This is a genomic window from Lacrimispora xylanisolvens (assembly GCF_002934545.1).
GTDB lineage: Bacteria > Bacillota > Clostridia > Lachnospirales > Lachnospiraceae > Lacrimispora > Lacrimispora xylanisolvens.
Genome location: NZ_PTJA01000003.1, coordinates 403,701 through 461,371 on the forward strand (window position 1 = coordinate 403,701; position 57,671 = coordinate 461,371).

The 57,671-nt window shown below is 43.2% G+C and carries 49 protein-coding genes, 1 pseudogene and 1 riboswitch (2 of these 51 cut by a window edge); of the genes and pseudogenes, 38 read left to right on the plus strand and 12 right to left on the minus strand.

The window, feature by feature from the left end; genetic code table 11:
• The 11 genes from BXY41_RS07460 to hisIE form a co-directional block, all read left to right on the plus strand.
• A protein-coding gene (locus tag BXY41_RS07460) for a YgiQ family radical SAM protein (protein WP_104436191.1) crosses the window boundary here: on the plus strand, positions 1–360 show its 3' portion. It extends 1,575 nt beyond the left edge of the window; 360 of the gene's 1,935 nt are visible here — the last part of the coding sequence; its start codon lies beyond the left edge, outside the window; it ends in the stop codon at positions 358–360.
• 31 nt (positions 361–391) lie between these two features.
• Positions 392–1,174: an SDR family NAD(P)-dependent oxidoreductase gene (locus BXY41_RS07465; protein WP_104436192.1), complete on the plus strand. Its 783-nt coding sequence runs from the start codon at positions 392–394 to the stop codon at positions 1,172–1,174.
• 18 nt (positions 1,175–1,192) lie between these two features.
• Positions 1,193–1,762, plus strand: a complete 570-nt coding sequence (locus BXY41_RS07470) for an O-linked GlcNAc transferase-like protein (protein WP_104436193.1) — start codon at positions 1,193–1,195, stop codon at positions 1,760–1,762.
• A gap of 24 nt (positions 1,763–1,786) precedes the next feature.
• The gene (locus tag BXY41_RS07475) at positions 1,787–2,755 is read left to right on the plus strand and encodes an RluA family pseudouridine synthase (RefSeq protein ID WP_104436194.1); all 969 of its coding nucleotides are present in this window, start codon (positions 1,787–1,789) and stop codon (positions 2,753–2,755) included.
• Between the two features lie 2 nt (positions 2,756–2,757).
• A complete protein-coding gene (locus tag BXY41_RS07480) occupies positions 2,758–3,291 on the plus strand; it encodes a Holliday junction resolvase RecU (RefSeq protein ID WP_104436195.1) in 534 nt (177 codons plus the stop codon).
• 119 nt (positions 3,292–3,410) lie between these two features.
• Positions 3,411–4,673, plus strand: coding sequence for an ATP phosphoribosyltransferase regulatory subunit (gene hisZ, locus BXY41_RS07485; protein ID WP_104436196.1), 1,263 nt, complete (start codon positions 3,411–3,413; stop codon positions 4,671–4,673).
• A gap of 11 nt (positions 4,674–4,684) precedes the next feature.
• Positions 4,685–5,335, plus strand: a complete 651-nt coding sequence (gene hisG, locus BXY41_RS07490) for an ATP phosphoribosyltransferase (protein WP_104436197.1) — start codon at positions 4,685–4,687, stop codon at positions 5,333–5,335.
• Positions 5,332–6,639, plus strand: a complete 1,308-nt coding sequence (hisD, locus tag BXY41_RS07495) for a histidinol dehydrogenase (protein ID WP_104436198.1) — start codon at positions 5,332–5,334, stop codon at positions 6,637–6,639. Before hisG ends, hisD begins: the two co-directional genes overlap by 4 nt.
• Before the next feature lie 12 nt (positions 6,640–6,651).
• Positions 6,652–7,239: an imidazoleglycerol-phosphate dehydratase HisB gene (gene hisB, locus BXY41_RS07500; RefSeq protein WP_104436199.1), complete on the plus strand. Its 588-nt coding sequence runs from the start codon at positions 6,652–6,654 to the stop codon at positions 7,237–7,239.
• Between the two features lie 11 nt (positions 7,240–7,250).
• Positions 7,251–7,970 (plus strand): 1-(5-phosphoribosyl)-5-[(5-phosphoribosylamino)methylideneamino]imidazole-4-carboxamide isomerase, encoded by a 720-nt coding sequence (hisA, locus tag BXY41_RS07505; protein WP_104436200.1) that lies wholly within the window; start codon positions 7,251–7,253, stop codon positions 7,968–7,970.
• Between the two features lie 21 nt (positions 7,971–7,991).
• The gene (gene hisIE, locus BXY41_RS07510; protein WP_104436201.1) at positions 7,992–9,281 is read left to right on the plus strand and encodes a bifunctional phosphoribosyl-AMP cyclohydrolase/phosphoribosyl-ATP diphosphatase HisIE; all 1,290 of its coding nucleotides are present in this window, start codon (positions 7,992–7,994) and stop codon (positions 9,279–9,281) included.
• Between the two features lie 64 nt (positions 9,282–9,345).
• Here hisIE and BXY41_RS07515 read toward each other — a convergent pair whose 3' ends face one another.
• Complete coding sequence (locus BXY41_RS07515; RefSeq protein ID WP_104436202.1) at positions 9,346–10,251, minus strand: helix-turn-helix domain-containing protein; 906 nt, start codon at positions 10,249–10,251, stop codon at positions 9,346–9,348.
• Positions 10,252–10,787: 536 nt separating this feature from the next.
• Between BXY41_RS07515 and BXY41_RS07520 the strand changes: the two genes are divergently transcribed.
• From BXY41_RS07520 to pepT, 22 genes and pseudogenes are all read left to right on the plus strand, one after another.
• Positions 10,788–11,201 (plus strand): hypothetical protein, encoded by a 414-nt coding sequence (locus BXY41_RS07520; RefSeq protein ID WP_104436203.1) that lies wholly within the window; start codon positions 10,788–10,790, stop codon positions 11,199–11,201.
• Positions 11,202–11,319: 118 nt separating this feature from the next.
• Positions 11,320–12,711 carry a phage baseplate assembly protein V gene (locus tag BXY41_RS07525; protein WP_104436204.1) on the plus strand — a complete coding sequence of 464 codons (1,392 nt, stop codon included), beginning with the start codon at positions 11,320–11,322 and terminating at the stop codon, positions 12,709–12,711.
• 14 nt (positions 12,712–12,725) lie between these two features.
• Positions 12,726–14,006 (plus strand): hypothetical protein, encoded by a 1,281-nt coding sequence (locus BXY41_RS07530; protein WP_104436205.1) that lies wholly within the window; start codon positions 12,726–12,728, stop codon positions 14,004–14,006.
• 16 nt (positions 14,007–14,022) lie between these two features.
• Positions 14,023–14,598: a hypothetical protein gene (locus tag BXY41_RS07535; RefSeq protein WP_104436206.1), complete on the plus strand. Its 576-nt coding sequence runs from the start codon at positions 14,023–14,025 to the stop codon at positions 14,596–14,598.
• Positions 14,599–14,632: 34 nt separating this feature from the next.
• Positions 14,633–15,172, plus strand: coding sequence for a hypothetical protein (locus tag BXY41_RS07540; RefSeq protein WP_104436207.1), 540 nt, complete (start codon positions 14,633–14,635; stop codon positions 15,170–15,172).
• 23 nt (positions 15,173–15,195) lie between these two features.
• Positions 15,196–15,774 carry a hypothetical protein gene (locus tag BXY41_RS07545; RefSeq protein ID WP_104436208.1) on the plus strand — a complete coding sequence of 193 codons (579 nt, stop codon included), beginning with the start codon at positions 15,196–15,198 and terminating at the stop codon, positions 15,772–15,774.
• A gap of 12 nt (positions 15,775–15,786) precedes the next feature.
• Positions 15,787–17,178 carry a hypothetical protein gene (locus tag BXY41_RS07550; protein ID WP_104436209.1) on the plus strand — a complete coding sequence of 464 codons (1,392 nt, stop codon included), beginning with the start codon at positions 15,787–15,789 and terminating at the stop codon, positions 17,176–17,178.
• 19 nt (positions 17,179–17,197) lie between these two features.
• Positions 17,198–18,100 (plus strand): hypothetical protein, encoded by a 903-nt coding sequence (locus BXY41_RS07555; protein ID WP_104436210.1) that lies wholly within the window; start codon positions 17,198–17,200, stop codon positions 18,098–18,100.
• 179 nt (positions 18,101–18,279) lie between these two features.
• Positions 18,280–18,744 (plus strand): CHAP domain-containing protein, encoded by a 465-nt coding sequence (locus tag BXY41_RS07560; RefSeq protein ID WP_170072255.1) that lies wholly within the window; start codon positions 18,280–18,282, stop codon positions 18,742–18,744.
• Between the two features lie 199 nt (positions 18,745–18,943).
• Positions 18,944–19,174 (plus strand): annotated as a pseudogene (gene hisE / locus BXY41_RS27465) (phosphoribosyl-ATP diphosphatase); the annotation flags it as partial.
• 578 nt (positions 19,175–19,752) lie between these two features.
• Positions 19,753–21,291 (plus strand): S8 family peptidase, encoded by a 1,539-nt coding sequence (locus tag BXY41_RS07575; protein WP_104436213.1) that lies wholly within the window; start codon positions 19,753–19,755, stop codon positions 21,289–21,291.
• Between the two features lie 830 nt (positions 21,292–22,121).
• Positions 22,122–23,939 carry a glycoside hydrolase family 125 protein gene (locus tag BXY41_RS07580; protein ID WP_104436214.1) on the plus strand — a complete coding sequence of 606 codons (1,818 nt, stop codon included), beginning with the start codon at positions 22,122–22,124 and terminating at the stop codon, positions 23,937–23,939.
• Entirely contained in the window at positions 23,926–26,091 is a 2,166-nt protein-coding gene (locus tag BXY41_RS07585) for a glycoside hydrolase family 65 protein (RefSeq protein WP_104436215.1), read from the plus strand. Before BXY41_RS07580 ends, BXY41_RS07585 begins: the two co-directional genes overlap by 14 nt.
• A gap of 16 nt (positions 26,092–26,107) precedes the next feature.
• The gene (locus BXY41_RS07590; RefSeq protein WP_104436216.1) at positions 26,108–27,112 is read left to right on the plus strand and encodes a LacI family DNA-binding transcriptional regulator; all 1,005 of its coding nucleotides are present in this window, start codon (positions 26,108–26,110) and stop codon (positions 27,110–27,112) included.
• 52 nt (positions 27,113–27,164) lie between these two features.
• Complete coding sequence (locus tag BXY41_RS07595; protein ID WP_242980081.1) at positions 27,165–28,439, plus strand: ABC transporter substrate-binding protein; 1,275 nt, start codon at positions 27,165–27,167, stop codon at positions 28,437–28,439.
• Between the two features lie 31 nt (positions 28,440–28,470).
• The gene (locus tag BXY41_RS07600; RefSeq protein ID WP_104436217.1) at positions 28,471–29,388 is read left to right on the plus strand and encodes a carbohydrate ABC transporter permease; all 918 of its coding nucleotides are present in this window, start codon (positions 28,471–28,473) and stop codon (positions 29,386–29,388) included.
• Complete coding sequence (locus tag BXY41_RS07605) at positions 29,378–30,202, plus strand: carbohydrate ABC transporter permease (protein ID WP_104436218.1); 825 nt, start codon at positions 29,378–29,380, stop codon at positions 30,200–30,202. Before BXY41_RS07600 ends, BXY41_RS07605 begins: the two co-directional genes overlap by 11 nt.
• Positions 30,199–31,809: a glycoside hydrolase family 31 protein gene (locus BXY41_RS07610; RefSeq protein ID WP_104436219.1), complete on the plus strand. Its 1,611-nt coding sequence runs from the start codon at positions 30,199–30,201 to the stop codon at positions 31,807–31,809. Before BXY41_RS07605 ends, BXY41_RS07610 begins: the two co-directional genes overlap by 4 nt.
• A 61-nt stretch (positions 31,810–31,870) precedes the next feature.
• Entirely contained in the window at positions 31,871–35,110 is a 3,240-nt protein-coding gene (locus BXY41_RS07615) for a TIM-barrel domain-containing protein (RefSeq protein WP_242980092.1), read from the plus strand.
• 11 nt (positions 35,111–35,121) lie between these two features.
• Positions 35,122–38,952 carry a TIM-barrel domain-containing protein gene (locus BXY41_RS07620; RefSeq protein ID WP_104436220.1) on the plus strand — a complete coding sequence of 1,277 codons (3,831 nt, stop codon included), beginning with the start codon at positions 35,122–35,124 and terminating at the stop codon, positions 38,950–38,952.
• 103 nt (positions 38,953–39,055) lie between these two features.
• Complete coding sequence (gene pgmB / locus BXY41_RS07625) at positions 39,056–39,706, plus strand: beta-phosphoglucomutase (RefSeq protein WP_104436221.1); 651 nt, start codon at positions 39,056–39,058, stop codon at positions 39,704–39,706.
• 273 nt (positions 39,707–39,979) lie between these two features.
• Entirely contained in the window at positions 39,980–41,206 is a 1,227-nt protein-coding gene (gene pepT / locus BXY41_RS07630) for a peptidase T (protein ID WP_104436222.1), read from the plus strand.
• Between the two features lie 91 nt (positions 41,207–41,297).
• On the opposite strand, the gene sufU is transcribed toward pepT, so the two are convergent.
• The 5 genes from sufU to sufC are packed head-to-tail and all read right to left on the minus strand — an operon-like array spanning position 41,298 to position 46,203.
• Positions 41,298–41,738, minus strand: coding sequence for a Fe-S cluster assembly sulfur transfer protein SufU (gene sufU / locus BXY41_RS07635; protein WP_104436223.1), 441 nt, complete (start codon positions 41,736–41,738; stop codon positions 41,298–41,300).
• Positions 41,728–42,954, minus strand: coding sequence for a cysteine desulfurase (locus BXY41_RS07640; RefSeq protein WP_104436224.1), 1,227 nt, complete (start codon positions 42,952–42,954; stop codon positions 41,728–41,730). Before BXY41_RS07640 ends, sufU begins: the two co-directional genes overlap by 11 nt.
• A complete protein-coding gene (locus BXY41_RS07645) occupies positions 42,932–44,017 on the minus strand; it encodes a SufB/SufD family protein (RefSeq protein ID WP_104436225.1) in 1,086 nt (361 codons plus the stop codon). Before BXY41_RS07645 ends, BXY41_RS07640 begins: the two co-directional genes overlap by 23 nt.
• Before the next feature lie 16 nt (positions 44,018–44,033).
• Entirely contained in the window at positions 44,034–45,452 is a 1,419-nt protein-coding gene (gene sufB, locus BXY41_RS07650; protein WP_104436226.1) for a Fe-S cluster assembly protein SufB, read from the minus strand.
• A complete protein-coding gene (gene sufC, locus BXY41_RS07655) occupies positions 45,439–46,203 on the minus strand; it encodes a Fe-S cluster assembly ATPase SufC (RefSeq protein ID WP_104436227.1) in 765 nt (254 codons plus the stop codon). Before sufC ends, sufB begins: the two co-directional genes overlap by 14 nt.
• A gap of 228 nt (positions 46,204–46,431) precedes the next feature.
• A riboswitch (FMN riboswitch) is annotated at positions 46,432–46,546 on the plus strand.
• A gap of 165 nt (positions 46,547–46,711) precedes the next feature.
• Here sufC and ribD point away from each other — a divergent pair.
• Genes ribD through ribH form a run of 4 tightly spaced genes read left to right on the plus strand, consistent with a single transcriptional unit; the run spans position 46,712 to position 50,143 of the window.
• Positions 46,712–47,818 (plus strand): bifunctional diaminohydroxyphosphoribosylaminopyrimidine deaminase/5-amino-6-(5-phosphoribosylamino)uracil reductase RibD, encoded by a 1,107-nt coding sequence (ribD, locus tag BXY41_RS07660; RefSeq protein WP_104436228.1) that lies wholly within the window; start codon positions 46,712–46,714, stop codon positions 47,816–47,818.
• The gene (gene ribE, locus BXY41_RS07665) at positions 47,799–48,446 is read left to right on the plus strand and encodes a riboflavin synthase (protein WP_104436229.1); all 648 of its coding nucleotides are present in this window, start codon (positions 47,799–47,801) and stop codon (positions 48,444–48,446) included. Before ribD ends, ribE begins: the two co-directional genes overlap by 20 nt.
• 10 nt (positions 48,447–48,456) lie before the next feature.
• Positions 48,457–49,656 (plus strand): bifunctional 3,4-dihydroxy-2-butanone-4-phosphate synthase/GTP cyclohydrolase II, encoded by a 1,200-nt coding sequence (locus BXY41_RS07670; RefSeq protein WP_104436230.1) that lies wholly within the window; start codon positions 48,457–48,459, stop codon positions 49,654–49,656.
• A 19-nt stretch (positions 49,657–49,675) separates the two neighbouring features.
• Positions 49,676–50,143: a 6,7-dimethyl-8-ribityllumazine synthase gene (ribH, locus tag BXY41_RS07675; protein WP_104436231.1), complete on the plus strand. Its 468-nt coding sequence runs from the start codon at positions 49,676–49,678 to the stop codon at positions 50,141–50,143.
• 64 nt (positions 50,144–50,207) lie between these two features.
• Here the strand turns inward: ribH and BXY41_RS07680 are convergent, their stop codons facing one another.
• From BXY41_RS07680 to BXY41_RS07690, 3 genes are read right to left on the minus strand one after another with little or no spacing between them, the layout of a single operon-like run.
• Positions 50,208–51,215, minus strand: a complete 1,008-nt coding sequence (locus tag BXY41_RS07680; protein ID WP_104436232.1) for an ATP-binding cassette domain-containing protein — start codon at positions 51,213–51,215, stop codon at positions 50,208–50,210.
• Positions 51,212–51,913: a GTP-binding protein gene (locus tag BXY41_RS07685; protein ID WP_104436233.1), complete on the minus strand. Its 702-nt coding sequence runs from the start codon at positions 51,911–51,913 to the stop codon at positions 51,212–51,214. The genes BXY41_RS07680 and BXY41_RS07685 overlap by 4 nt, the downstream gene beginning before the upstream one ends.
• Positions 51,910–53,163: an ABC transporter substrate-binding protein gene (locus BXY41_RS07690; RefSeq protein ID WP_104436234.1), complete on the minus strand. Its 1,254-nt coding sequence runs from the start codon at positions 53,161–53,163 to the stop codon at positions 51,910–51,912. The genes BXY41_RS07685 and BXY41_RS07690 overlap by 4 nt, the downstream gene beginning before the upstream one ends.
• A 200-nt stretch (positions 53,164–53,363) precedes the next feature.
• On the opposite strand from BXY41_RS07690, the gene BXY41_RS07695 reads away from it, so the two are divergent.
• Positions 53,364–54,230 (plus strand): EFR1 family ferrodoxin, encoded by an 867-nt coding sequence (locus BXY41_RS07695; protein WP_104436235.1) that lies wholly within the window; start codon positions 53,364–53,366, stop codon positions 54,228–54,230.
• 61 nt (positions 54,231–54,291) lie between these two features.
• Here BXY41_RS07695 and eutC read toward each other — a convergent pair whose 3' ends face one another.
• The 3 genes in view from eutC to eat are tightly spaced (at most 12 nt apart) and all read right to left on the minus strand, a layout consistent with a single transcriptional unit that may run on beyond the window.
• On the minus strand, positions 54,292–55,062 hold the full coding sequence (eutC, locus tag BXY41_RS07700; RefSeq protein WP_104436236.1) for an ethanolamine ammonia-lyase subunit EutC: 771 nt from the start codon (positions 55,060–55,062) through the stop codon (positions 54,292–54,294).
• Positions 55,063–56,430, minus strand: coding sequence for an ethanolamine ammonia-lyase subunit EutB (locus BXY41_RS07705; RefSeq protein WP_104436237.1), 1,368 nt, complete (start codon positions 56,428–56,430; stop codon positions 55,063–55,065). It lies immediately after the preceding gene.
• Positions 56,431–56,442: 12 nt separating this feature from the next.
• A protein-coding gene (gene eat / locus BXY41_RS07710; RefSeq protein WP_104436238.1) for an ethanolamine permease crosses the window boundary here: on the minus strand, positions 56,443–57,671 show its 3' portion. It continues 100 nt past the right edge of the window; only the last 1,229 of its 1,329 coding nucleotides appear in the window; its start codon lies off the right edge, out of view — the gene reads right to left on this strand; the stop codon is at positions 56,443–56,445.

A 57,671-nucleotide genomic window follows, 5' to 3' on the forward strand; every position in this document is an offset into this window, starting at 1 on the left:
ACGCCATCTACCATTTCCACCTGTATGTATTACACAGGCTATGACCCCAGAACCATGGAACCGGTTTATGTTCCCACCAATCCCCATGAAAAAGCGATGCAGAGAGCATTAATCCAATACCGGAATCCAAAAAACTATGAACTGGTGGAAGAGGCATTAACGAAAGCTGGCAGAACTGATTTAATTGGATTTGATAAGAAATGCCTGATTCGCCCTAAATCTGGTTTTAAACCTGGTTTTCCCCAGGGAAAAACGGGAAAAGATAATGGAAATGGGAAAAGGACGGAAAGCCCGGGAGGTCAGAAGGACCGAAAGAAAAAAACCATCCGCAATGTTCATAAGAAATCAACTAAAAAATAATAACGATGTCTGATTGAAAGAAGGGATCATGATGAAGGTAGCTATCGTAACAGGAGCGTCTTCCGGTATGGGAAGAGAGTTTATCATGCAGATTGCCGACCGCTTTGGCGGTATCGGAGAGATCTGGGCAATTGCCAGAAGACAGGAGCGGATTGAAGAATTATCTCCTATTGTTCCGGTGAAGGTAAGATCAGTTGCCATTGATTTAACAGATGACAGCAGACTGGAGTGTCTGCAGGATGTTTTATTTGAAGAAAAACCAGAGGTAAAGTGGCTGATCAATGCTGCCGGTTATGGAAAGATCGGGGCTGCAGGTTCCATTAATTTAAATGATGAACTGGGAATGGTGGATTTAAACTGCAGAGCGCTTTGTGCAGTGACCCATATGGTACTTCCCTATATGTCAGAAAACAGCAGAATCATACAGTTTGCATCTGCGGCTGCGTTTCTGCCCCAGCCTGGCTTTGCCATTTACGCAGCAACGAAAGCCTTTGTTTTAAGCTACAGCAGAGCCTTAAATGAGGAATTAAAGCCAAGGAAAATTCTTGTTACAGCCGTGTGCCCTGGTCCTGTGAGAACAGAATTTTTTGATGTTGCAGAGGCGACTGGCAGAATTCCGTTCTATAAAAAGATCGTAATGGCTGATCCTAAAAAGGTAGTGCGACTGGCATTACGTGACAGTATGATGGGGAGGCCGGTTTCTGTATACGGAATGACCATGAAGTTTTTCCGGCTTTTATGTAAGACAGTTCCCCATTCCATTATACTCCGTTTCATGAAAGGATTTATGCGGGTAGTGGACAACCGAAGATAAAGAAAGAGGGTTACGAAAGTGAAACGATGCTTAAAAGGGCAGTCAGGTTACCGGGATTACCACAAAAAGAAAGAACTGTTAAAGGTATTGATCGGGGCAGCTCTCATCATCATTCAGTTAATATTAAGAGAATTTGCTGAAAGTACTGCTTTAAAGAATACGTTAACTGTGATGGCAATCCTTTCCGTCCTGCCAGTGGCTAATATAGCAGCACCTCTGCTTGCCTCTTTCAAGTACCGGTCTTTATCCCCAATGCTTGAAAAAAAGGCTTCTGCCTATGAAGAAAAAGGAGTCCTTTTGTATGATCTTATTATTTCATCGAAGGAACAGCTCCTGCCAATGGATGTGATACTGGTTATGCCGGGGGACGTCTATGCTTACTGCACTGCTAATAAGGCAGATTCTGATAAAGCGGAACAATATATAAAACAGATGCTGAGCCAGCATAAGCTGGATTATAATGTAAAAGTGATTTTTGATGAAAATTCATTTTTTAAGCGTTTAAGCAGTCTGAAACCAAAAGATAAAAATGAAGAAAACGACAGATCTGACCAGGCAGTTACCCTGTTAAAGAGTCTGTCCATGTAAAATTCAGTAAAAGAGGGAACCATTATGCAGTCTGTGATTGTATCAACGAATGAAGCAGGACAGCGGCTTGATAAGCTGCTGTCCAAATATTTAAATCTTGCAGGGAAAAGCTTTCTTTATAAGATGATGCGGAAAAAGAACATCACTTTAAATGGGAAAAAATGCGACGGTTCTGAAAAGCTCTCCCAGGGAGATGAAATCAAACTGTTTCTTTCCGATGAGACCATTGAAAAATTTTCCCAGGTTAAGGTTCCCAAGGTAAGTAAGGTTAAATTAAGTATCATATATGAAGATGAAAATATTATTCTGATTAATAAGCCTGCAGGAATGCTGTCACAAAAAGCAAAGGATTCCGATGAATCCCTTGTGGAATATCTGATTGATTATCTGCTTTCAAAAGGCGAGTTAACCACAGAACAGTTAAAAAGTTTCCGTCCTTCTGTCTGTAACCGGCTGGACCGGAATACCAGCGGTCTTGTAGTAGGAGGAAAATCCCTGGCTGGTCTCCAGATCATGTCAGAGGTGTTTAAGGACAGGTCCATTCACAAGTATTACCAGTGTGTGGTGAAAGGGCATGTGGCTGGGAGACAGATGATTACCGGGTTTCTTTCAAAGGATGAAAAGACTAATCAGGTCACTGTCCGAACCAGCGAATTTAAAGACAGTGTGCCAATTTCAACGGAATATGTGCCAATAGATTATTACGGCGACTTTACGCTGTTAAGGGTGACGCTGATCACTGGGCGCACCCATCAGATCCGTGCTCATCTGGCTTCCATTGGGCATCCAATTGTAGGAGATTATAAATACGGAGATAAACGGGTAAATGAAGAAGCGAAGAGGCTTTACAAAGTACAGTCACAGCTTCTTCATTCTTATCAGCTGGTATTGCCCAAGCTTCCGGAGCCCCTATCTTATCTGTCAGGAAAGGAATTTACCGCCCCCCTTCCTCCTGTTTATTCTGCCATATGCAGGGAATGGAGGCAGGAATAAAGATGGGTACCTGGAAAACAAGAGGGTTAAGAGGTTCCACGTTAGAGGAACTGATTAACCGGAGCAATGACAGTTATCGGGAAAAAGGGCTGGCTCTGATTCAGAAAATCCCCACGCCCATTACACCTATTTCCATTGATAAAGAAAGCAGACATATTACTCTTGCCTATTTTGATCAGAAAAGTACGGTGGATTATATTGGTGCAGTTCAGGGAATTCCTGTCTGTTTTGATGCAAAGGAATGTGCTTCTGAAACATTTCCGCTGCAGAATATTCACCCCCATCAGGTTACTTTTATGGAGGAATTTGAAAAACAGGGCGGAATCGCATTTATTATCGTATCCTATACTCATAAAAATGAAGTTTATTACCTTCCCTTTGACCAGATTCAGTGTTATTTTCAAAGAATGGAAGCAGGAGGAAGAAAAAGCTTTACCTACGAGGAACTGGATAAGACCTGGAAAATATCCAGCTGCAGGGATATTCTGATTCACTATCTGGAACTGATTCAAAAAGATTTGGACAGAAGAGATTGACAAGAATATATTTCTCGCCTATAATAAACTACACGTTATTAAATTATCACTTTACTATATGAAAGTCAACTGAATTTGATTTACATGAAATATAATTTCTTGAACGGTTGGAGGTTGTTATGGCTAATAAACTGTTACATACGCCGGATGGTGTCCGGGATATTTATGGAATAGAGTGTACGAGAAAAGCAGTTATACAGGAGAAGATGTTGAAAGAGTTTCACCTTTGTGGTTATCAGGATATAGAAACTCCTACCTTTGAATTTTTTGATATCTTTAATGAATCCAGGGGAAGCGTGAAAGCAAAGGAAATGTTCAAGTTTTTTGACCGGGATAACCACACTCTGGTACTTCGGCCCGATGAAACGCCAGCCATTGCCAGATGTGCAGCCAAGTATTTTCTGGATGAGGATATGCCAATCAGGCTTTGTTATGTGGAGCGTACCTTTATCAACAATTCCAGCTATCAGGGAAGACTGAAAGAAGCCAGCCAGACAGGTGTTGAGTTAATTGGTGATGATTCAGCGGATGCAGATGGAGAAATCCTGGCAATGGTGATTCAGGCACTGAAATCAACCGGACTGACTGAGTTTCAGGTGGAACTGGGAGAGGTAGATTTCTTTAAAGGGCTGTTGGAAGAAGCAGGAATGGATGAGGAGATGGAAGAAACTCTCCGGGAACTGATTGAAAATAAGAATTATTTTGGTGTGGAAGAACTAGTTATGACCCAGCCTATTTCCCAGGAGTTAAAACAGGTGTTTTTAAAGCTTCCTGAGCTCTTTGGTTCTTTGGAGCAGATACAGGCTGCCAGGGAGCTGACTTCCAATGAGCGGGCGCTAAGAGCGATCAGTCGTCTGGAAGAAGTGAACCGGATTCTGGAACATTATGGGCTGTCTGACTACGTTTCTTATGATCTTGGAATGCTCAGCCAGTATCAGTATTATACTGGAATTATATTTAAGGCCTATACGTATGGAACCGGGGATTATATTGTAAACGGAGGCCGGTATGACAGCCTTTTAAAACAATTTGGCAAGGATTCCCCAGCTGTGGGGTTTGGTATTTCTGTGGATGAACTTTTGCTGGCTTTAAGCAGACAGAAGATTGAAACAGAGGTTTCCATGACAAATACAATGATTCTTTATGAGCAGGAGTCAAGAGAAAATGCCATATCTCTTGCCGGACATTTTCGTAATTTAAAGGTTCCGGTTCAGCTGCAGTGTAAGAAGCCGGAGCGGTCTATAGAAGCTTATAAAGAATATGCCATGCGGCGGGACTTAAAGAATTTATTGTATCTGGATCAGGAAGGAATATCGGTAACTGTAATCAATCTTGACTTAAAGCGTATGGATGTGGTTCCGCTTTCAGAATACTTAAAATAATGGGGGTACGTATGAGATATCTGACATTTGCCCTGGCAAAAGGGCGTCTGGCTAAGCAGTCACTTGAAATGTTCGAACGGATCGGAATCACCTGCGAAGAGATGAAAGATAAGGACTCCCGTAAGCTGATCTTTACCAATGAAGAGCTTAAGATTCGTTTTTTCCTGGCAAAAGCCAGTGATGTTCCCACATATGTAGAATATGGTGCAGCGGACATCGGCATCGTCGGAAAGGATACGATTTTAGAAGAGGGACGAAAGCTTTATGAGGTGATGAATCTGGGAATCGGAAACTGCCGTATGTGCGTTTGCGGCCCCCAGTCAGCCAGTGAACTCCTAAAGCACCATGAGCGAATCCGTGTAGCAACCAAATATCCGGCCATCGCCAAGGATTATTTTTACAATAAAAAGCATCAGACTGTGGAAATCATTAAGCTGAATGGTTCCATTGAGCTGGCTCCTATTGTTGGTCTTTCTGAAGTCATTGTTGACATTGTGGAAACAGGAACGACCTTAAAGGAGAACGGACTTACGGTACTGGAAGAAATCTGCCCCCTCTCTGCCCGTATGGTGGTGAACCAGGTGAGCATGAAGCGGGAAAATGGCAGGATCACAAAGCTGATTCGTGATTTGAGACTTTTGCTGCAGGAGGAAAACCAATGAAGATTGTAAAATTAGATGAGACATCCAAACAGAATATTCTTTCCGGATTGTTAAAGAGAGATCCAAACCAATACGATTCGTATGCCAAAACCGTTCAGGAGATTGTAGATCGGGTAAAGGAAGAGGGAGACAAAGCAGTTTTTGCCTATACCAGAGAATTTGACAAAGCAGAAGTGAACGAGACAAACATCCGCGTAACAAAAGAGGAAATTGAAGAAGCGGTAAAGTCAGTGGATCCGAAGCTTTTGGAAGTTATGGAAAAATCCATGAATAATATCCGTCTGTTCCACGAAAAACAGAGACAGTACAGCTGGTTTGACAGCAAGCCGGACGGAACCATTCTCGGCCAGAAGATAACAGCCCTTGAGAGCGCGGGTGTGTATGTTCCGGGTGGAAAGGCTGCTTATCCATCGTCAGTCTTAATGAATATTATACCAGCCATGGTGGCGGGCGTGGGACGGATCGTTATGGTAACGCCTCCCGGAAAGGATGGAAAGGTAAATCCGGTTACACTGACGGCTGCTCATCTTGCAGGAGCGACTGAGGTGTATAAGGTGGGCGGAGCCCAGGCAATTGCTGCACTGGCTTTTGGTACTGAGTCCATTCCAAGAGTTAATAAAATCGTAGGTCCTGGTAATATATTCGTGGCACTGGCGAAAAAAGCAGTTTACGGTCATGCCAGCATAGACAGCATCGCAGGACCCAGTGAGATTTTAGTTCTTGCAGATGAAAGTGCGAATCCAAGGTTCGTGGCAGCGGATCTGTTGTCCCAGGCGGAGCATGATGAGCTTGCTTCTGCGATTCTTGTAACAACCAGCATGGAACTGGCCGAAAAGGTTTCAAAAGAAGCGAGACTGCAGGCTTCAAAGCTTTCCAGATCTGAGATTATTAATAAATCACTGGACAATTACGGCTGTATTCTTGTGGCGGATAATATGAAGGATGCGGTTTCAGCAGTCAATGAGATTGCCCCGGAGCATCTTGAGATTGTTACGAAGAATCCATTTGAAGATATGACAAGGATTCATAATGCAGGCGCCATTTTTATCGGTGAATACAGTTCTGAGCCTTTGGGAGATTATTATGCAGGACCAAATCATGTTCTTCCGACTAATGGTACCGCAAGATTTTTCTCAGCTCTCAGCGTAGACGACTTTATTAAGAAATCAAGTATTATTTACTATTCCAAAGAGGCACTGGCAGATGTTTATAAGGAGATTGACTTCTTTGCTCAGGCAGAGCAGCTGACAGCCCATGCCAATTCGGTAAAAATACGGTTTGAAGAGGATGAAATCCAGGAATAAAGGGGAAAATATATGGGACGAAGTGCAGTGATATCTCGAATAACCAAAGAAACCGATATTCAGATGAAGTTTAATATTGACGGGAGCGGAATCGCCAATATTCATACAGGTATCGGTTTTTTAGACCACATGTTAAACAGCTTTGCACGCCATGGATTTTTTGATCTGGAATTGACGGTTAAGGGAGATCTGGAAGTAGATACCCACCATACCATTGAAGATACAGGAATAGTCCTGGGTGCAGCAATTAAGGAAGCTCTGGGTGATAAAAAGTCTATAAAACGTTACGGAAATATCATACTGCCCATGGATGAGACTTTAATCTTATGTGCAGTGGATTTATCCGGTCGGCCTTATCTTGGGTTTGAAGTTCCTTTAACTGCGGAGCGGGTAGGAGATTTTGAAACAGAGATGGTGAAGGAATTTTTCTATGCTGTATCCTATTCTGCAGAAATGAATCTTCACATCAGAAAGCTTTCAGGGGATAACAATCATCATATTATTGAAGGGGTATTTAAGGCATTTGCCAAGGCGCTTGATGATGCCACTTTACCGGATCCACGGATTACCGGCGTTTTATCTACAAAAGGTACATTATAAGGAGAACCCATATGCAGCTTTATCCAGCAATCGATTTAAAGAATGGACAATGTGTTCGTTTAAAGCAAGGTGAATTTAAAGAGATTACCGTATATTCTGATAAACCGGAAGAGATAGCAGCACTGTGGCAGGAACAGGGTGCTACCTATCTTCATCTGGTTGATTTAGATGGCGCACTGGCCGGACATTCGGTTAATGAGGAGGTAATACGCAGAATTGTGAATACAGTTTCGATCCCTGTGGAGATCGGCGGTGGGATTCGCAGTGAAGAGGCCATTGCTTCCATGCTTTCCTTAGGAGTAGCCCGGGTGATTATCGGAACAAAAGCGGTAAAGCAGCCGGAGTTTATACGAGATATGATTGAAACGTTTGGAGCTGACCGAATCGTGTTAGGTGTGGATGCCAAGGACGGAATGGTTGCGGTTGAGGGCTGGGAAACAGTAAGCGAAATCACAGCCTCCTGTCTTTGCTCCCAGATGAAGGAATACGGCATCCGCCACATTGTGTATACGGATATTTCAAGGGACGGAATGCTTTCCGGTCCAAACGTGGCTTATACAAAAAAGCTGACGGATGAAACAGGCCTTGATGTAATCGCATCCGGCGGTATGTCTTCCATGGAAGATTTAAGACAATTATATGAGGCAGGGGTTCAGGGTGCAATTATTGGAAAAGCCCTGTATGAAAAGCGGATTGATCTTTCGGAGGCAGTTAAGACCTTTGAACTGTAAAGACCCATCAAGGGAGGAAATATGATGGAATGTAAAAAATTAATTGCAGGTTTCGGAATACGGGAAGGGAAAGCATGGAGACTTGATGATTTATCCGTCTGTTATGAGGAACGTCCTCTTTCTCTGGCTTGCTTTTTTGGAGATAATGGCGCAGATGAACTTTTTCTCTATGACATTTCAGAGACGGAAGCAGATCATGAGCGCACCATCGGTCTGATGAAAGAGATTGGAAGAGTTTCGGATATTCCTGTCCTTGCAGGCGGAAAGGTAAAACGTCTGGAGGATGTAAAAAAATATTTGTATGCTGGTGCCAAAGCGGCTTTTCTTGATGTGAGTCTGGAAGAAAATGTAGATATGATGAAGGAAGCATCTGACCGTTTTGGAGACGATAAGATTTATGCATATTTACCCGACATATCCTATCTGTCTCATACAGAAGAATACGCACAGCTGGGAGCCTCTGCTATGATTTTAGGAGCTGGTGTTCTTTCAGAAAATGGACTTGATGAAGTATCTGCACGGGAAGAGGTATTTATTATTACCGGACTTAGTGACGATTCTTTCTTCCTGGCAGATGCTTTAAAAAGAGAGAACATTGCAGGAATCATTGGCATTTCTGATGGAAAAACTGGCTGTATGGAGATAAAACAGGAATTAAAGATACAGGGGATCCCAGTGGAAACATTTGAAAGTTCCATAGAATTCTCTGAATTTAAATTAAACGGAGACGGACTGATTCCTGTTATTACCCAGGATTACCGGACCGGTGAAGTTCTCATGCTGGCATATATGAATGAGGAAGCTTTTAAAGAAACATTAAAAACCGGACTGATGACTTATTACAGCAGAAGCCGTCAAAGTCTCTGGCTGAAAGGTGAAACTTCCGGTCATTATCAGTATGTAAAATCACTGTCTCTGGATTGCGACAACGATACCCTTCTTGCCAAGGTAAATCAGATTGGGGCTGCCTGTCATACGGGTTCCAGAAGCTGTTTTTATCAGGAACTGGTAAAGAAAGAATACCAGGACTCCAATCCGCTAAAAGTGTTTGAAGAAGTTTTTGAAGTCATTCTTGACCGAAAGGAAAATCCTAAGGAAGGCTCTTATACCAATTACCTTTTTGATAAAGGCATTGATAAGATCTTAAAAAAGCTGGGTGAAGAAGCGACTGAGATTATTATCGCTGCGAAAAATCCTGATTCCGAAGAAGTGAAGTATGAGATTTCCGATTTTCTTTATCATATGATGGTTCTGATGGCGCAAAAGGGAGTGACCTGGGAGGATATTACCAGAGAACTTGCCAATCGTTAGTAAGGAATCACTAAGGGTAAATGGTACCTTGGCAGGTTAACCCTGTTAAGGTACCATTTACCTTTTATATAACTGGAAGTATATAATCAATAATAACCTTTTCGCCCCGGTTTAAAGGCTCACAATAACGTTCGTTTGTGTATACTTCACACCAGTAGAAATGTTCCTGATCAATTTGTTTACCAGTTTTCTCAATGGCTTCCGTGATTAGTAAATATGCGGAATCAAGTATTTCTGCAACATTGCTTCCTTCAATCTGAATGTGGGCAGTTAAACCTGCGGGAACATGTTTTGCGGTCAGACCTTCTGGAATTTCGGTGTTTATATTTATAAAATCTCCAATAATGAATTCAAAATTATTCATGTCTTCAAAATTATACATCATACCGATACCCGCATTGGGATCTATATCATCACAACATGTTGAATCAGAAAGAGAACCCAGTTTTTCGATTGCATCCCCTTCAAAAAATTCTTTCCATACATTCCCTGCTTCAAAAAATGATGTTTCTCGACCCAGACCTACCATCAGGCGTTCATTTGTTTCCTTATAAATTATCTTTTTCATATCTGCCATAATCCGTTTCCCTCCTATAAATCTCATTTCCAGGTAATTAATCGGAAGATAATTACTCAGTTTATCAGTATCAGACTTGGCTTCTGATGGTGTAATTCCATGGTGCTCTTTAAATGCCCGTGAAAAGGCAGAATGGGAGTGAAAGCCATACTTAATCGCTACATCCAAAACGGTAATATTACTGTTTTTTAAATCATATCCAGCTAATGTTAATCTGCGTTTTCTTACATAATCGGCAATGCTGATACCTGATACGAATATAAAAATGCGCTGGAATAAAGCTGCCGGGCTCATGGCTATTTTGGAAATCTCGTTATAATCGATTTCAGAACCGTCGGATATGCTTTTTTCAAGGTATTGTATTACATCATCAAAAGTTTTACTGCTGTTCATGTGTCGTTCCTCCGTAATTCCTATAATAGGCGATTGGTGCGTGGTCTGCTATGCAATATATGTACAGATTTTGTATAATTATTATAATCGTATATTCACGGGATTACAATGAGTATAGCTCTAGGGCCGCGGGCTATTATTAATTAATTTGTTTGTTTTTTTATAATAGCATTTTATCAATGCATATAGAAAAATATACAATAACTGATTTTTGTATATGGATACTGGTTTAACTCCTGATTACATGATTAAATTAAACGCGATGTACAATTTCGGAAGCCAACGTGTACAATTTTGGCACTTGGGTTGAAATTAATGTCGTAAGATGATAATTTTTAGTAGATACATATCGTTAAAAAAGGGATAATAAGGCAAAAAATTAGTAACAGATATGAAAGGGGCAGGATATTGATTGAAAAAGATCATGGAGTAACCAGCAGATGCAGTATTTATACCCGTTATTTAAATGATCCTGATTAGGTAAGGACAACAAATTTCAGACTATAAAATATACAAAATTAAAGGAGAGTAGTTTTATGAAATATTTTGATATAAGTGTTAATGATTCATATAGGACCTCCCCCCAGATTACGAACTGGTATGAAGAAATAAAAGTTCGTTTAATAAACTGGGAGACTTACCAAAAGCTGCCGAGAAGAAAGGTTTTAATGATCACTTCATCTCCAAATACTATTTTTACAGATATCATATCATTTCCCTTTTTATTGGTTTCACCAATGATAAAAGAAGTAATAAGACTGTATAGAGATGAAGTTGTTTTCAGAGAAATCATACTTTTGGATATTAAGAATAAGTTAGAAAAGCAGTATTATTTACCAGTTATGGAGGAGAGCAGTGATATTGAATTAATTAATCTAAAAGGCAGAGAAACTATTGTCACTGAGAAAATTAAAACCCCGGCATGGGTAGAAGGAAGGAATATTTTCTGAGTGAAATATAAAGAAAATAGGCATACCATAGTCAGTCTCGATTTTGCAGAGAGTATATTGAGAAGAAATGCTGTAGGAATCGGATTACAGGAAGTTATATTAAGCGAAGGGGGAAAATATGAGAGCAGAAAAAATTGAAGTAGAACCATTCAATGAAATGAGAGTGATAGATTATCAAAGTATCAAACAGGTAAACGAGCATGCCAATGTTAAAATTACAGGAGCTATACCAATAGCCAGGCTGGATGAGTATATTAAAACTGCCAGAAATATTAAAACTGTAAAAATTACTGCATCAGAATTGAATGGTGAATGTTATACTTTATTGTTTGGGTATTTAACCATATTTGACATTAAGGTAGAAAATGGTGTTGCAGTTATGACTCTTGAAGTAAAGACAGGTACATGCTTGATGGAAAGATCGGCCCATACAAGAACATTTCAGGATACTTTAATTACTTATCGTACAGTTTTAGAGACCTGCAATAATTTCTATGACAATGGCAATATGATCATGACCTGTGGAAAAGAAAGTCCGATACCGGAATTCATTATGCAGTATAAAGAAACTGACTGGACTTTTATAAAGCGGCTTGCGTCTTATCTTCATACAGTAGTAGTGCCTGATACCCAGACAGGTGGAGTAAAATACTATTTTGGTCTGCCAAAGTGGAAAAAAAGAACAATGACTCAGACTGTTTCCTATAAAATATGCAGAGATCTGGCGGAGTTTGAGAAAAAGAAACTACAGGCAATTTATATCGATGAAGAAGAAAGCGGATATTATGAGGTAGAAAGCAGAGAAATTTATGAAATTGGCGCCTGTGTAGATTTTTTAGAAAAAGAATTATTTATTTATCGCATAGAATCATCTATGAAAGGACAGGAATTATACCATACATATTTTCTAAAATCCCAAAAGGCACTAATGCAGGAAAGAAGATTTAATAAGCAGATAATAGGAGCTGCATTAAGGGGTAGTGTTAAATCAGTGAAGGACGATATGGTTCAGATCAGTGTATCAGAGGATGAAAACAGAGAATCCACCGGTTATAAATGGTTTCCCTTTTCTACTGTTTATTCGTCACCGGATGGAACTGGTTGGTATTGTATGCCAGAGTGCGGCGACACTGTTCATTTACGCTTTCCGTCAGAGAGAGCTTCTGATGCTTATGTAAGCAGTGCGGTGCATGAATATAGTGATGAAAGGACGATGCCGGAAAAAAAGATATTCAAAAATAGACAGGGTAAGGAAATTTGCCTGGCTCCAGACTACATACTTCTTACAAATAATTGTGGAATATCTGTTGAATTGTCAGATGGAAAAGGAATACGAATGAAGAGTAATTATTCTGTGTTGCTGGAGGCGGGCGAAAGAATTTCTGTAACCAGCAAAACAGCGGATATAGTTATGAATGCTTCTTCAAAACTCCGTTTAAAGCAAGGGGATTCAGCAATTAATATAAGCGATGGTATATCAATGGAAGGCATGCATGTTCGCCTTCATTAGGAGAAGGGAGAATTATGGAGTTAAGGATCAACCAATATTTAGTAACAAATATAGAAATACCGTTGAGTAAAGTCATTGGGTTAACTGCTAAATGGGAAGTAAATGAACATGGCTGCTTAAGACTAAAAGGAGAAATTCCCTATGAAGCAGCATTGAAAAGTCCAAATCAACTTTTTCTGAAATCGCCCATTGAATTGAAAATAAATTGGCAGGGAGAAGAAAAGGTACTATTTAATGGATTAGTGAAGAATTATGAAATTACATTTGAAGGTAGATCAGCTCAGATCTGTGTAGAAGGAATAACAGCAACGTGGAAATTAGATATTGAAAGAAAAAAGAGATCCTTTCAGGATACGGAGATGACATATGCTGATATTTCTAAAGAAATAGCGGTTAAACAAGGGGCTAATATAATTATAACATGTGGGAATAGCATGAAAATATTAAAACCACTCATTCAATACATGGAAACAGATTGGGAGTTTGTAAAACGGATTGCCAGTCACTTAGGTAAATCTGTGATCAGCGATCTGCTTACAGGGAAACCGGCGTTTTGGTTAGGGATGCGACAGGGAATAGAGATACCAATATTTTTTAAGAACTCTTATGAGATGATGATAGAGCTTGAATCAAGTCAACAAAGTTATATCGTAAAAAGCAAAGAGGTTTATCAGATTGGAGACAAAACGGTATTTCAGGGCAAAACATTGGTTATCTATAAAAGAATAATAGAATTTGACCGGGGAGAGATGCTGTTTACCTATACGCTTAGTGAGGAATCTGCCATTAGGCAGAATGTAATATACAATGAAGACTTAACCGGCCGGGAGCTATATGGAATAGTAGAACAGGTTGTCGGGGAGAATGTGGCTGTTCAATTGGAGATAGATGGTGATGAAAAGAATGGAGCCTATTTGTACCCATGGAGGCCAGAGACAGGGAATATGATGTATGCAATGCCTGAAAAGGGGAGTCCTGTACTTTTGACTATGCCATCTTATGATGAACGAGAGGCAGTGGTTAAGGTATGTCTGCATAGGGACGGGGCAGAAAATAATTATGGAAAACATTATCAAAATCGAATAATGCAAACTTCTGATAGTGCAAAGATAAAGCTTTATCCCTGTATACTGGAGATGTCAAAAAAAGAAAATAAATTGGTATTAGAAGATGAAGCAGGAATATATATCGGAAGCGGAAAAAAGATTGAAATAGAAGCAAAAGAGAAGGTGCGGTTAAAGGCAGAAAGAATTGATTTAAAAGCATCGGATGAGATAAAGGGAATCATAGGATAAAAAAGGAGGTTTAAGCTTGCCATACTTCGATGAAGCAGTTTTGGAAATGAGACAGAACCAAAAGGAACAGAAACATACAACATTGGATACCGGAATTTATGTAAACAAGAAATTGATCGAGTTCAAAACAGAATATTTGTTTCGTAATCAGGTAGATATTATGCTGCCGATTACATTTATTGATATGCCGTCTGCTATCGCAGCGGTAAAATACCCTTCCGAATTCAGACCGCAGATTATAAAGACAAGTCTGGATGGCACCATTAATTTTACATTTAATCTTTTTGATATACCGGGAGGAGAACCTGAGAGAATAAATGAAATTGCGAACCAGTTCCAGGCAGTTTTAAAGCAGGTAAATTCTTCAGTAAAAATATTGGAGGTCTTCGAAGAAAAACAAAAAGAACAGTATTTTAAAATGTTTTCCTATAAAAGCTCAGGTATTGATGTACAGATATATAATCTGGTATGCATGACTTCTATAAAAAATAAAATTCTACAGGAGACATTTAACTGTTTATTTGATGAAGCTGATGATTGGAAAGATATAGCAAAAAGTATCTTTTTGACAACGAAAGAACATTTTTTATAGATTAGGCAAATCTTAATAAAGGAGGGGCTGGTGCATGAAGGAGGCTCAAGATAACAAAAGAATGGAATACTCAGACCACAATGAGGAAGATATGCGCATAGAGAAAATGATGCGTGAGATTGAGGGTATGGATCAAAGTAAAATCTATAAAGAGTTTCTGGTAGATGGGGCTTTGGTGGCGTGTCAATATGGAAAAAAAGTAATAAAGCTAAAGAAGGGTTCATCAAGCTTTACCTATGTAGGATGCGATGAAGTGCTGACAGATAAAGACAGACCAACAGGAACCTGTGGAGTATGCCATGCTCCGCAAATTTTTGGAAATCCGGGGCTTGAAAAAAAGCAGAAGGTTATTCCAGCCAATGAGAGTATCAGTGGAAAGCAGATCTCTGATTATGGCCCGGAATGTATGATGGAATTATCACAGGTGTGGCAAGGAACAGAGAAAGAGATGTTGGTTTGGGATATCGGGGATCAAACGTATCACAGCATTCCTACTAATGAATCATTTTTAGTATGTAAGTATGGAGGCGGCTGTATATATCCAATTGATTCAGGTCAGAAAATAGAAAATTAAATTAGTAGAAGAAAGAAAAAGGGATGAATGACATAGAAAAATTGAGGGAGTATGCAACTCCGTTATGGGAAAAGCGATTGGAAGAGAAACAAAACCAGGTGGAAGCGTTTTTTCAAAAACATCAAGAGGAGATTATCAGGGATTTTTGCAATAGCATCATTGAAAATCTCCTGTCTGATACCGCTTATAAGCAAGAGGAAGGAGAACAGGAAGAAGTTTTATTTCTTGGAATCAGTTATCTTCATAGCAGTCTGGTTACGGGAACTTATGAGTATGAAATAAATTTGTTTAATCAATTGTTGTTTGCAGATGAGAAAAGGAAAAGTATGTATTGGCATCTGTATTTTCTATATCAGAATATAGAAGAAGACGAGGCTTTTTTGCAGAAAGAGCTTAGAAAAAGGTTTGTTCGGGTTGAATCTCATGAAGTAGAAGTGTTGAGAAGACTTTTCATTTCTTATTATTGGAGAGTTGGTCTGAAGTATTTTAAGGTATTAGGAGACGCGCTGATAAAAGATCTGGAAGTGAAGAAATGGGCAGGAGAGAGGCAGTTTGTCATTTTATATGGTGAGCATATGGGGGAGTTAGAAGAAATCCTATAGGAGTGAGGCAGAATGGGAAAAACATATTTTAATTTAGTGGATCAGCTTAATTTTAATGGAGAGGCAATCAAGATAAAAGGGAATGCAAAGCAGGAATTAAATAAAACAGTAACAAAAGAAGAGAAAATATGGATACCGGGAAATTACAATTCTACATACCAATCGATGCTTGCTTCACAACCTCAGGTTTATAAAGCGGAAAGTATGAATGGAATTTCTACTGAGGTTTATTTGAGTGTCATTAATAGTTCGCCTCAGGTAGGAAAAATAAATATAGAGATGAATGATAATGGAAAATGTGTCATTGGTTTTAGTACAAGTCTGAACAAAGTGACAACTGGCGCACCAAATAAAAAAGCGAAGGAGAAAAATAATTATGAGGAAATTATAGTTTCTGGGTTGCAAGCGGAAGGTAGATTTATATATCAATTTATAGAAGCGGCTTTGCATGATATAAATGTAAGGATTAAGAAAGGGACAAAACCAGATCATATTACATGGCTGGTGTATTATTCAGAATTACTGTATAAAATTGGTGGCAATGATAATCAACATTTTAAAGAAACGGCTAAAAATTTGGGCATAAAAATTCAGCTTATTAAGAAGAATGACGAGCTTATTAATTACATTAATTTTAAAAGCATTTATGGGAAAAGTGAAGGAAGAAAAAAAAATAAAATATCATATATGTCTGTCTTTGGTCATGGACAAACACCATTGTATACTGGTGGAGCAGAGAATCAATTATCATTTGGATATGAAATGAATAAATATTCTAAAACTGGGGAGAATTTGGAATCAATACTTAATTTTAAGCAATCGGATATAGACCGTTTACTATCTGAAGCTTTTGATAATGGTAATATGGAAACTTATTTCTATACATGTAATGCTGGGACTGCAGATAAAAATGGACTTCGTTTTGCCCAACTATGGGCGGATAAGACAATAGGGATTAGCCATGCTTTTCAAAATGCCAGATCGAACTATATATTTATCAACAGTACCATGGATGAAATAAATGCGGCTTTCAATCTCCCTGGTGGTATGCCTGATCCTGCAGTTTCTGATTATATCAACGGACTCAAGGAAATATCAAAAGAGAAGGCAGAGAAAATAGCCAGATATATTACAGGTGAAAAGGGAGCAGAAACAGTGGGAGAAATATTTGACACATCGGAAGAATGGAAGGAAAAGCAAAGTAGAAAAATTGATAGAGAAAGGCTGGATAAGGCGGGTAAGAAATATGGATATGCGGATAAAGGCTCATTGCAGTATCCTATGGTTAACAATAGAGGAGATGATTGGAAAATCATTGTAGGGACATGGGGAGAACCACGGGGATTCTTAACATACACTTATACAGTGACCGGTATAATGGATATCTGTAGTAGCAAAATATAAAAAAATAGGGGAGAAATGAATGAAAAGGATAATAAAGAATGGAATTTATGTATTTTTATTAGCAATGATTTTAATTCTTTTATGTTCTGTGGGAAATAAAATCCGTGAGGCAAATTCTCTTCCAATTGCATTACCGGCAATAGAAATGAGATATGCAAAAAGAATGGTGAAGAGGGATGAATGTTATATTATTCAGGTCACTAATCCAGAAAAAATGGAAGGACAATATTTTTATGAGGAAGATGGAGAAAAAAAACCTATAGCATTATTGGGAAAAGATCCAAGACAAGAATTGTCTTACATATTTATGGGTTCAGAGCAGAATAAGTTTTTGGTAAAGGGTTATGTAATTAAAGATTTTTCAGAATATGTAGATCAGATTGTTTTTTACGTAGAAGACTGGGAGATAATAAAGCCAGTAAAAAGGGATTATGGATATAAGGAGTATCGCCCGGAACAAAGGTTTTATTATCCTAAGGATTGTCTGGATGAGTATGATTTAATCAATGGAGATTATCATCCAACAGTTTATTATGATATTTTTATGGAGAACTCTGAGGGTAATTATTATCTTAAAAAGGATGGCTATTATAAAATAGAACCAAGATGGAACGGTAAATCTCTGGAATGGTATTTGATAGAGGATGAAAAGAAGATACCCATAGATTTAAAAGGAAATTTACCAGAATATTCTTTTGATACAATTTTAAAAAATATACATTCCTATGAATATGAAGAATATAATAACTATTTTATAGTTAAAGGAAAATTGAGTAAAAATGAAAAAAACGTCTTGGAAATATATAAATGGTGGTTGGAGATTCCATTTTCATACAATGATACAAATTTTGACGGAAAAAGTTCCTGCTACGGATTCAATCATTCAGATTTAGAACAGGGTGTTTATAAAAGATATCGTTAAAGATAAATTTGTATAAGAATGAAAGTTATATTATTCAGGTCAAAAATCCAGAAAAAATGGAAGGACACCGTGCTTTGTAGTATAGCTTCTTACTAGTTATTTTACATCACAGAGTGGTAATTGAAAAACTTTCATGACTATTTGTACCGCGCTCGAAGGTACGCGGAATGGAGATTAATATGAAAAAAATAAGGATACTTGTTTTAATCGGTTATTTTTATACAAAATCATATGGCAAACATTTTAGTGATGATGGTTACTACTATGGACGCAGTTGGCAGTGTGTAGAATTTATAAAGCGATTCTATTATGAAGCAAAGGGGCATAAAATGCCTGATTTATATGGTAATGCAAAAGACTACTTTTCGTATAGTACGAAACAGGGAGAGATGAATGTGCAAAGAGAATTACTCCAATATTATAATGGAGGAAATGTCGCTCCGAAAGAAGATGATCTGATCGTGTTTACAGATACGAAATATGGACATGTTGCTATAATAACTGAGGTTACGGAAAACGACATCGAAGTTATACAGCAAAATGTGTATGGAAAGCCACGTCAGAGATTTAGCATGACTAACAAAGATGGATGTTATTATGTTGGTACAGACAAAAAACCTGCTGGGTGGCTACGGACAGAATAAATTAACTTTTTAACAGAGGGGTGGGCCTTGGTCCATTTTTAATTCAAAGATAAAGAGGGAGTTTATACTTGAAATTACAAATCCATACAAAAATCTAATTTTTTATTACAAGAACCAGAAGATAATAGAACTACTTTAAAGTATAAAATCTATAATGATGGCATACCTTAATCAGGAGAACACACTGATTTGATACTCCCGAAAGGAAAATCCAAAGCAAGTCTCCTATAACAACAACTTTTTGATAAAGGTATTGATAAGTAAAAAAAAAGCTAGAGGAAGAAGCGACGGAGATTATTTTCGCTGCAAAAAAATCCAATTCTGAAGAAATGAAATATGAGATTTCTGATTTCCTTTATCATATGATGGTTCTTATGGCGCAAAGGGTGTAACATGGGAAGATATGAACAGGAAACTGGCGAATCGTTAGTAAGGAATCATTTAGAAAATTATACTTTATGTTGCTAAAGGTAAATGGTACCGTGGCAGGTTAGCCTGTTAAGGTACCATTTACCTGTTTTGATTTTGTTGATCGTAACATTATCTGAGTCCTATCGTTGCAAATTAAAATATCGTGGAAGTCTTCTAGCCCCAATCCCCTAGAATCCTTGTAGGATCGATAATTAAGAAGATAATAACCGCTTCTACAAGGCTAAAATTAGAATAAATAAATTGTTTAATTAGACTGAAAACAGGCTCAATTAAAATGTATTGTAACAAGAGTTCACCGTATTTAACATTTATAAAATCTCCAATATTGAATTCAAAATTATTCATATCTTAAAATTCTACATTATACCGATACCCACATTAGGATAAATATCTTCGCAACATGTTGAATCGGAAAGAGAAAATTTGCGGCCTACCGATGTGTAGGCAATTCCAGGGTACCCAACCAACCGCTGCTTCATAGACCTTAAAGAAACGTTTCAAGTTTACAAATATGATTAATTTTTCTTTCTTATTATTGAATTTGCAAATTCAAAAAATAATAGAAGGAGAATTATTATGGAATTTAATTATTGGAGCAATGGAAAAAAAATAACCTTAAAAAAATCTGAATCATATCGGGCATCTAAAGATAATGGTTATATGGAAAGTAAATACAAATCTTTAACCTCTAACCTAAAACCTAAAATGACTGATTTAAAAAATGGTATTATATTAGAGACAATAAGTCAAGTTTCTAAAACTACTTCATTTTCAAGCAAAAATCAGCAAGAAGATGATTTTCTGGTATTAGAAGCAGAAGATAAAACACCAATGATACTTACAAATCAGTTTATTATCCAGTTTGAACCAGATGTAACAAGAGAAGAAATTAATAAAATTAATGATTCTAATAATGTTAAAATTATCGAAAATATTAATTGGGAGGAGAATTCTTATCTTGTGGAAACCACAGAAGGTAAAGCAGTAAGTGCATTGGAGATGGCAAATACTTATCATGAAAGTGATAAGGTAATATATGCACAACCTAATTTTGTTCGGTTGCTAAAGCCTATGGCAGCAATAAGTAATGATACATATGTAAACAAGCAGTGGGCTCTTAACAATACTGGGCAAACTGGAGGAATTGCGGGCGAAGACATCCATATTTCAGAAGCATGGGAAATTACGAAAGGAAATAAAGATATTATTATTGCTATCATTGATGAAGGTGTGGATTACAAACATGAAGATTTAAATGTATCGGATAAACTGGTAACCGGGTATGATGCTTGTTACAAGCGTAACGATCCAACTCCTAAAAGTGCTGATGCCCATGGAACTGCTTGTGCAGGCATAGCGGCCGCAAAAAGTAATAATAATAAAGGAATCGCCGGCGTGGCTCCGGAATGTAAAATAATGGGGATAAGAATTGCATATGGAGTTATGGAAGGAGGCGAAAGATTATGGGTTACTGATGATGCAAAAATTGCAGATGGAATTATTAAATCTGTGGACAGAGGAGCGGATGTCCTTAGTAACAGCTGGGGAGGCGGAGAAGACAGCCAAACAATTACAAATGCAATAAATTATGCCAAACGAAATGGCCGAAACGGAAAAGGCTGCGTTGTTTGTTTTGCAGCTGGCAATGATAATGGCAGTGTTTCTTTTCCTGGTAGTCTAAATAATGTTATAACTGTTGCAGCATGTAATGAGTATGGAGAAAGAAAAAGTAAGACAAGTAAAGACGGCGAATATTGGTGGGGTAGTAATTATGGTCCGGAAGTTGATGTAGCAGCCCCGGGTGTTCATATTTTCACAACTGATATTATGAAAAAGGACGGCTATAGTTCTAATAATTACGTAGAAGATTTTAACGGTACGTCTGCAGCGACCCCGCATGTTGCAGGAGTTGCAGCACTTGTGCTTTCCGTTGCTCCAGAACTAAAAGCAAGTGAAGTCGAAGAAATAATCCGAAATACTGCAGATGACATTGGCGCTAAAGGTTTTGATAATTATACCGGTCATGGGAGAATCAATGCATTTAAAGCTGTTTCAAAAGCATATGAAATGCATATGCATGACCTGGCAGGAGCTGATGACGGTCTATCATCTTGAGGATCAGAGCCGTAGGAGTGCAGCAGATGTACCGTATGGTCAAGATTGAACGGTAAGTGTTTCCAAGTGACGGAACTTTATTAAAGTGTTTGTATTTTTATATATTTAAAGCCACTAAGATATGGTCAATGCCAATACGTAACTGGGACCGGAAGAATACATGCCCTGGGATCTGCAGATTCAGAAACTATGTCGAAAGAGCCAACCTTTCATCATAATGGAAGGTTGGCTCTTTCAAAATACACAATTGAACTAATATTTATAAATCCAATCTGATTTTTCCAGCAATTCTTCTTTTAACTTTTCATTTTTACTATAGAAACTATAAAAGCCAAGACTTTACTGCCAGCATAATTTTGCAATTTAATTTTAAATCCGTTTTTTAATTATTTAGATAGTGTTGCAATAGACTTATCAATTTATAGATGGACCCTAGGGATGACTTCGTAATGATGTTGCCTATGAAGATTTTGCTCTGTTGGTTTGGATGTATGATAGGATTTCTCACGAGTATGGATCTATCCTAATCCCATGACTGTTCGATCTTGTTCTAAACGTGCGGTTTTTATGATAGATTTATAAAACCAACAAAGAGGAGTCACATTTCAGGCAGAGAAGTGGATATGTCCAAAAACTTAAAGGATAGAATTACGCAGAATATGCTTTGTAAGAGAATATGTTGCTATTCAGGAATGTATTAATTGAGAAAAAATTACTAAAATGCATTGACAAAAAATGGAAACGCAGTATATAATTACTATACAATAGCAATGTAAAATTTTTTTACTAACTACTTAAACGTTTCAGTGAAAATCAGGGAGGTGTTTTTTATGCAAGATTGCTATATACCTACGGGGAACGAATTTGTCAGCCTGCCGACCTTGAACCAGGCCACAGCGTCCATAGAAAGTTTTACGGTGCTGCATATGGGTTACAAAGGGATGCTGGCTTTTTGTGGCGGTGAAAGCAAACCTCTTATGCGGCCGTTTGTGCAGGCGGAGGAAGGAGACCTGCTCTGTGATTTGAAATGGAAGCGGGAATGTGACTGGATTCCCAGGTTTGAATCGGAGAAGGACGGCATTTGTACCGAGGGAATTTTTCTGGCGCCCATTGGTCAGAAGGCTTTTGCCATACGCTTGACCATCACGAATCATTCCGGTAAAGATCGGGAGATTTCCTGTGGCTTCAGCGGGGCTTGGGGAAAAGTGACTCACAGCGTTAACGAGGATAAGACGGTTGTGGGGCAGAGAACGATATACAGCTCCGTCTGGAATGACGGCCCAATCTTTGATTTGTCCATTGGAATGCCGGTTATGGCATTTGCACCCATGGCGGCTTTGCCTGTGAAATGGGAATTTGAACAGGGAGAGGAAATATCCTACAAGGGGACCCATGATTGCCGGTTAAAATCCGGTGAATCGGCGGTGCTTGAAATTTTCTGGGGAGTGGGTTTTGAAGAGGTTTCTGCGGCCACGGCGGCTAAGGAGCTTTTGCGGCAGAGCTTTGATGCGGTTTATGAGGAAACTCTGTGCTGGCTTCGTAAGCGACGGAAAACTGTGGGCATGCCGGATGTGGATTCCCTGTTAAACAGAAACCTGTTTTTCAATTTCTTTTTTGCCACGGGTATGACCATGGATACGGAGGAAGTGGTTATGGTCACTTCCAGAAGCCCCAGATATTACGTCAGCGCAGCCTATTGGGACAGGGACAGCCTGCTGTGGAGCTTTCCTTCCATACTGAAGGCAGATCCGCAGTATGCAAAGGAACTTCTGGATTACGTATTTACCCGTCAGATGAAACAAATTGGCATTCACAGCCGCTACATAGACGGGACAGTGCTGGAACCGGGCTTTGAACTGGATGAACTGTGTGCTCCCATAATGGCTCTTAGCCGTTATGTTAATGCTACAGGAGAGACTGCTTGTTTGCAGGAAAGCCACATTGAGCGAGGAGTAAGAAAAATCCTATCGATTTTAAAGACCAAGCGAAGTGAAGCACTTCATCTGTATGAAACCTTTTTACAGCCAACAGACGATATGCGGGTTTATCCCTATGGCACATATGACAATGTTCTGACCTGGCGTTGTCTGCGGGATTTAGAAAAACTGTACCGGAATTTATGGTCTACTGAAACGCTTAAGTGGCTGAAAGAGGAAGCTTCAGATTTGTTTCATGCCATTTGCACCCATTGCATTAAGGAGTATCAGGGAAAAAGGATATTTGTCTGGTCCGTTGATGAAAAAGGAAACTGGAATGTATATGACGAACCGCCGGGAAGCTTGGAGATTTTGCCCTTTTTAGGTTTTTGTACCAGGGAAGACCCCGTTTGGCAGAACACAGTTGAGATCCTGCGGAGTACGGATTATGCATATTCTTTTGCGGGAAAGCCTTTTTCCGATATTGGCTGTCCCCATGCGCCCCATCCCTGGATACTGAGTGTTGCCAACGGGCTGATCAGCGGCAGGAAGGAAGCGTCTTTAGATTTTCTGCGCAGGGTTTCCATGGACAATGAAATTGCCTGTGAAAGTGTGGATGAAATGACCGGTGAATGTACCACGGGAGCAGCATTTGCAACCTGTGCCGGATTTTTGGCTTATTGCTTAATGGAAGGGCTAAGTGAGGGAGGTGTGGAACATGATTCAATATGAGCCATGGAAGATAAGCTGTGAGGGAAGAGAGAACCCAAAGCTTTTGGAAAACATATTCAGCCAGGCAAACGGTTATCTGGGTTCCCGCTGTGCCTTTTACATAGATGGAGCAAAAAACCACGAGCGTTGCAATTATCTGGCAGGAGGCTTTGAATATATCAGTCCCGGTGTTACGGATATGGTGAATTTGCCGGATCTGTTTCACTTTCAGCTTTTCCTGGGGACCGGGGATTACTTATCCTTTTCCCAATCCCTGGATATGCATAACGGCCTTTTTGAAAGAAGGTCGGTGTGGAAAGATCAGGAAGGAAGAGAGACACAAATCAACATTTCCCGTTTTATCAGCATGGATAACAAACACGTGTCGGCTCTTTCTCTGGAGGTTACGGCCTTAAACTACAGCGGAGATGTGACAGTTATCATGGGGATAGACGGTAATACCGTGAACCTGCCTGTAGATGACGACCAGACCAAGGAAAACTTGGATACCGTGTCCTTGCTCTCTGTTTCAGAAACGGAGACTGGAGAGAATTACTGTTTTTTAAAGGCTGACAGCAAAGCATCCGGCCGCCTGCAGGTAGCCATTACTGCCCGCATGGTTCAGAGCAAGGGCACGGCTAAGGACGCTTCGGTGACTGGCTGCCCTGCGAAAGAACTGAACTTTCCTCTGGCAGAAGGGGAAATGGTGAGGATCGAAAAGATACTGTATACGGAAGCAGTTATTAAAGATCCGGAAGCAGCTTCCGAGGGTTCGCAGACACTTCCTAAAGTTGGGCAGGACTTATATCCCCACGTTATCAACCATTCCTTTGAAGAGTTGCTAAAGAACAGCGAGGTTGCCTGGAGATCCCACTGGGAGCAGGCTGATATACAGGTCACCCAAAAAGGAAACGGGAGTTTTGTTCAGTCCGCTCTGCGGTACAACATATTTCAGCTTATTCAGAATTGCCCTTACGGCAATTCCACAGTCAGTATTGGTGCAAGGGGTCTGACCCATGGACGGTATAAGGGCTGCTGCTTCTGGGATACGGATATTTTCCTGCTTCCATTTTATCTGTTCACGGATCCGCAGGCTGCAAGAGATTTGATCCTGTTTCGCCTAAACACCCTGCCTGATGCAAAGAAGAACGCTAAGGCACTGAACCTGCCGGGAGCAAGATATCCATGGATGTGCTCCATAGGCGGTATAGAACAATGCCAAAGCTGGGACATCGGGCGCTGTGAGATTCACATTACCGCAGACGTGGCCTATGCTGTTGAAAATTACTTAGAGTTTTCAGGAGATGAAACTTTAATGCGCCGGTCGGCACAGCTGTATGTGGAAACCGCCAGGTATTGGGCCGGAAGATTTTCCTATGACCAAAGAAAAGACGTTTATAACCTGCTTTTTGTTAAGGGCCCCGATGAATACTGCGGCGTTTCGGGAAACAATGCCTATACAGTACTTCTTGCCCGCAATAATTTTAAGCTGGCATTGGAGGCGGTCCAGAGAAAGGAAGCAGAAGCCGGCGCTGAGGAAATGAAAAAATGGCAGGACATCATAGAAAAAAGCCAGGTGGAATATGATTCTGACAGGTATTTATACATACAGGATGACAATTTCCTCCGGCTGGAAGAATTTCCCGGGAAAAAGGCCGAGGACGGAAGTGCATCTTACCATCAGTACGATTTCGACTGGCTCCAAAGGTATCAGGTGATAAAGCAGGCGGATTTGGTACTGCTCATGGTCTTAAAGCCGGAATTGTTTACAGCACAGCAGAAAACGGCTATATGGGACTTTTACGAACCGCTTACACTTCATGATTCCAGCTTAAGCTTTGGGATTCATGCCTGGGCGGCTGCTTATTTAGGCCTGGAGCAGAAGTCTTGTGATTATTTTGACAAAAGCCTGTTTCTGGATCTGGAAGACCGGATGAAGAATACAGGACGGGAAGGTATTCATTTGGCAGCAGTAGGCGCTACCTGGCAGGCAGTGGTTTTTGGTTTCGCGGGACTGTCGCTGGGAAAGGACGGCAAGCCAAAGCTGTCTCCCAGGCTTCCAAAGGACTGGGAACATTTATCGTTTCACTTTTTTATAAAAGGAAAGCGGTATCTGGCAGTCATTGACGAAAAAGGCGGAAGAATAGAAACAGAAGAAAAGAAAAAGGGATAAAAAGGAAGGTGGTTTTATGAAGCGTCCCGGTTTAAAGGATGTGGCTGAATTGGCGGGGGTTTCCATTGCAACGGTGTCTTATGTGATTAATAATACGCCCTCCCAAAGCTTAAGCGCTGAAACGATTAAGCGGGTAAACGACGCCATAAGGGAACTGGGTTATATTCCAAATCTGGCTGCACGGACCCTGGTGAACAACAAAAGTAACTTATTAGGAGTGCTGATTCCCCAGACGGAATCAGGAAAGGAATTAATGTTTTCCAATCCCTTTTACGGGGATTTCATGTCGGCGGCAGAGTATACCGCCCGTAAAAGCGGTTATCACATTATGATATCCGGTGCTGAATCCGGTCGGACTTATGCGGAGGTGGCCAGAACCAGGGGATTAGATGGAGTGATCGTAGTGGGAATGAATGATGACGAAGAATGCCGCCAATTGAAAAATTTAAACATCCCTGTGGTACTGGTGGACAGTTACTGCGAAGCATCCGGCTTCCACAGGGTCAGCGTGGACGATTTGCAGGGCGGGTACATGGCTACGAAGTACCTGTTGGAAAAGGGAATAAGAAAAATTGCACACGTGACCGGGCATGTTAACGATAGTGGGGTGAATTTCCTGCGTTATAAAGGGTATGAAAAGGCCCTGCAAGAGTACGGAATGAGTGCAGCGAAGTCCCTGCTGCTGTCGGGAGAGGTGTCCTTTGAATACGGCTGTGAGATGGGAGAATATCTGGCGGGACTGGACGAACGGCCTGAGGGGGTGTTTGTTTGTGCGGACATTCTGGCGCTTGGTTTATGTATTGGACTGCGGGAGAAGGGCGTAAGTGTTCCAAAGGATATTTCCGTCATAGGTTTTGACGATTCCCTCCTTTCCAAGGCCTGTGATCCGCCTCTTACCACCATACATCAGGATGTGGCGGCAAAAGGCGCAGAAGCGGTGAAGCTTCTGATCAATGAGAACCACACATTACAAAACAGGGTATTTCCATTAACTTTGGTAGAAAGAGGATCGGTGCGATGATCCTTGTGCGAAAACGAAGCAATATCCATTCATTCTATTAGGGAGGCAGTTTATGATGATGAAGGTAACAAAAAGATGTATATGGTGGGTAAGTGCAATGGTATGTGCATCAGTGTTGCTCTCCGGTTGCAATTCCAATACTGCAGAAAAGCCCGCTTCCGGAGAAAACGTTACAATTCGGCTGGATCAGTTTTCCGGCAACGGTGAGTCTGAGGAAGCACTGAAAAAGATGATTGCAAAATTCAATGAGCAGCATCCGGACGTCACGGTGGAACTGCAAAGCTTTGGCTATGACGACTATTTCACTCAGCTGCAGTCCAAGGTCGTCGGCGGCAGTGCGGCGGACGTATTTGAACTGAATTTTGAGAATTTCGTAGCCTATGCATCGGAAGACGTGCTTCTGGACGTGGGCGGTTTAATGGGGGATTCTTCCGGCTTTAATCAAACCGCTTTGAAAGCCTTTCAGTACAAGGGAAAGCAGCTTGGAATTCCAAATTCCTTCTCTAACGTGGTGCTCATTTACAACAAGGACTTATTTGACAAGGCAGGAGCTGCATATCCCACCGATGACTGGACCTGGGCGGAGATGTTAGAGGCTGCAAAGAAAGTCCGCGCCCTTTCCCAGGACACCTACGGTTTGTACCGTCCCATAAGCTTCCATGAATTTTACAAAGGGGTGAAGCAGAATGGCGGAAACTTATTAAGCGAGGATGGCAAGAAATTTACGGTCAATTTACCGCAAAATGTGGAAACACTGAAAATTATGTCCGGTTGGGTGAAGGACAGCAATATTATGCCCTCAGATGCACAAATGGGTGGTATGGGCGATTGGGATTTGTTTAAATCAGGACGTCTTGGTATGATTATAACCGGAATCTGGGCGTTCGGTGACTTTGCGGATAACTGCAATTTTGCCTGGGACGTAGCAATGGAACCGGGCAATACGACAAAAGCCACTCACTTTTTCTCAAATGCGTACGTGGTAAACAAAGAAACCGCCAATCCTGAGGCCGCCGCCGCTTTGGCTGCTTTCCTGTCAGGAAGTAAGGAAGCAGCGCAGATCCGCGTGGATTCAAGCTGGGAGCTGCCCCCTGTTACCTATTCAGACGTATTGGATTTCTATTTAAAAGTCACTCCGCCGGAGAATCGGGAAGCTGTGTTTAAATCTCTGGACTATCTGGTAACACCTCCGGTGGTAAAACAGCAGTCTGAAATGCAGGAGATTATCACAAAGCACTTAAACAACGCCATTTCCGGGAACGTTTCCGCTAAAGATGCACTGGATGCGTGTCAGGCGGAGCTGGAACAAAAGATCAACTTGGAGTGACGTTTATTGTGCCTGACAGGAGGGAACTGAAATGTATAAAAAACAGGGGATAAAGGCCTTTCTCTTTCTTTTGCCCAGTTTAGCCGGCCTTGTATTGTTTAATCTGATTCCGATTTTTGTCTCGCTGATGCTTAGCTTCACCGATTGGTCGGGCATGAGCAGGGTAAGGCTGTTCCACGGGTTTTTCCAATTTGTCGGCGACAAGTTCGTAGGAGTATCCAATTATTCCCAGCTTGTCAAAGATTCTGAATTCTGGGCGGTTTTGAGACATAATGCCTATTTCATTCTGCTGTACCTTCCGCTGGTTCTGCTGTTTTCCTTACTGGTTGCCCTTATCATTCAGCAGAAGAGCCGCATTGCCCCGGTTTACCGGATGCTTTATTACATACCGGTGCTGACCAGCTGGGTGGCGGGAGCACTGATCTGGAAATGGATGCTGAGTCCGGAGTACGGACCAATTAACAATGTCCTTGCAAGCCTGGGGATTAAGGGGCCTTTATGGCTCCAAAGCGAGGTATGGGCAATGCCTTCCATAGTCCTGGCCAGTGTATGGAAGGATATGGGATTTTACGGAATGATTCTGCTTAGCGGTCTTTTGGCTATAAATCCGGAGTACTACGAGGCAGCTGACATTGACGGGGCGGGATATTTCCATAAGTTCAAATGCATTACCCTGCCTCTGCTGTCACCGATTTTGTTCTATGTTATCATGCTGTCCCTGATCAATGCCTTTCAGCTTTTCCCCCAGATCATGGTCATGACCAAGAACGGCGATGCAGGGCCCAATGGGGCCACCATGGTTATGGTGGAGCGGATTTACAAATACGCCTTTAAGTTTGGCCGAATGGGCTATGCAGCGGCCTGGTCCTGGGTGTTGTTTGTTATTATTTTTGCCTTTACCGCATTGCAGAACGTGCTGCAAAGAAAGTGGGTATATTATGATACGTAAAGCGGTACCAGGAGTCTTATACCATTTAACGGCTGTTTTGCTATCGGTTGTGACTTTGCTTCCATTTTTCTGGATGCTGTCTACTTCGTTTAAGGACTACGGTGCGATCATGGCTCTGCCCATCCAGTGGATACCCCGAAATCCGACTTTAAAGAATTTCTCGGATTTATTCAGCAAAGAGGGATTGACCGTTTCCATATTTAATTCCCTTGTGGTATCCATCAGCTCCGTAGTCGTGACGATTATAAGCTCTTCCATGGCGGCCTTTGCCTTTGCAAAACTGGATTTTAGAGGGAAAAACGCTGTTTTTCTTTTTTACCTTGCAACCATGATGATTCCTTCGCAGGTGCTGTTCATTCCCCTTTACTTACTGATGGGAGAGCTGAAACTGGTGGATAGCCTTGGGGCTTTGGTGCTGCCAAGCGTGTTCAAGGTGTTTGCCGTGTTTATGCTGCGCCAGCGCATGATGACGATTCCTAGCGTCTATTTAGAAGCGCCAGCCATTGACGGCGCGGGAGTTTTTACTGTTTTTGTACGGATCATTTGCCCCATGTGCAAGTCCAGTCTGGCCACTTTGGCAATTATATGCTTTATGGACGCATGGAATGACTATCTTTTGCCGTTGGTCATGCTGACCACAAAGACAAAGTTTACCCTGCCAATTATTTTAAGCTCCTTAAACGGACAGTACAAAAGTGAATACAACTTACTCATGGCGGGAGCCCTGGTTTCCATGCTTCCGATTCTGGTGGTTTATGCTTTTGCACAAAAGTATTTTGCAGCAGGATTACAGGTAGGAGGTGTGAAAGGATGAAATATTTACTTGCCGGTCAGTCTGTTTACGGATTTGGAGAACGGTTTGACGCATTGAATCAGGAGGGCCTTGCCCGGGAAAACCACGTATATGAAACCTTTACCAATCAGGGGGCTTCCACCTATCTGCCCATTCCCTTTGCTTTAACAGACGGGGGCGGCGGACTTTACGTGGATACACTGGAAAAGTTTACGGTTGTTACGGAAAAAACCGATGAAGGGATTGTCTTTACCCTTCCGGACCAATACGAAGTGCGGACATTTATGGGGAAGCCTTTAGAGGTTCTGAAAGAATTTACTAAACTCACGGGACGGCCCAGGATGCCACCGGACTGGGCCTTTGGCCTTTTCATGTCTGCTAACCGCTGGGATCGTCAGGAGGTGGTGGAGGAAATGGTGGAAGAGGCTATCAGGCAGGGGATGAAGCCCTCTGTGGTGGTGATTGAAGCCTGGAGTGATGAAGCTACCTTTTACCGCTTTGACAAAGAGCGTTTTCCAGATCCGGAAAAAATGATCCGGGATCTTCACGATAAGGGAATCCGCCTTATTCTCTGGCAGGTTCCGGTTTTGAAAAAGCTGGAGCCGGGGAGAACTTGTCCGGAGCACGAGGCAGACTGCGCCGAAGCGGTCCAAAAGGGCTTTGTTGTCACCAATGCCGATGGCTCCCCCTATCTGATACCGGAAGGACGCTGGTTCGGCGGTTCCATGATACCGGATTTCAGCAATCCGGCGGCCTGTGACTGGTGGTTTGGAAAACGGCAATATCTACTTGACATGGGAGTGGACGGCTTTAAGACCGACGGCGGAGAGTTTGTATATGACGATGACGCCCGCTTCTTTGACGGGCGGATCGGAAGCCAAATGAAAAATGGTTATTCCATGGTTTACACTAAGGCGTATACAGACTTTATAGGAGATGAGAGGATTCTCTTTTCCAGGGCCGGCTACACAGGTGCCCAGACTACGCCGATTCACTGGGCCGGGGACCAGCAGTCCACCTGGGCTGAACTTCGCCATGTGGTGACGGCGGGCTTAAACGCGGGTTTGTCGGGTCTGGTTTTCTGGGGCTTTGACCTTGCAGGCTTTGCAGGAAAATTGCCTTCCGCCGAATTATACCTGCGATCCTTCTGTCTGGCCTGCTTTGCCCCGGTCATGCAGTGGCACTCAGAACCGGCTTCCGGCCAGTTTTCCGAACTTCTGGCCGCTGCGGAAGAAAAAATCAACGACAGAAGCCCGTGGAACATGGCCAGGGTAACCGGCCGGCCGGAGATCCTTGACATTTGCCGCAGGTACACAAAGGAAAGGGAGCGGCTGCTGCCTTATATTCTTAAGGAAGCAAAGGTAAGCGCAGATACGGGCCGCCCTCTCATGGCTGCACTGGTGATTGACTGGCCGGAGGATAAGGAAGCCTGTGCGGTGGACAATGAGTATATGTTCGGCTCCCGGCTTTTAGTGGCACCGGTATTAGAGGAAGGAGTGATAGGAAGGCAGGTGTATCTGCCAAAAGGAAACTGGATTAATTATTGGACAGGGGAACAGACAGTGGGTCCATGCCGTTTGTACAAAGAATGTCGGGAAGGAGAAATATTGGTCTGGTATTTGAACTAGGTCGACCAAAAAAGAAACCATTTCACTGGGAACTAACACTTATGCTAAATGGAGGGGTAATATGAGTAAAAAGCTTATGGCGGTTTTACTGAGTATATGTTGTATTTTGCTTCAGGTGTCAACAGCCTTTGCACTGGAAGGAACGTGGCACGATCCTTATGGGTTAAATGATATTTATGAAATAGAACCTACGGAGCGATCACCAAGGAATCCGGCCGCAGGCCAGTCTGTGCGGATACACAGCACCACCTGGCCTGTGGAATTCGGACAAAAGGTTTGGATTTCCTACACTGTCAATGGTATCAAAAAGACGGATGTAGGGGCTGGCTGGTCTTATAACAGCGAAAATAATTCATACTGGGAGGCGAATTTAGGTTCCTTTGCAAAAGGGGATGTTGTGCAGTATACGGTTCATGCAGACGCAAACGACAAAAACGCCAAAACCATTGGTCCCTTTACCTTTCACGTGACTGACTGGGAAAAGGTTAAATCCGTGTCTTTGAATTCCGATCATAACGGGACTGTGATTTTTGATGTGAAGGCTGATACGGGGAATTTCTCGCCCAAGCTGGCTCTTAGCTTTACGGACGAGGAAACAGTTCGTTTTCAGCTATCGCCAAGGGGAGACGGGAAATTTGCCTCCGGTATTTCCGGCTACACAGTAACAGAAGATGCTGAAAAAGTAGAAATAAAAACCGGAAAGCTGCGGCTCACCGTCACAAAGAATCCATATGCTTTGGAGGTATACAGCTGCGAACAAAACAGGGTTTTGACCTCTAACGGAGGAACGGGCAAGGAGATGTCCTGGCTGACCGACGGAAAAGACGTGATCGGGCAGTTCCGGGATGGGTATCTTTCTCCTTCCGATGAGCGTTTCTACGGTTTCGGAGAGCGTTACAACGGTACGGAAAAACGGGGGGATGTAGTGGAAACCTACGTTTATAACCAGTATCAGAATCAGGGAAACAAGACCTATCTGGCGGTTCCATTTTTCGTTACCAGCAAAGGCTACGGAATTTATTTGAATACTACCTGTTATTCCAGGTTCGATATGGCTGCCGCCAATAAGGACCGGTATGTGTTTGAAGCGGACACGGAACAGGTGGATTCCCCCTTGTTGGATTACTATCTGATCAGTGCAGATACACCTGCGAAAGTGGTGGGAAAATATAATGCAATTTCCGGTATGCCCCAGGAGCTTCCCAAATGGGCCTTTGGCCTATGGATGTCTGCCAATGAATGGGACACCCAGTCAGAAGCGCTGGGAGCGATGAAACAGTCTAAAAATAACGACATTCCTGCCACGGTTTTGGTGCTGGAGCAGTGGAGCGATGAAAATACCTTTTACGTCTGGAATGATGCTTCCTATACTCCTGTTTCAGGCTCAGCTGCCCTTAAAAATTCGGATTTCACCTATGGGTCCAAATGGCCAAATCCAAAGTCCATGGCAGACACTCTTCACGAAAATGGTTTAAAACTGGTGCTGTGGCAGATTCCTGTTTTAAAATACACACCTTATGCCTATGCGCAGAAAGACAATGATGAGGCTTATATGCTCCAAAAGGGATATGCAGTTTCCGACGGTCATAACGGAGCCTACCGCATACCGGAATCAGGATGGTTCGGAAACAGTCTGCTGCTGGATTTCACCAATCCTGAAGCAGTGGCATGGTGGATGAACAAGCGGGCATACCTTTTCAATGACATTAAGATAGATGGTGTAAAAACAGACGGCGGAGAGATGGTTTGGCGTAAGAATACTTCCTTTCATAACGGCGGCACGAACCTTTCCATGCGAAACGCATATCCCAACGCCTACATAAAGGGCTATAACGACTTTGTTAAGAAAGAAACAGGAGAGGGGATCACCTTCAGCCGGTCTGGAACCTCAGGGGTTCAGACCACAGGGGTCTTTTGGGCAGGAGATCAGGCTTCCAGCTTTTCCGCTTTCCGGGAGGCTCTCAGTGCCGGTTTGAGTGCCGGAATTTCAGGAGTACCTTTCTGGAGCTGGGATCTGGCCGGGTTTACGGGGAATTTCCCTTCTGCAGAGCTTTATAAGCGCAGTACTCAAATGGCTGCTTTTTCTCCGATTATGCAGTTCCACTCTGAGAAATCCAATCCTTCTCCCAGTGAGGAACGCTCTCCCTGGAACGTTCAGAGCCGTACGGGTGACAGCAGTATCATCCCTATGTTCCGCAAATACACCAACACCCGCATGAATTTGCTGCCCTATATTTTCAGTGAGGCGCAAAACAGTGCGCATACGGGAACTCCTATGATGAGGGCCATGTTCTTGGACAATCCGAAGGATACCAATACCTATGATCTGGAAGAGCAGTATATGTTTGGCTCAAGCCTTTTGGTGGCTCCTGTTGTCCAGGAGGGACAGACAGTAAAAAGCGTATACTTACCCGAAGGGGAATGGATTGATTTCTGGTACAACGCCATGACTCCGGGTGGGGTGACGAAAGACTATTATGCAGATGTGAACTCGATTCCGGTCTACGTGAAGTCCGGCAGTATTCTGCCCCTTAATTTAAATAAAAACTATGAAATGGGCGGCTCCATCGGCAATGATATGGAACATTACGAAAACCTTACCTTCCGTATCTATCCGGAAGGAGAAAGCACTTATACGTTATCACACAGTGACCGGAGTACTATGACCGTCCGGGCAGCCGAGAATTTTGCGGCAGGCACGGTTACCGTTGATTTACCGGCCAGCCAGATTCCTATCACTACCCAGATTTTTGGAACCAGACCCCGCGGAGTCAATGGAAATGGTCAGGCATTACAGGAAATGAATACTCTGGATAGCTTTATAAAAGCCCAGAGCGGATACTACTATAGCCAAAACGAAAAGCTTACCTATATCAAAACCCTTCCAGGTTCTGCGGAAAAGATCGAAGTGAAGGTTGTAAACAAGGCCCCTTATGAAGCGGAACACGCATCCCTGAATCATGTTTCAACCAGCTCAGAGAAAAGCGGTTATTATGGGGACGGGTTTGTGGAGCAGTTTGCAGAGAATGGTGACTGGGTGGAATTTGAGGTATATTCAAAAGAAAAACGCACGGCTTCCCTGTCAGTCCGTTACTCTGCGGGAATGGCCGCAGCACAGCGGACGGTAACGGTTAACGGGGAAAAGACCGGAACTTTGGCACTGCCTGCAACTTCTGGCTGGAACACCTGGAATACTGCAGACATTCCCATAAACTTAAACAGTGGCAGAAATACCATACGGATTTCCTATGAAAACGGGGATTTCGTCGGTATTAATCTGGACTGTATTCTGGTTAAATAAGGGGGAGCAGTATGAAACAGATAAAACGTTTTCTATCATTAAGTTTAGTATTTGCCTTATTATTTACCGCCTTATGGCCGGCCGCCCAGCCGGTGACGGCCAGGGCGGCAGTATCTGCTTTAGGCAATGTCATTGGCGCACAGGTAAATGGAAGCACGCTGTTCCTTACTGTGGACAGCGGTTCCTCCTCGGCGGACAAATTAACGCTGGAGGTTTGTGATGAAGACATTCTGCGGGTAAACTACCAGCCTGACGGAGCCCCTTCCAGTAAACAAACCCCCATCATTGATCCTGATCTGAAATGGGACGCAAGTGCTGCTGTCATCAATACGTCTTCCGATCCCATAACTATAAAGACGGACGAAATGCAGGTAGAAATCAACAAAAAGCCCTGCCGTATGACGGTTAAAAAGGCCGATGGGACTACCCTTTTTTGGGAACCTCAAAGCGGAGGCGTTTCCCAAGGAAGCGTTCGTTTTGTCCGTCAGGATTCTTCCAACCTATATGGAATTCATAGCTTTGACTGTTTTGAAGAAAATGGCAATCTGCTTCGTAATGACAATTCGAAGGCGGCCAGGGCAGGCCAGCAGGGGAATTCAGGCGGCCCCTTCCTCTGGTCCACAGCAGGCTATGGTCTGTTAGTAGATTCGGACGGCGGCTATCCCTATACCAATTCCAAGGATAAGAAAATGGAATTTTACTATGGAGGAACTCCGGAGGAAGGTCGCAGATATGAAAAAAACAACCTGGAATATTACATTTTGCTGGGAGAGCCCAAAGAGATTATGAAAGGTTATTCCAAGATTACCGGAACCTCTCCCATGCTTCCCAAGTGGGCACAGGGATTTTCCAACTTTGAGTGGGGTATCAATGAGAAGGAAATGATGGAAATGGTTGATACCTACCGGGCAAAGAACATTCCCCTGGACAGCTATGCTTTTGACTATGACTGGAAGCTTTACGGGCAGGACAACTATGGGGAATTTAAATGGAACACAGGGAATTTTCCTTCTGCCGGAAGCGGAGCCTTAAAAAACATAATGGATGCAAAGGGAGTGAAAATGATCGGCATTACCAAGCCGCGAATTGTAACAAAAATAAACGGCGGAAAAGCTACCGTCCAGGGCCAGGAGGCAGAAAAGAACGGGTATTTCTATCCGGGGCACAATGAATACGTGGATTATTTCTATCCAGTTACCGTACGCAGCATTGATCCTTACAAACCCGGTGAGCGGGCCTGGTGGTGGAACAACTCCATTGACGCATTTAACAAGGGTATTGTGGGCTGGTGGAATGATGAAACCGATAAGGTTTCATCTAATGGGGCTGAGTACTGGTTCGGAAACTTTAATACTCTTCATCTTGCCCAGTCCGTTTATGAGGGACAGCGGGAATATACCAAGGATAAGGTACGTGTTTGGCAGACAGGCAGAAACTACTATCCGGGTACCCAGCGCTATGCCACCAGCATATGGTCGGGAGACGTTGGCGCCCAGTTTTACAAAGGGGAGCGGGTTAACTGGGCCGCCGGCTTAAACGAACAGAAGGCAGCCATGCTCTCTACCATAAACAACGGACAGCCTAAATGGGGTTCAGATGGCGGTGGTTTTAATCAAAATTCCGGACATATTGAAAACCCTAGTCCAGAGCTTTACACCCGTTGGCTCCAGTTTGAATCCGTTGTGCCTATTTTCCGGGTGCACGGCAATGTAAACCAGCAGCGCCAGCCCTGGTTTTACGGCTATACGGCAGAAGAAAATGTAAAATCAGCCATTCATTTACGCTATTCTCTGCTGCCTTACTTCTATTCCTATGAAAGAGAGACATATGAAAGCGGTCTGGGTCTGGTACGCCCGCTGCTGTTTGACTATCCCAAAGATGACAAAGTAAAGGATTACTCCGATGCATGGATGGTGGGTGACTGGCTACTTACGGCTCCGGTTACCGAGCGGGGGCAGTCCTGCAAGTGGATTTACCTCCCAGAGGGGAAATGGATTGATTACAACAGGGGAACTACTTATCATGGCGGTCAGTATATTCCATACAGCCTGGATACCCAGTCCTGGTCCGATCTGCCTCTTTTTGTGAAGGAAGGAGCCATTATCCCTTCACAGGATGTACAGGATTATGTGGGACAGAAGAAAACGGAGCGGGTTTTCGTAGATATATTCCCCTCTCCCCAGAAGACGGAATTCCGGTATTATGATGACGATGGCCTTACTTATGACTACGAAAGCGGAAAATATTTCTCCCAGACCATATCCAGCCAGGATAATTCCGGCCAGATTCAGGTTGGCATATCCGCCAAATCCGGAAGCTACGCAAACGGTGTGGATTACTATTATCTGGCTGTACATGGCAATGCTGCCGGACAGGTGACGAAAAATGCTGCCCAGTTGCAGGAATACGCCGACTTAAATGCCCTTATTTCCGCTAACGGCGGGGGATTTGCAAAATCCAGGGACATTTACGGGGAAGTTACTTATATTAAAACCCAGGCAGGTCTCTTAAATACAGAGACACTGGTTTTATCAGGCAACACACCAGTCTCTCTTCCTAATCAGAAATACGAGGCAGAATATGCTTCTCTTTCCGGTAAAGCAGTGGCAGACCAGCCGAAGGTAAGCAAGGATCACGCAGGATTTTCCGGTACTGGTTTTGTAAATGGTATGGAAAGATCCCAGGCAGCAGTAACATTTTATGTCAAGGCTGCAAATCCGGGGGATTATGAGGTGACCCTGCGTTGCGCAAACGGTGCAAAGACTGCAAAAACCTTATCCGCATACGTCAACGGCACATACTGCGGCCAGGCGGACATCGCTTCTACCGGAAGTTTTGATTCCTGGGAAGATGTGAAAGTTCTCCTTCCACTTACTGCGGGCAGCAACAGCATTACCTTCAAATACAATCCTGATGCAGGGGATACAGGCTTTGTAAATATTGATTACCTGGCGGTTCCCTTTGAGCCGGGACGCATAGTAGTAGAAGCGGAAAATTCCCCTCTTTACGGGACTGCAAAGACAAACCAGAATCATTGGTTCTACAGCGGCAGCGGTTTTGTGGATTCTATGGGTTCCCAGAATGCGGAAGTGGCTTTTGAGGTCGATGCAAAGCAGGGAGGGACCTATCATGCAGATTTCCGTTACAGCAACGGGAACCCAGGTACAAAGGATTTAAATTTATATGTAAATGGAACCTATGCAGGCAACCTGAAATTTGCCGGTGTAGACGGAAGCTGGAACAGCTGGCAGACCGTAAGTACAAATCTGGCGCTTTCCCAGGGAAGAAACCGAATTTCTCTTCGCTATGATGCAGGTAATACCGGCAACATCAACCTTGACAAGTTGACCCTGTCCACCTCCGATTCCGGCGCTTATCCGGAAAATCTTCTGGACAATGGTGATTTCGAACGTCCCGATCCCTATCCCTCCAACTGGACGGAGTGGCATCCGAACGGCCAGGCTCTAGCTTATGGTGTTGATTCCGGGTCCGGCATGAATCCGCCGGAATCTCCGCTGAAAGGCGAAAGACGGGCATATTTTTACAATGCATCCGCTTATAAGCAAAGCATTCACCAGAAGCTTAAGGTGGAAAAAGGAAGCTATCGGGTAGAAGCCTTTGTAAAGGTGGAAAATACATCTCCGGACGTGGGACGCATGGAGATCACAAGCTACGGCGGCAATGAGGTTTATGTGGATATGCCGAAGTCTGGCAGCGGGTGGCACAGAATAGAAGCCGGCAACGTTCAGGTTACAAGTGGTACCATTGACGTTGGATTCTATTGTTCTTCCAATGGCAGTACCACGGTACACATTGATGATGTAAGGCTGTATAAAAATTAACAATCAGTAGCGGCGGCACATGAGGAAGGTCTTGGGAAAAGACTTCTGATGTGCCGCTGGCATTGTAAGCATGTGAGATTGAAATAACAATTTGGAGGGTGAAATGGAGAATTCGAATTTGATAAAAGCGGTTATCTTTGATCTGGATGGCGTAATCATTTCCACGGATGAATACCACTACCTTGCCTGGAAACGTCTGGCTGATGAAACAGGACTATATTTTGACCGAAATATGAATTCTGCCCTGCGGGGGGTCAGCCGCTTGGAAAGCTTAAACATTATATTATCCCGCCAGGGCCGTCAGATGTCCGAGACGGATAAATTACAGCTGACGGATAAGAAAAACAGCTACTATAAAGAGTATCTGGAACATTTAACCCCCGCTTCCCTTACAGAGGATACGGCAAATGCCTTAACTAGTCTCCGTAAGCATGGATACTTGTTAGCCATTGGATCTTCCAGCAAAAATGCACGGCTGATTCTGGATCGGATTGGCTGCGGCACTTATTTTGATGTGGTTGTGGATGGCAATGATATCAAACGCTCCAAGCCGGACCCGGAGGTGTTTGAGCTGGCAGCAAAGCATCTGGGGGTTTTTCCGGAGAATTGTATCGTGGCGGAAGATTCTGAGGCCGGAATTGAAGCGGCGGCTACCTGCGGAATGAGGACGGCGGCTGTAGGGTATGCGGCAAAGATAAGGTGCGGGGATTGGAATTTTGACAAGCTGTCAGAACTTGCAAAGAAAATAGTGTGAAGGATGGAAAGGCAATACCAATAATTCTGAATTGATTGCAGTGAATGATGAAATACAATAGAAACCGACGATACAAATATGGTTTTTTCAGGCTACGTAGACATTAAAAGTCCCATATGGTATAATAAGGAAATCCAAATGGTCCTTTCTGGTATTTTTTCCGGATGATACGGAGAATACTACCTGAATATACAGAACCTTCAGGAGAACTGGACCCCGGCTAAAATCCTACATGCCGTTACCAGAAAAATATTGAAAAAGAGGCGATTAACAATGTCAGAAGTGATCAATCATTTTTTAAAATATGTATCCTATGATACCCAGTCAAAGGATGAGGTTGACGCTGTTCCAAGTACTTCTAAGCAGCGGATACTTGCGGAAGAACTGGTAAAAGAACTGCAGGCCATGAAGGCTGCAGATGTAAGAATTGACGAGCGCAGCTATGTTTATGCTACCATTCCGGCTACCATGGACAAAGCAGTCCCTGTACTGGGATTTGTCGCACACATGGATACCTCTCCAGCCTACTCAGGCGCCGATGTAAAGCCGCAGATCGTAAAGAATTACGATGGTAAGGATATTCTGATGAATGCGGATACAGGACTTACCATGAGCCCGGAAGACTTTCCGGATTTATTAAAATATATCGGGCAGGATATTATAACTACAGATGGGACAACCCTGTTAGGAGCAGATGACAAGGCCGGTGTGGCTGAGATCATGACTATGGCGGAATACTTACTTGCCCATCCGGAGATTCCTCATGGAACCATCCGGATCGGATTTACACCGGATGAAGAAGTGGGCAGAGGCGCAGATTTCTTTGATGTGAAAGGATTTGCCGCTGATGTTGCTTATACCGTGGACGGCGGTGGGTTAGGAGAGCTGGAGTACGAAAATTTCAATGCTGCTTCTGCCAGAGTTTTAATCCATGGATCCAGTATCCATCCCGGTTCTTCCAAAGGAAGAATGAGAAATGCACTTTTAATGGGTATGGAATTCCATAACATGCTCCCGGCTGCTGAAAACCCTATGTATACGGAAGGGTACGAAGGATTCTACCACCTGGATTCCATGACCGGAAGCGTGGAGGAAGCCAGACTGGATTATATTATCCGTGATCACAGCAAGAAGAAGTTTGAAGATAAGAAAGAATTTATGACCCGTGTGGCAGATTATTTAAACCACAGATATCAAAGCGGGACAGTAGAGCTGATCTTAAAAGACAGCTATTTTAACATGAAGGAAAAGATTGAACCCCATATGTACCTGATCGATATTGCAAAGACGGCAATGGAAGATCTGGGAATTGAGCCGCTTGTTACTCCGATCAGAGGCGGTACAGATGGAGCACGCTTATCCTATGAAGGACTTCCCTGTCCAAACCTTTGCACCGGCGGTTACAATTATCATGGGAAATTTGAATTTATCCCGGTTCAGTCCATGGAAAAGGTTGTGAAGCTACTTCTTAAAATTGTTGAAAAGTTTGCTGAAAAGTAATTTTATAGAATAAAATTTAAAACGTCCGGAATCGGTTTTGATGGTATACTGCCAAAACCAATTCCGGACGTTTTTTTGCTGTATCATTCGTTTATTTTGCGGTTTCCGGTTCTTCAAGGATTCCCATTAATGTATGCCATGGAAGGACAGCACACTTAACCCTGCCTGGCATATGGGAGATTCCCTTCAGGGCAATCGCTTCCTCAAGTGAATCCAGCTGCTTATCATCTGATATTTCTCCTTTTATCATCCCCAGAAAGGTTTTAAGCAGATTCTGAGCCTCTTCAACCGGTTTTCCAAGAATGAGGTCAATCATCAGTGACGCGGACGCCTGGGAAATGGCACAGCCTTCTCCAGTGAATCCGGCATCTTCAATAATTCCATCCTTCACCCGCAGCTCCAGAACAATGTCATCGCCGCAGCTGGGATTGATTCCTTCCAGACTGGCTGTCGCCTCTGATACCTTGTGGCGGTTTTGACTGGAACGGCTGTTTTCCACAATAATCTGATTATATAAAGCATTAAGCTCCATAACCCATCCACCTCCTTACCTGTTTTAAGCTGTTTAAAAATACCGAAATATCTTCCTCTGTATTGTAGATGGCAATGCTTGCCCGGACACAGGAGCCAATTCCCAGATATTCCATTAATGGCTGGGCGCAGTGATGACCGGCACGGACTGCGATTCCTTCAGAATCCAGAATGGTTGCAGTATCATGGGGATGAACACCGTCCACATTAAAGGAGATAACCCCAAAACGGTCACGGCTGTCTGTACTGCCGTATACAGTGACATAGGGCAGAGCATTCAGCCCTTTCAGCATCTGGTCCATCAGAGCGTGCTCATGATTACGGATCGTCTCCCAGCCTATGGAATTAATATATTCCATGGCTGCCGCAAGGCCTGCTTCGCCGCCTACATTTCTCGTTCCCGCCTCGAACCGGCGTGGGACTTCTGCATAGGAAGCGGTCTGTTCATGGACGCTTGCAATCATATCACCTCCGCTTAAAAACGGGGGCATTTTCTCAAGCAGTTCTTTTTTGCCATATAAAACACCGATACCCATGGGAGCATACATCTTGTGTCCGGAAAATGCTGCAAAATCTACTCCCAGGTCTTGGACGTCAACCGGCATGTGGGACACACTCTGAGCACAGTCTAAAACCACTGCAGCGTCATATAAACGGGCGCGTTCCACAATGGATTTTACCGGCGCTTCCGTTCCAAGTACATTTGATACATGGGCAATGGCAATCAGCCTTGTGCGCGGGTTTATTTTCTGATCCAGTTCTTCCTCTGTAATCCGCCCGTCCGGTCCTGGATAGAGATAAACCAGCTTGGAACCGGTCAGCTTTGCAACTCTCTGCCAGGGAACCAGGTTGCTGTGGTGTTCCGCCACGGAGATAAGAATTTCGTCTCCTTTTTTTAAGAACTCCATACCGTAGCTGTAAGCGATCAGATTAAGAGCTTCTGTAGCATTCTGGGTGAAAATAATTTCCTCCGGGCCGGCATTTATAAAGCGGGCCGCAGTCTGCCTGGCGTTTTCATGAATATCCGTGGAACGGACGCCCAGGGTGTAAACACCTCTGTGGGGATTGGCATTATCCATGCGATAATAATCATCCACTGCTTTTAAAACGGAAAGAGGCTTGAAGGAAGTCGCTGCGTTATCTAAGTATATCAGTCTCTTTCCATTTTCCGGTACGGAAAGAATGGGAAACTGATCACGAATCGGTTTCATGTTCATCAAGCCTCCTTTCAATGACATTTAAAATCTCCATTCGCAGATCATCCGGAGTTATTTTATGAAGAACAGGCATAAAGCGGGCTTCTACCAGCATACGCTTTGCCTCCATCAGGCTAAGCCCTCTGGAGCACAGATAGTAGAGATGTTTTTCATCAAACTGGCCTAAGCTGGCTGCATGCTGGCCTTCCACAGCTTCTTCTCCGCACAGGATTAAGGGAACGGTCCTGTTTCTGGCGCTGGGGCTTAGCAGAAGCACGGTTTCATTTTCGTGCCCCACAGAGTGTGCGCATCCTGCCTTAAAATCAATGGTTCCTCTTAAAATCTTGCTGCTGGAGCCTGCAAGAACTCCGGCTGTATGCATTTCACTTTCCGTTTCTCTGCCGGCGTGGCGGGCAATGTCATTGAAATCATAAATCTGTTCCTTATCAGTAAAGTATGCAGTATCCTGTTGATAGCCGCCTCCCTGACCCTCCAGATGAGCCAGAGAACCGCATGCCGCTGTTTTTCCTCCCAGGACGGCCCGAACGAGTTCTACCCTGGCACCTTTTCCAATGCGTGCACCTACGGAATCAAAGCTCTGGCTGTTTCGCCCAAGCAGCTGGACAGAAATCAGACGGACAACGGAATTTTCCTGCGCATCAATCTGTGTTAAGCTTCCAAGAACGCCGTCTTTTGCGTCCCCCCGATTAATCTGAATTACTGTGATATTACTTCCTGGCTTTGCGTTTATGGCATAATGGGCTCTGATAACCGGATGGGTAAGGTCCAGAGTCTGGGTGATAATAACAGGTTCACCGGCGGGTCCTTCTGCCAATAAGTAGCAGGTTTTGTCTGCACGGCTCAGGATAAACTCATCCATCCATTCACCCATCCCGCTTGGAATTGCGGCAATTTCTTCCGGAATACGGTCCATAAGACTGATTCCATGAGGAAGAACACCATCATAAGGGAGGTGGTCTCCCTGTGAATATTCCCTGTCAGGAGGCAGTGCTTTTTTATCCAGCCAGTTTACCCCTGTCCGGTTCCAGGTAGGAACCGGGAGCCGATTGATTTGTGTATTCATGTTTGTATTCCTCCTTTCAGCCGATGCTTCCCTTCATTTCAAGATGAATGAGATTATTCATTTCTACTGCATATTCTAACGGCAGTTCCTTGGCAATGGGTTCTGCAAACCCGCCTACGATTAAAGCCCTGGCATCATCCTCGGACAGACCGCGGCTCATTAAGTAGAAGATTGCGGATTCGCTGATTCTGCCGATTTTTGCCTCATGGCCGATATCTGCCTGATTGCAGGAAATATCCATCACCGGTATGGTGTCGGAACGGGAAATACTGTCAAGCATCAGTGATTCACAGGAAACGGCTGATTTGCTGCCTTTGGCATTTTCCGTAACAGTTACCAGGCTTCGAAACGTGGAATTGCCTCCATCCCTTGATATGGATTTCGTGGAAATGTGAGAGGTGGTATCCGGTGCGGCATGAAGTACCTTTGCACCTGTATCCAGGTTCTGGCCTTCTCCTGCAAATGTGATGCCTGTAAACTCCATACGTGCCTTTTTCCCTTTTAAAATGCTCATGGGGTAAAGATAGGAGATATGAGATCCGAACGATCCGGAAATCCACTCCACGGTTCCTCCTTCCTCTACCGAAGCGCGCTTTGTATTCAAATTGTACATATTCTTTGACCAGTTTTCGATGGTGGAATAGCGGAGTCTTGCATTTTTACCCACATACAGTTCCACGCAGCCTGCGTGAAGGTTTGCGACGTAATATCTGGGAGCAGAGCAGCCTTCTATGAAATGAAGATAAGCGCCTTCCTCCACAATAATCAACGTATGTTCAAACTGACCGGCTCCCGGTGCATTAAGCCTGAAATAGGACTGCAGGGGAATATCAACCGTAACTCCGGCCGGCACATAAACAAAAGAACCTCCGGACCAGACCGCTCCGTGAAGAGCCGCAAACTTGTGGTCGGACGGAGGAACCAGTTTCATAAAATGCTTTCGTATCATTTCACTGTAAGGACCTGTAAGAGCGCTTTCTATATCCGTATAGACCACGCCTTTTGAAGCAACTTCTGCCCGGACATTGTGGTAAACCACTTCGGAATCGTACTGTGCCCCTACACCTGCCAGTGATTTTTGCTCTGCTTTAGGAATTCCAAGACGCTCAAAGGTCTGTTTGATATCATCCGGCACATCGGACCATTTCGCTTTCATGGTTGATTTGGGACGGACATAAGTAACAATCTGATCCATATTCAGCTCGTCAAGGGAGGGTCCCCAGGAAGGCAGCGGTATTTCTTTATAAGTATTTAATGATTTAAGGCGGAACAGACGCATCCATTCCGGTTCGTTTTTTTCCTTTGATATCTGGTTCACTATCTCCGCAGTAATACCGGAGTCCGTAAGAAAGGCCGGGTCCAGCCTGTCTTTCACATCATAAATGGTGCGGTCGGCCTGGTCGACTCTGGTTTTTTCCTGTTTAAAGTCTTTCATGGATTAAAGCCTCCTTTCCCAGAACGCCAAATCCCTCCTGCGTGATTTTTGAAATCAGCTCCCGGCCGCCGGTATAGGCTATTTTGCCTCCTTCCAGTACATGTACCACATCCACGTCAAGACCTTCTAAAATTCTGGCATTATGTGTAATGATGAAAAGCCCGTTTTTCCGGTTTTTAAAGGCACGGATCCCTTTTGTAACGGTACGGACTGCATCCACATCAAGACCGGAATCCGTTTCGTCTAAAAGAGCCAGCTTTGGCTGAAGCATAAGAAGCTGTAGAATTTCCGTTTTCTTTTTTTCACCGCCGGAAAAGCCAACATTTAAGTACCGTTCCGCATAACTGGGATCCATATCCAACGCTTTCATCTGTTCTTTCAGTTCCTTTTTAAACTGCAGGATCTTTGGGGGACGTTTTTCAAGGGAGCCTTTCGCTGTGCGAAGAAAATCTTCCAAAGTGACACCTGGAATCTCTTCCGGAACCTGGAAAGAGAGAAAGACACCGGCTTTTGCCCGCTCGTCTGCTTTCATTTCTGTAATATCCTTCCCATCTAAAAGAATCTGCCCGCTTTCAATCTGAAACCGGGGATCCCCCATAATGGCAGATACGAGAGTGGATTTACCAGTTCCGTTTGGTCCCATAAGGACATGAAGTTCTCCCGAACCTATGGTAAGATTAATGCCGTTTAGTATTATTTTATCTTCCACAGAAACAATTAAATCTTTAATTTCAAGTAATGAATGACTCATATATTAATCAACCTCCTTTATTCCCCAAATGGGAATTTAATGGTTAGTATTTACTAACATTTCTTTGTGTTTTCATACTATACCAAATCAGTATGAATTGCAAGCATGATTTAAATTTTTTTATAATAATAGTGAGGATTTTGACGTTTCAGAACAGTTCACAGGAGGGATTTTCACTTTTTCACTTGACATTTATTCCATGGGGGAGTATTATAACCCCAATTGAACAACAATCTTCAGGGCAGGGTGTAATTCCCTACCGGTGGTATAGCCCACGAACCGCAAGGTATGATTCGGTGTAACTCCGAAGCCGACAGTAAAGTCTGGATGAAAGAAGATGATGCAGTTTTTTCATATTTATGATATATCTGCTGATTAACACGCTCTGGAATGATCATTTCATTTCAGAGCTTTTTGTGTTGATGGCCATAAACAATGGATGGATTGCAAAAAAAATGCCCTGAACCCTGTGTTCAAGGCATTTTTTTTGAATGAAAGGTGGTGTGATATGGACGACATGGAATGTATGGCTATGGCCCTGGAGCTTGCAAAAAATGGATGTGGCTTTGTAAATCCCAATCCAATGGTTGGAGCAGTCATTGTAAAAGATGGCAGGGTGATTGGCACTGGGTACCATGCTAAGTTTGGGGCTCCCCACGCAGAAATTAATGCCCTCGCCAGTTGTGAAGAATCTCCGGATGGAGCAACTCTTTATGTGACACTGGAACCCTGCTGCCATTATGGAAAGACTCCTCCCTGTACAGAAGCTATTTTAAATGCAGGAATCCGAAGAGTCGTGGTTGGAAGTTTGGATCCTAACCCTTTGGTCAAAGGAAAGGGGATTAAACAGCTGCTGGAAAAAGGAATTGATGTCACAGAAGGAATACGAAAATCAGAGTGTGACAGGCTCAATGAAGTGTTTTTCCATTTTATCCAGTCGGGAAAACCATATGTTGTCATGAAATACGCCATGACCATGGACGGAAAAACAGCGGCATATACAGGCGACTCCAAATGGATAACCGGTAACGCTGCAAGGGAAAACGTACAGAAAGACCGGCATCGTTACAGTTCCATAATGGTGGGGATTGGAACCGTTATGGCAGATGATCCCCTTCTTACCTGCCGGACGGAGGGAGGTCGCAACCCCCTTCGCATTATCTGCGATACAAAACTAAGTCTTCCGCTTACATCAAAGATTGTGGCGACTGCAAATGAGGTTCCGACTTTAATCGCAACATCCTGTAGCGATCTCCAGGCACTGCAGGCCTATGAAAACGCTGGATGCCGGATACTCTCGGTTAAACAGACAGATGGACATTTGGATTTAACAGAGCTCATGACAAAGCTTGGTGAAGAAAAAATTGACAGCATATTGCTGGAGGGCGGCGGTACTCTTAACTGGTCAGCATTGCAGGCAGGAATCGTAAACAAAGTGCAGACTTACATTGCGCCAAAGCTTTTTGGCGGATCAAACGGGAAATCACCAGTTGCAGGACTTGGTGTGCCCAGTCCAAAAGATGGCTTTCTTCTCACAAACACTGCAGTGTCCTATTGGGGCGAAGATATATTAATTGAAAGCGAGGTAATGTCTGATGTTTACAGGAATTATTGAAGAAACAGGCGTACTGAAGGAATTAAAAAAGGGGGCTCAGTCCGCTTCGCTGACCATACAGGGCAGGGTAATTTTCGATGATCTGGCAATTGGGGACAGTGTGGCAGTAAACGGCGTATGCTTAACGGCAGCCAGTCTTTCTTCTTATACGTTCCAGGCGGATGTAATGCATGAGACCTTAAGCCGTTCCTGTTTTGGAACGCTGCATCCTGGTGATTTTGTTAATCTGGAACGTGCAATGGCAGCTGACGGACGTTTTGGCGGACACATTGTCTCTGGTCACATCGACGGAACAGGTAAGATAATATCTGTTCGAAGAGATGACAATGCCATCTGGTACACCATTGCCGCTGACAGTAAGGTCCTCCGTTATATCGTAGAGAAGGGCTCCATTGCAGTGGATGGCATCAGCCTCACAGTGGCATCCGTAAATAATACGGGGTTTTGTATTTCTGCTATCCCTCATACAGTAAAATCCACCACTCTTTCATATAAAAAAGCTGGTGATCCGGTTAATCTGGAAAATGACCTTATAGGAAAATACATGGAAAAATTTTTATTATCATCACCAGATAAACCGCAGCCCAGCGGTATCACAAGAGAATTTTTAACGAAATCTGGCTATTAGGAGGAGTAAGATGTTTGAATATAATACCATAGAAGAGGCACTTAAATGGCTTCAGCAGGGAAAAATCATTCTTGTAACAGACGATGAGGGACGGGAAAATGAAGGCGATTTCATTTGCGCCGCCCAGTTTGCCACCACCGAAAATATTAACTTTATGGCTACCCATGGGAAAGGGCTGATCTGCATGCCCATGAATGAAGAATTGTGCCGCCGCCTGGATTTGCCCCAGATGATTTCTGAAAACACCGACAATCATTCCACTGCCTTCACTGTGTCCATAGATCATGGGGATACCACAACCGGGATCTCTGCAGCAGAGCGATCACTGACTGCGATAAAATGTGTGGAGGATTCAGCCAAAGCAGAAGATTTCCGTCGCCCTGGTCATATGTTTCCACTGCTTGCAAAACGAAACGGAGTGCTGGAGCGTGGGGGGCATACGGAAGCCACCGTGGATCTCATGCGTCTGGCAGGGCTGAAAGAATGCGGACTTTGCTGCGAGATCATGGGGGAGGATGGTACCATGATGCGGACTCCTGAACTGATAAAGCTGGCTAAAACGTGGAAGATTCCCTTTATTACCATTGCTGCATTGCAGGAATACCGCAAAAAACACGACAAACTGGTGGAGCAGACCTCAATCAGCGATATGCCTACAAAATATGGAGATTTTAAAGCTTACTGCTTTGTAAATCAATTAAACGGGGAACATCATGTCGCTCTTGTCAAAGGCGAAATCGGTGACGGAGAAAACATCTTGTGCCGTGTTCATTCTGAGTGCCTGACCGGAGATGCGTTCGGCTCTATGCGCTGTGACTGCGGACAGCAGCTTGCTGCCGCCATGACCCAGATTGAACAGGAAGGCAGAGGCATACTCCTTTATATGCGCCAGGAAGGCAGAGGCATCGGACTGGTTAACAAACTGCGGGCCTACGCTCTGCAGGACAAAGGCATGGACACTCTGGAAGCTAACCTTGCGTTAGGATTTGAAGGCGATCCCAGAGAATATTACATCGGCGCTCAGATATTGAGGGAATTGGGAGTTAAAACCCTGCGCCTGCTTACCAATAACCCGGATAAGGTGTATGGTCTGTCTGGCTTCGGTATGGAAATTACAGAACGGGTTCCAATACAGATACCGGCAAATGATCATGATTTGTTTTATTTAAAAACCAAGCAAAATAAAATGGGACACATTTTACACTATTAATCATAAAGGAGAATTTTAAATGAAAGTTTTTGAAGGAACACTGGTATCAGAGAAAATCCGGATCGGCATTGTAGCCGCACGTTTCAATGAATTTATAACATCAAAGCTTCTGGGCGGCGCTGTGGATTGTTTAAAACGACATGGAATCAGTGAGGAGGATATGGAAGTAGCATGGGTACCCGGAGCATTTGAGATCCCACTGATCGCTTCCAAGATGGCAGGCAGCGGTAAATATGATGCTGTCATATGTCTGGGAGCGGTTATCCGGGGCAGCACCACTCATTACGATTACGTTTGCAGCGAAGTCTCCAAGGGCATTGCTCAGGTATCCTTAAGCAGTGGAATTCCGGTCATGTTTGGAGTCCTGACGACAGAAAACATTGAGCAGGCAATTGAGCGTGCCGGAACGAAAGCAGGCAACAAAGGGTTTGACTGCGCAGCAGGAGCCATTGAGATGGTTAATTTAATCCGCGGGATACAGGCTTAAATCAGAAAGAAAATCCTCCAATACAGGCTGTTGGAAACCTGATTGGAGGATTAACAGAATCTTTTTAATTTGCCAGCAGGTCGGGAGAAAGTGTATTTCCTGACCGGAGTTCCTGGCGTGCGGTCTGGATAAGGGAATCCATTTTTTCCAACTTATCAAGCAGTTGTTTTTCTTCCTCACTGGTATAAATCACATGATTAATACCTCCATTTTTAATAACAATCCGCTTGTCCGCCATTAATGCAAGAAGGGGATCGTGGGTTGCCATCAATACGATCTTATCTGATGTCACAAGAAGTTTTAATGCCTTTTTCCGGTCGATTCCGGCATTTTCAATTTCATCAATCAGGACAATGGGAGAGGAGCTTAATATGGCAGTATCTGCAATCATTAGAGCTCTGGACTGTCCTCCGCTTAAGCTGGTAACCGGTGTGGAAAGTTCAAATTTTTCTCCTGCCAGATCATTGGCTGCGGCAATAATCCGGTCTATTACAGACTGGGGATCCTGAACCATACGGCTTTCCGCATGCATCCGCAAAAAGTCAACGACCGTTAAGTCCATAACAAAGTTCATGTTCTGGGAAAGCTGGGCCACCAGCTTGTTATTTGAGGAGTAACGCCACTTCATATCAGGGACTTCGCCGTTGATTAAAATACTGCGTCCGGTAGGAGTGTCTTTTTGAGCCGTCCATTCGATATCTGCTAAAAGCCGGCTTTTTCCTGAACCGGTAGGACCCACTATGGATATAATCTGGGATGTTTCCACGGTCAGTTCCTTAAATCCTTCCACTGTTCCCGATTTATCGTGACCTGGTAAAATGGTCAGAGAATGCACCAGCCGTTCATTTTCCATTCCCAAAAACTGACGCATCTGATCCAGATACACAGGCAGGTCAGACAAAAGCTTTGCTTTATCAATCGCCTGATCTTCCAGTTCTTCCTCGGAGAAATGATTTAAAAATTCCTCAAATGTCTGATCTTCAAAACCAGCGATTGTAAGCTTATTTTGTTCAAAATATGCAGCAGCAAACGGATATTCTGCCAGCAGTTTTTTTATGCTTATAGTTGTCATTTTTTATCACCGCCTAAATCAATTTTCTTTACATTACCCATCTGATAGGCTTCTCCTATTCTTGTTTCGCCAAGACAATAGGAGCACAGGGCGGAAGGCATGGGGAAACGAAGCTGCATTCCCTGAACAGTCTGTATGTTCTGGTTTTCATCATAAAGAAGACTTGCCAGTTCGTAAGCTCCCTGTCCGGTTAACCCATTAACATGCATGGTAATGGCTCTTGGGTTGACAGAGCTGACACAGGAAGCAAATACCTCCCGTTCTGCCTGAGAAACGATATCTCCTTTGGTAATCACCACGAAATCGGCGGCTTTTAACATGGGGCCGATTTTTTTAGGTGTATTAATGCCGGATAAGTTATCGATCACACAGACTCCCTTTACCTCTTTTAAATACGGGGAACAGCGGTTACAAAGACCTGCCGATTCCGTAATAAGCAGATCAAGCTTTTCTTCATTTCCCCAGTTAACCACCTCTTCAATATTAGAAGCGAAGAAGTGATCCGGGCATAAAGCGCCGGATAAGCCCTTTTTCACAGGGATTCCCGCTTTTTCATAGGCAACGTCGTCGTCTGTATAAAGACAGTCAAATTTCACCACGCCCACTTTAATGTTCTTATCACGAAAGGATGAAATTGTTTTTAAAATGACCGATGTCTTACCGGAAGAGGGCGGACCTGAAAATACAATCAGATTCATAAGAACTCCTTCTGAGCGGCTGCAAAGAACAGCTTTTCTATTTTTTTAATTAATTCTCCAATGTCATTGTTGTGTATAAAATCCCAGCCGATCCACATGAAATTCTGGTCAGGTTTCAGCTGATTGTCCACCATGGGATTGGTAGAAGGAAATTTTCCGTTGGAGGAAAGAATATCTCCAATCTCTTTTGAATATAAAAGATCAACGAAAGGTTTTACCTTATCCTTATTCTTTGATTTCGCCAGCAGGAAAATCGGACTGATTATGGCTCCATCCTTTGGCCACACCGGGCGCATAGGGCTTTTCTCATCTGTCATGCTTGCAAAGAAATAGGGTGCAACTGTAATGGCGGGAATCTTATTTCCATCCTTTAACTTATGGGATTTAATCATCTGAGCCGGATGCATGCTCTGTAAGAGGGCTTTCCCCATCTTTTCGATTCCTTCTTCCCCATAAAAGCGGTAGATGTGAAGCAAAAATGCATTAAACATATCCAGATCCTTCATGGGAAGGCTGATGCTGTTTTCAAACTCCGGCTTCATTAAATCTGCCCAGCTCTCAGGGAAAGGGCGGTCTCCTAATACATTGGTGTTAACCATGAAAACTGCAGGAACAATTCCGATGATGGCATACTGGTTTTTGGGGTCCTTCAGTGATAAGTTCTCATTATCAAGATCAGGGTTTAAATGCTCCATACCGGAAAGATCTTCAAATACGCCTAAATCCTGATAACCGCCAATCATCTTTTTATCAAAGAATAAATCAAAACCAGCGGAAAGATAAAGGTCTGACAGACCGTCAGGATCTCCATCTGCTAAAATAACCCGATCCTTTACATCATCAAGTCCCAGGTTTGCAGATTTTAAATGATACTCTACTTCATATCCAAGGGAGTCCTTATTTTCCTCAAGCCAGGATTCGAATTTTTCTAAAAGAGGAATACGGATGGGGCAGGGCAGTACGCCCTCGATACGGATATCCCCTTTATTCTCTGATTGTGCAGGAGTGAGACCGTCCGTCAGGCTGGGCGCCTTCTGATCGATTACTTCCTCCAGTTTCTTTATAAATAGTTCCTGGTTTACCTTTCTCATAGCCAATGCTGTTTCTAAAGAAATGGTTTTACCAAGAGTTCTGCGCATAACAGGATTGCTTAAATTCTCAAAACCATTGGCAATAAATACTTCAATGGTTTCCGGATAGGTTTCCGTGATATGAAAGATCGTATCAGAAGCTTTAAAATAATTTGACATAATGTTTCCTTTCTCTATGTTAATGGTAAGTTGGTTTCTGAAATTACGTTTATCATATCATAGTTTCTCTGTTTTGTTTGTTGTAAAAACAACTTATTTTAATTAGTTTTGATATTATTTCTTGTTAAGGCACTATCTTTTTTATCACCCAGATAGTATGATGAATTCATAAAAATTTGATTCGCAGAGGGGGAATACCATTGTTAAAACCAAAAAAAATCACCCTGGCTTATTTTTCAGGGACTGGTTGTACAAAAGAAGTCTGTCTGTGTTTCGCGCAACAATTGGTAAAGAAGGGGTTGGAAAGCAAAACCATCAGTCTGGAAAATCATGATCCGGGAAATTTAAAACCGCCGGATTTACTGGTGATATTTTCACCTGTATATGCCTTCCGCCTGGCTTCCATTACTGAAAAATGGGTCAAAGGGCTTCCCAAATCCAGCCGTACCATGGTTGTGATCGTACCGGTGTCCGGAGGAGGGGATATCTCACCGAATACAGCCTGCACCATTTTTTGCAGACGGATGTTAAAGAAAAAGGGGTATCATCTGATCTATGAAAAAATGATTGTAATGCCGTCTAATTTTGGTACCAATGCGGGAGATGAAATTAATCATCAATTAATACGCATATTGCCGGAAAAAACAAAAGTGATGATTGAAGATATTCTGAACGGTGAGCATCATTTTCTGATGGCAAAACCCCAGGACCGATTCCTTGCAATGCTTGGAAAAGGAGAGCATCTGGGTGCAAGATTTTTCGGCGCTTCCATCCATCCCTCTTCACAATGCACTCACTGTGGGAAATGTTCGCAAAAATGCCCGACCCGGAACATTAAAATGGATCAGGGAATTCCCAAATTCGGCTTTCGTTGTATTTTGTGCCTAAGATGCATCTATTCCTGTCCGGTTCATGTTCTGAAACCGAAAATTTTAACCTCTGCAGTTTTAAAAGACGGTTTTCATGTACAGAAGTATAAAAAACAGGAGTCAGACGACATGAGTCTGAAACAGACTGAGTTTCATTTAAAAGGTGCCTGGAAGGGCGTTAGTGACTATTTGCAATAAGCCAGAAATCAGGCGGGGTATGAGTTCCTTTTAAGGAATCCGTACCCCGCCTGGTTTGTATTTATAATTTTAAATCGATTCCGCTGGTTTTTGCTTCCATCATTGCATCCACAATTGAAATAATCTGTGCACCAGCTTCTACCGGGGGCATTCCATTCTTATGGATGTTCGAGACCACCGTTCTCTGGGATTCCGGCTTTTTCGTACTTGCTTCATATGCCATATAGGCACTTAAGCTTTCTCCGGTTGCAAGACCAGGTCTTTCTCCTATGAGAATAATGGTGATTTTCGCATGTAATGCTTCACTGATCCGGTCCATAGTGGCAACCCTTGCAAATTTAACAAAGATTGGATCACCTGTGGTATAGCCCTTTTCTTTCAGTCCATCCATAAGCATGGGATAAATATCCGGAAGATTACTGGTAATTGCAGGAGAACTAAGACCGTCACCGGCGATAATCTGCACATCTGCATCGTGTCTGCAGTTTTCCGTGATTATTTTCAGGGTTTCATCGGAAAAACGTCTTCCAAGATCCGGCCTTGTTATATATTCATCTTTATTTTTGCATAAACTCTCAACCTTTAAAAATCCCAGCTGATCCACCACTTTTTCATCCACCTCTGACCAGACTGCATCCATGGCGACAGCATGATCAGCACGGAATCGGAGATAGGTTTCCGTTTTCAGCCTGGTCCCAGCCTTACCCACACAGATTCTTGCAGCCGTAGTCTTCTTTAAACTGACACAGGATTGAAGGTCTGCCGGCTGGTTTATTGTTACCCGTTCTGTTAAATCAAGAGAAGAGATATCCCTTACAAGATCCTGATCCATTTACTTCACCTCCTGTGTGAAAACAGAGGGATCACCGGCGCGTTCCGTCAGTTGTCCGTCTTCCATAATACCCAGTTCCTCCATGCGTTTTTCAAATTCCCTCATGGGGCGTTTTCCGCTTGTTTCCCGAAAGGCTGCCGCGTCATGATAACTGGATGACTGATACATCAGCATAATATCATCCCCTGCCGGTATTCCCATTACATAATTGACACCGGCGCTGGCAAGGAGGACTCCTAAGTTTTCCAGGTCATTCTGACTGGCTTTCATATGATTGGTATAACAGACATCACAGCCCATGGGAATACCGGTGAGTTTTCCCATAAAATGATCTTCCAGTCCAGCCCGGATTACCTGAGCTCCGTCATATAAATATTCCGGTCCGATAAAACCTACTACGGTATTGACGCAGTAAGGGTGGTAACGCTTGGCAAATCCATAGCACCGTGCCTCCATTACCAGCTGATCCGCATCGTGATGACCTTCTGAGGAAAGTTCAGACCCCTGACCTGTTTCAAAGTACATGAAGTTGGGACCTTTGGAGCTTTTCTTTTCCTTCATCAGCTCATAAGCCTCATCCATTAAGGCAGTGCTGATTCCAAATGCCGTATTGGAGATCTGTGATCCGGCAATGGATTGAAACATTAAATCCATTGGGCTGCCTTTTTTTAAAGCCTCCATCTGGGTGGTCACGTGGGAGAGAACGCAGTTCTGAGTGGGGATCTGCCATTGATCCATAAAATCACGGAAAGCCCGCAGAATTTTATCCGTTTGCTCCACCGTATCTATGGCAGGATTTAAACCAATCAATGCATCGCCGTTTGCATAGGAAATTCCTTCAAAGACAGATGCCATAACCCCTTCAAAACTGTCTGTGGGATGATTGGGCTGCAGCCTGGAGGCAAGGGTTCCCGGAAGACCGATTGTTGTATTACAGGTTGCCGGAACAATCAGTTTTTTAGAAGCCACAATAATGTCAAGATTACTCATCAGCTTTGTCACACCTGCTATTACCTCTGCAGTGAGACCATCACGAATTTCTTCAATGGCAGCAGCAGGAGAGGCCAGAATAAATTCCCTTAGTTCTCCAAGGGTTATGGATTTGATTTTTTTATAGGCCTCCTCATCCACTCCATCCTGAATAACTCTTGTAACTTCATCAATTTCATAATCAACTACGGGATGATTGCGTAAATCAGAAACGGATAAATCGGCAAGTACAACTTTGGCAGCAATGCGTTCTGCTGCATCTGCTGCGGCAATTCCAGCCAGTGTGTCACCGGATTTTTCTTCATTTGCTTTTGCCAGGACTTCCCTGACGGATCGAAATTCGTAGGTTTTACCGAATAATCTTGTCTTTAATTTCACCGTTCCGGCCTCCTATGCTTCCATTTCATTTTCTGTGGATACAAATCCATTTGCAAAAACCTTGTCTTTTATAAGATAATAAAGAATAGCAGCTGCATAAACAATGGCAGCCAGGGACAAAAGAGAGGCCTGAGAAACCACGAGGGCAACTACGACTACCGCACAGGTAATTGCTGCAATGGTTGGAATCAGGGCGGATTTTAAACGGTATGGACGTGCCAGTGCCGGCTCTTTTTTCCTGAGAACAAACCAGGAGGCAATGGATAAAACTGCCATTACTGACGAGCCGATGCAGGAGAAAACAACCAGGCTGCCTACATTTCCGGTGATTACAAAGAAGAGACCAATCAGGCTGGTGCTCACAAGAGCAAAAACCGGAGTACCATTTTTATCAAGATTTGAAAGCGCTTTTGGAAGATAACCGCTTCTGGACATGGCGTATGCCTGCCTGGAATATCCGATCATAATTCCATGGAGACTGGCAGCCAGACCGAATAATCCAAAAAATCCCACTAATTTTACAAGGAATGAATTTTCCCCATAGACTTTTGACAGAATCGCCGGAAGTGGGTTATCGGTGGAGGCAACCGCCGATAAATCCGTGGCAGAGTTTCCGGCAGTGACAATAAGGACAGCAACTGCCATAACAACCAGTGCGCCGATTCCGGATATAAATGCTTTTGGTATGTCTTTTTGCGGATTTTTACATTCTTCCGCCCCCATTGCTCCTGACTCCACAGCCAGATAAAACCAGACCACAAATGGAATGGCAGCAAATATGCCATGCATACCGTTCATGGAAGCTCCAGAAGAGAACAGGCCGTGTACATCTACGGTTGGAATTCCAAGGATAAAATAAACAGCTACTCCAAGAATCGCCACTGCCGTAACAATCACGCTGACGATGGCGGCAGACTCAATTCCCTTGATATTGATAAATACAAAGATACAAAAGGCAGTGACAGCGGCGATATTTGCCGGGATAACAGGAAGCAGTCCATGAACATATGCACCAATGGAAAGTGCAATTCCTGGTGTTGCAAAGATATACTCAAGGAGTATGGAGAAACCAGCTATAAAACCGGCGAACTTGCCGAATGATTTTTCTGCATATGCGGTTGGACCAGCTGCAGACGGGATGGCCGTTGCCAGCTCAGAGTAACAAAAGACAAATGAGACATAAAAAAGTGTAACGATAAATGTTGCGATTAAAGCTCCTGTAAAATTAGTCTTTTCAAACA

What these genes read in the sequence shown, in the direction of transcription:
- BXY41_RS07465 (WP_104436192.1), top strand. Translation starts at nt 392, where the DNA reads ATGAAGGTAGCTATCGTAACAGGAGCGTCTTCCGGTATGGGAAGAGAG.
- BXY41_RS07475 (WP_104436194.1), top strand. Translation starts at nt 1,787, where the DNA reads ATGCAGTCTGTGATTGTATCAACGAATGAAGCAGGACAGCGGCTTGAT.
- BXY41_RS07480 (WP_104436195.1), top strand. Translation starts at nt 2,758, where the DNA reads ATGGGTACCTGGAAAACAAGAGGGTTAAGAGGTTCCACGTTAGAGGAA.
- hisZ (WP_104436196.1), top strand. Translation starts at nt 3,411, where the DNA reads ATGGCTAATAAACTGTTACATACGCCGGATGGTGTCCGGGATATTTAT.
- hisG (WP_104436197.1), top strand. Translation starts at nt 4,685, where the DNA reads ATGAGATATCTGACATTTGCCCTGGCAAAAGGGCGTCTGGCTAAGCAG.
- hisD (WP_104436198.1), top strand. Translation starts at nt 5,332, where the DNA reads ATGAAGATTGTAAAATTAGATGAGACATCCAAACAGAATATTCTTTCC.
- hisB (WP_104436199.1), top strand. Translation starts at nt 6,652, where the DNA reads ATGGGACGAAGTGCAGTGATATCTCGAATAACCAAAGAAACCGATATT.
- hisA (WP_104436200.1), top strand. Translation starts at nt 7,251, where the DNA reads ATGCAGCTTTATCCAGCAATCGATTTAAAGAATGGACAATGTGTTCGT.
- hisIE (WP_104436201.1), top strand. Translation starts at nt 7,992, where the DNA reads ATGATGGAATGTAAAAAATTAATTGCAGGTTTCGGAATACGGGAAGGG.
- BXY41_RS07515 (WP_104436202.1), bottom strand. Translation starts at nt 10,251, where the DNA reads ATGAACAGCAGTAAAACTTTTGATGATGTAATACAATACCTTGAAAAA.
- BXY41_RS07520 (WP_104436203.1), top strand. Translation starts at nt 10,788, where the DNA reads ATGAAATATTTTGATATAAGTGTTAATGATTCATATAGGACCTCCCCC.
- BXY41_RS07525 (WP_104436204.1), top strand. Translation starts at nt 11,320, where the DNA reads ATGAGAGCAGAAAAAATTGAAGTAGAACCATTCAATGAAATGAGAGTG.
- BXY41_RS07530 (WP_104436205.1), top strand. Translation starts at nt 12,726, where the DNA reads ATGGAGTTAAGGATCAACCAATATTTAGTAACAAATATAGAAATACCG.
- BXY41_RS07540 (WP_104436207.1), top strand. Translation starts at nt 14,633, where the DNA reads ATGAAGGAGGCTCAAGATAACAAAAGAATGGAATACTCAGACCACAAT.
- BXY41_RS07545 (WP_104436208.1), top strand. Translation starts at nt 15,196, where the DNA reads ATGAATGACATAGAAAAATTGAGGGAGTATGCAACTCCGTTATGGGAA.
- BXY41_RS07550 (WP_104436209.1), top strand. Translation starts at nt 15,787, where the DNA reads ATGGGAAAAACATATTTTAATTTAGTGGATCAGCTTAATTTTAATGGA.
- BXY41_RS07555 (WP_104436210.1), top strand. Translation starts at nt 17,198, where the DNA reads ATGAAAAGGATAATAAAGAATGGAATTTATGTATTTTTATTAGCAATG.
- BXY41_RS07560 (WP_170072255.1), top strand. Translation starts at nt 18,280, where the DNA reads ATGAAAAAAATAAGGATACTTGTTTTAATCGGTTATTTTTATACAAAA.
- BXY41_RS07575 (WP_104436213.1), top strand. Translation starts at nt 19,753, where the DNA reads ATGGAATTTAATTATTGGAGCAATGGAAAAAAAATAACCTTAAAAAAA.
- BXY41_RS07580 (WP_104436214.1), top strand. Translation starts at nt 22,122, where the DNA reads ATGCAAGATTGCTATATACCTACGGGGAACGAATTTGTCAGCCTGCCG.
- BXY41_RS07585 (WP_104436215.1), top strand. Translation starts at nt 23,926, where the DNA reads ATGATTCAATATGAGCCATGGAAGATAAGCTGTGAGGGAAGAGAGAAC.
- BXY41_RS07590 (WP_104436216.1), top strand. Translation starts at nt 26,108, where the DNA reads ATGAAGCGTCCCGGTTTAAAGGATGTGGCTGAATTGGCGGGGGTTTCC.
- BXY41_RS07595 (WP_242980081.1), top strand. Translation starts at nt 27,165, where the DNA reads ATGATGATGAAGGTAACAAAAAGATGTATATGGTGGGTAAGTGCAATG.
- BXY41_RS07600 (WP_104436217.1), top strand. Translation starts at nt 28,471, where the DNA reads ATGTATAAAAAACAGGGGATAAAGGCCTTTCTCTTTCTTTTGCCCAGT.
- BXY41_RS07605 (WP_104436218.1), top strand. Translation starts at nt 29,378, where the DNA reads ATGATACGTAAAGCGGTACCAGGAGTCTTATACCATTTAACGGCTGTT.
- BXY41_RS07610 (WP_104436219.1), top strand. Translation starts at nt 30,199, where the DNA reads ATGAAATATTTACTTGCCGGTCAGTCTGTTTACGGATTTGGAGAACGG.
- BXY41_RS07615 (WP_242980092.1), top strand. Translation starts at nt 31,871, where the DNA reads ATGAGTAAAAAGCTTATGGCGGTTTTACTGAGTATATGTTGTATTTTG.
- BXY41_RS07620 (WP_104436220.1), top strand. Translation starts at nt 35,122, where the DNA reads ATGAAACAGATAAAACGTTTTCTATCATTAAGTTTAGTATTTGCCTTA.
- pgmB (WP_104436221.1), top strand. Translation starts at nt 39,056, where the DNA reads ATGGAGAATTCGAATTTGATAAAAGCGGTTATCTTTGATCTGGATGGC.
- pepT (WP_104436222.1), top strand. Translation starts at nt 39,980, where the DNA reads ATGTCAGAAGTGATCAATCATTTTTTAAAATATGTATCCTATGATACC.
- sufU (WP_104436223.1), bottom strand. Translation starts at nt 41,738, where the DNA reads ATGGAGCTTAATGCTTTATATAATCAGATTATTGTGGAAAACAGCCGT.
- BXY41_RS07640 (WP_104436224.1), bottom strand. Translation starts at nt 42,954, where the DNA reads ATGAACATGAAACCGATTCGTGATCAGTTTCCCATTCTTTCCGTACCG.
- BXY41_RS07645 (WP_104436225.1), bottom strand. Translation starts at nt 44,017, where the DNA reads ATGAATACACAAATCAATCGGCTCCCGGTTCCTACCTGGAACCGGACA.
- sufB (WP_104436226.1), bottom strand. Translation starts at nt 45,452, where the DNA reads ATGAAAGACTTTAAACAGGAAAAAACCAGAGTCGACCAGGCCGACCGC.
- sufC (WP_104436227.1), bottom strand. Translation starts at nt 46,203, where the DNA reads ATGAGTCATTCATTACTTGAAATTAAAGATTTAATTGTTTCTGTGGAA.
- ribD (WP_104436228.1), top strand. Translation starts at nt 46,712, where the DNA reads ATGGACGACATGGAATGTATGGCTATGGCCCTGGAGCTTGCAAAAAAT.
- ribE (WP_104436229.1), top strand. Translation starts at nt 47,799, where the DNA reads ATGTTTACAGGAATTATTGAAGAAACAGGCGTACTGAAGGAATTAAAA.
- BXY41_RS07670 (WP_104436230.1), top strand. Translation starts at nt 48,457, where the DNA reads ATGTTTGAATATAATACCATAGAAGAGGCACTTAAATGGCTTCAGCAG.
- ribH (WP_104436231.1), top strand. Translation starts at nt 49,676, where the DNA reads ATGAAAGTTTTTGAAGGAACACTGGTATCAGAGAAAATCCGGATCGGC.
- BXY41_RS07680 (WP_104436232.1), bottom strand. Translation starts at nt 51,215, where the DNA reads ATGACAACTATAAGCATAAAAAAACTGCTGGCAGAATATCCGTTTGCT.
- BXY41_RS07685 (WP_104436233.1), bottom strand. Translation starts at nt 51,913, where the DNA reads ATGAATCTGATTGTATTTTCAGGTCCGCCCTCTTCCGGTAAGACATCG.
- BXY41_RS07690 (WP_104436234.1), bottom strand. Translation starts at nt 53,163, where the DNA reads ATGTCAAATTATTTTAAAGCTTCTGATACGATCTTTCATATCACGGAA.
- eutC (WP_104436236.1), bottom strand. Translation starts at nt 55,062, where the DNA reads ATGGATCAGGATCTTGTAAGGGATATCTCTTCTCTTGATTTAACAGAA.